Origin of the sequence: Aliiglaciecola litoralis (assembly GCF_039523355.1) — a bacterium.
GTDB classification, from domain to species: Bacteria; Pseudomonadota; Gammaproteobacteria; order Enterobacterales; family Alteromonadaceae; genus Aliiglaciecola; species Aliiglaciecola litoralis.
Window position 1 is genome coordinate 173,015 of record NZ_BAAAFD010000001.1, and the last position, 57,671, is coordinate 230,685.

The 57,671-nt window shown below is 42.6% G+C and carries 57 protein-coding genes and 4 tRNA genes (2 of these 61 running past the window's edge); 23 read left to right on the forward strand and 38 right to left on the reverse strand.

Annotation, left to right across the window (positions count from 1 at the left end):
• The 3 genes from ABD036_RS00745 to ABD036_RS00755 all read left to right on the forward strand — a co-directional run.
• Positions 1-752, forward strand: partial view of a MurR/RpiR family transcriptional regulator gene (locus ABD036_RS00745; RefSeq protein WP_343855657.1) — the 3' portion only. It extends 61 nt beyond the left edge of the window; the window shows 752 of its 813 coding nt (coding positions 62-813); its start codon lies off the left edge, out of view; the stop codon is at positions 750-752.
• A gap of 150 nt (positions 753-902) precedes the next feature.
• Positions 903-2,084 (forward strand): amidase, encoded by a 1,182-nt coding sequence (locus tag ABD036_RS00750; RefSeq protein ID WP_343855658.1) that lies wholly within the window; start codon positions 903-905, stop codon positions 2,082-2,084.
• The gene (locus ABD036_RS00755) at positions 2,074-3,669 is read left to right on the forward strand and encodes a gamma-glutamyltransferase family protein (RefSeq protein ID WP_343855659.1); all 1,596 of its coding nucleotides are present in this window, start codon (positions 2,074-2,076) and stop codon (positions 3,667-3,669) included. The genes ABD036_RS00750 and ABD036_RS00755 overlap by 11 nt, the downstream gene beginning before the upstream one ends.
• A gap of 80 nt (positions 3,670-3,749) precedes the next feature.
• Here ABD036_RS00755 and ABD036_RS00760 read toward each other — a convergent pair whose 3' ends face one another.
• Entirely contained in the window at positions 3,750-4,598 is an 849-nt protein-coding gene (locus tag ABD036_RS00760; protein WP_343855660.1) for a sulfurtransferase, read from the reverse strand.
• Entirely contained in the window at positions 4,585-4,911 is a 327-nt protein-coding gene (locus tag ABD036_RS00765) for an antibiotic biosynthesis monooxygenase family protein (protein WP_343855662.1), read from the reverse strand. Before ABD036_RS00765 ends, ABD036_RS00760 begins: the two co-directional genes overlap by 14 nt.
• Before the next feature lie 137 nt (positions 4,912-5,048).
• On the opposite strand from ABD036_RS00765, the gene ABD036_RS00770 reads away from it, so the two are divergent.
• On the forward strand, positions 5,049-5,558 hold the full coding sequence (locus ABD036_RS00770; protein ID WP_343855663.1) for a cupin domain-containing protein: 510 nt from the start codon (positions 5,049-5,051) through the stop codon (positions 5,556-5,558).
• Between the two features lie 9 nt (positions 5,559-5,567).
• On the opposite strand, the gene ABD036_RS00775 is transcribed toward ABD036_RS00770, so the two are convergent.
• From ABD036_RS00775 to ABD036_RS00785, 3 genes are read right to left on the reverse strand one after another with little or no spacing between them, the layout of a single operon-like run.
• Positions 5,568-6,581 (reverse strand): adenosine deaminase, encoded by a 1,014-nt coding sequence (locus ABD036_RS00775; protein ID WP_343855664.1) that lies wholly within the window; start codon positions 6,579-6,581, stop codon positions 5,568-5,570.
• Positions 6,581-7,510 (reverse strand): allantoinase PuuE, encoded by a 930-nt coding sequence (gene puuE, locus ABD036_RS00780; RefSeq protein WP_343855666.1) that lies wholly within the window; start codon positions 7,508-7,510, stop codon positions 6,581-6,583. The genes ABD036_RS00775 and puuE overlap by 1 nt, the downstream gene beginning before the upstream one ends.
• Before the next feature lie 11 nt (positions 7,511-7,521).
• On the reverse strand, positions 7,522-8,172 hold the full coding sequence (locus ABD036_RS00785) for a TetR family transcriptional regulator C-terminal domain-containing protein (RefSeq protein ID WP_343855667.1): 651 nt from the start codon (positions 8,170-8,172) through the stop codon (positions 7,522-7,524).
• A gap of 308 nt (positions 8,173-8,480) precedes the next feature.
• Between ABD036_RS00785 and xdhA the strand changes: the two genes are divergently transcribed.
• The 7 genes from xdhA (at position 8,481) to ABD036_RS00820 (ending at position 16,507) form a co-directional block, all read left to right on the forward strand.
• The gene (gene xdhA, locus ABD036_RS00790; RefSeq protein ID WP_343855668.1) at positions 8,481-9,920 is read left to right on the forward strand and encodes a xanthine dehydrogenase small subunit; all 1,440 of its coding nucleotides are present in this window, start codon (positions 8,481-8,483) and stop codon (positions 9,918-9,920) included.
• Entirely contained in the window at positions 9,913-12,258 is a 2,346-nt protein-coding gene (gene xdhB / locus ABD036_RS00795) for a xanthine dehydrogenase molybdopterin binding subunit (RefSeq protein ID WP_343855669.1), read from the forward strand. The genes xdhA and xdhB overlap by 8 nt, the downstream gene beginning before the upstream one ends.
• On the forward strand, positions 12,258-13,106 hold the full coding sequence (gene xdhC, locus ABD036_RS00800) for a xanthine dehydrogenase accessory protein XdhC (RefSeq protein ID WP_343855670.1): 849 nt from the start codon (positions 12,258-12,260) through the stop codon (positions 13,104-13,106). Before xdhB ends, xdhC begins: the two co-directional genes overlap by 1 nt.
• Positions 13,103-13,609, forward strand: a complete 507-nt coding sequence (gene uraD / locus ABD036_RS00805) for a 2-oxo-4-hydroxy-4-carboxy-5-ureidoimidazoline decarboxylase (RefSeq protein WP_343855672.1) — start codon at positions 13,103-13,105, stop codon at positions 13,607-13,609. The genes xdhC and uraD overlap by 4 nt, the downstream gene beginning before the upstream one ends.
• An 88-nt stretch (positions 13,610-13,697) precedes the next feature.
• On the forward strand, positions 13,698-13,964 hold the full coding sequence (gene uraH, locus ABD036_RS00810) for a hydroxyisourate hydrolase (protein WP_343856530.1): 267 nt from the start codon (positions 13,698-13,700) through the stop codon (positions 13,962-13,964).
• Between the two features lie 7 nt (positions 13,965-13,971).
• Positions 13,972-15,300, forward strand: a complete 1,329-nt coding sequence (gene guaD / locus ABD036_RS00815) for a guanine deaminase (protein ID WP_343856532.1) — start codon at positions 13,972-13,974, stop codon at positions 15,298-15,300.
• Between the two features lies 1 nt (position 15,301).
• On the forward strand, positions 15,302-16,507 hold the full coding sequence (locus ABD036_RS00820) for a urate hydroxylase PuuD (protein WP_343855674.1): 1,206 nt from the start codon (positions 15,302-15,304) through the stop codon (positions 16,505-16,507).
• 118 nt (positions 16,508-16,625) lie between these two features.
• On the opposite strand, the gene ABD036_RS00825 is transcribed toward ABD036_RS00820, so the two are convergent.
• Complete coding sequence (locus ABD036_RS00825) at positions 16,626-18,302, reverse strand: hypothetical protein (RefSeq protein WP_343855675.1); 1,677 nt, start codon at positions 18,300-18,302, stop codon at positions 16,626-16,628.
• Positions 18,303-18,635: 333 nt separating this feature from the next.
• Here ABD036_RS00825 and coxB point away from each other — a divergent pair, with 333 nt between their 5' ends.
• From coxB to ABD036_RS00850, 5 genes are read left to right on the forward strand one after another with little or no spacing between them, the layout of a single operon-like run.
• Positions 18,636-20,036, forward strand: a complete 1,401-nt coding sequence (coxB, locus tag ABD036_RS00830; RefSeq protein WP_343855676.1) for a cytochrome c oxidase subunit II — start codon at positions 18,636-18,638, stop codon at positions 20,034-20,036.
• 40 nt (positions 20,037-20,076) lie between these two features.
• Positions 20,077-21,834: a cytochrome c oxidase subunit I gene (locus ABD036_RS00835; RefSeq protein ID WP_343855677.1), complete on the forward strand. Its 1,758-nt coding sequence runs from the start codon at positions 20,077-20,079 to the stop codon at positions 21,832-21,834.
• A complete protein-coding gene (locus ABD036_RS00840) occupies positions 21,831-22,517 on the forward strand; it encodes a cytochrome c oxidase subunit 3 (RefSeq protein WP_343855678.1) in 687 nt (228 codons plus the stop codon). Before ABD036_RS00835 ends, ABD036_RS00840 begins: the two co-directional genes overlap by 4 nt.
• Positions 22,517-23,191, forward strand: a complete 675-nt coding sequence (locus tag ABD036_RS00845; RefSeq protein WP_343855679.1) for a heme-copper oxidase subunit III family protein — start codon at positions 22,517-22,519, stop codon at positions 23,189-23,191. The genes ABD036_RS00840 and ABD036_RS00845 overlap by 1 nt, the downstream gene beginning before the upstream one ends.
• A 21-nt stretch (positions 23,192-23,212) precedes the next feature.
• Complete coding sequence (locus ABD036_RS00850; protein ID WP_343855680.1) at positions 23,213-23,557, forward strand: cytochrome C oxidase subunit IV family protein; 345 nt, start codon at positions 23,213-23,215, stop codon at positions 23,555-23,557.
• Between the two features lie 74 nt (positions 23,558-23,631).
• On the opposite strand, the gene ABD036_RS00855 is transcribed toward ABD036_RS00850, so the two are convergent.
• The 3 genes from ABD036_RS00855 to ABD036_RS00865 all read right to left on the reverse strand — a co-directional run bounded on the left by ABD036_RS00855 (position 23,632) and on the right by ABD036_RS00865 (position 26,757).
• On the reverse strand, positions 23,632-24,189 hold the full coding sequence (locus ABD036_RS00855) for an alpha/beta hydrolase (protein ID WP_343855681.1): 558 nt from the start codon (positions 24,187-24,189) through the stop codon (positions 23,632-23,634).
• A 109-nt stretch (positions 24,190-24,298) separates the two neighbouring features.
• A complete protein-coding gene (gene cyoE / locus ABD036_RS00860) occupies positions 24,299-25,186 on the reverse strand; it encodes a heme o synthase (RefSeq protein WP_343855682.1) in 888 nt (295 codons plus the stop codon).
• A 191-nt stretch (positions 25,187-25,377) separates the two neighbouring features.
• Complete coding sequence (locus ABD036_RS00865) at positions 25,378-26,757, reverse strand: MATE family efflux transporter (protein WP_343855683.1); 1,380 nt, start codon at positions 26,755-26,757, stop codon at positions 25,378-25,380.
• Between the two features lie 126 nt (positions 26,758-26,883).
• Here ABD036_RS00865 and ABD036_RS00870 point away from each other — a divergent pair, with 126 nt between their 5' ends.
• Positions 26,884-27,765, forward strand: a complete 882-nt coding sequence (locus ABD036_RS00870; protein WP_343855685.1) for a helix-turn-helix transcriptional regulator — start codon at positions 26,884-26,886, stop codon at positions 27,763-27,765.
• A 173-nt stretch (positions 27,766-27,938) separates the two neighbouring features.
• Here the strand turns inward: ABD036_RS00870 and ABD036_RS00875 are convergent, their stop codons facing one another.
• The 15 genes from ABD036_RS00875 to ABD036_RS00945 all read right to left on the reverse strand — a co-directional run bounded on the left by ABD036_RS00875 (position 27,939) and on the right by ABD036_RS00945 (position 41,449).
• Positions 27,939-28,859: a transporter substrate-binding domain-containing protein gene (locus ABD036_RS00875; RefSeq protein ID WP_343855686.1), complete on the reverse strand. Its 921-nt coding sequence runs from the start codon at positions 28,857-28,859 to the stop codon at positions 27,939-27,941.
• Positions 28,860-29,208: 349 nt separating this feature from the next.
• Positions 29,209-30,129: a glutaminase gene (locus ABD036_RS00880; RefSeq protein ID WP_343855687.1), complete on the reverse strand. Its 921-nt coding sequence runs from the start codon at positions 30,127-30,129 to the stop codon at positions 29,209-29,211.
• A gap of 557 nt (positions 30,130-30,686) precedes the next feature.
• Positions 30,687-30,773 (reverse strand) — tRNA-Leu (locus tag ABD036_RS00885).
• 183 nt (positions 30,774-30,956) lie between these two features.
• Positions 30,957-31,030 (reverse strand) — tRNA-Cys (locus ABD036_RS00890).
• Positions 31,031-31,035: 5 nt separating this feature from the next.
• A tRNA-Gly gene (locus ABD036_RS00895) sits at positions 31,036-31,111 on the reverse strand.
• A gap of 161 nt (positions 31,112-31,272) precedes the next feature.
• Entirely contained in the window at positions 31,273-31,854 is a 582-nt protein-coding gene (pgsA, locus tag ABD036_RS00900; RefSeq protein WP_343855688.1) for a CDP-diacylglycerol--glycerol-3-phosphate 3-phosphatidyltransferase, read from the reverse strand.
• Between the two features lie 41 nt (positions 31,855-31,895).
• Positions 31,896-33,746, reverse strand: coding sequence for an excinuclease ABC subunit UvrC (gene uvrC / locus ABD036_RS00905; RefSeq protein ID WP_343855689.1), 1,851 nt, complete (start codon positions 33,744-33,746; stop codon positions 31,896-31,898).
• A gap of 6 nt (positions 33,747-33,752) precedes the next feature.
• On the reverse strand, positions 33,753-34,397 hold the full coding sequence (uvrY, locus tag ABD036_RS00910) for a UvrY/SirA/GacA family response regulator transcription factor (protein WP_343855691.1): 645 nt from the start codon (positions 34,395-34,397) through the stop codon (positions 33,753-33,755).
• Between the two features lie 171 nt (positions 34,398-34,568).
• The gene (locus ABD036_RS00915; RefSeq protein WP_343855692.1) at positions 34,569-35,648 is read right to left on the reverse strand and encodes a mechanosensitive ion channel family protein; all 1,080 of its coding nucleotides are present in this window, start codon (positions 35,646-35,648) and stop codon (positions 34,569-34,571) included.
• Between the two features lie 267 nt (positions 35,649-35,915).
• On the reverse strand, positions 35,916-36,821 hold the full coding sequence (rimK, locus tag ABD036_RS00920) for a 30S ribosomal protein S6--L-glutamate ligase (protein ID WP_343855693.1): 906 nt from the start codon (positions 36,819-36,821) through the stop codon (positions 35,916-35,918).
• Between the two features lie 248 nt (positions 36,822-37,069).
• Positions 37,070-37,750, reverse strand: a complete 681-nt coding sequence (locus ABD036_RS00925; RefSeq protein ID WP_343855694.1) for a hypothetical protein — start codon at positions 37,748-37,750, stop codon at positions 37,070-37,072.
• 53 nt (positions 37,751-37,803) lie between these two features.
• Complete coding sequence (locus tag ABD036_RS00930) at positions 37,804-37,944, reverse strand: hypothetical protein (protein WP_343855696.1); 141 nt, start codon at positions 37,942-37,944, stop codon at positions 37,804-37,806.
• 12 nt (positions 37,945-37,956) lie between these two features.
• A complete protein-coding gene (locus ABD036_RS00935) occupies positions 37,957-38,811 on the reverse strand; it encodes a hypothetical protein (RefSeq protein ID WP_343855697.1) in 855 nt (284 codons plus the stop codon).
• A 261-nt stretch (positions 38,812-39,072) separates the two neighbouring features.
• Positions 39,073-40,500, reverse strand: a complete 1,428-nt coding sequence (locus tag ABD036_RS00940; protein ID WP_343855699.1) for a CorA family divalent cation transporter — start codon at positions 40,498-40,500, stop codon at positions 39,073-39,075.
• Positions 40,501-41,357: 857 nt separating this feature from the next.
• Positions 41,358-41,449: transfer RNA gene (locus ABD036_RS00945), tRNA-Ser, on the reverse strand.
• 240 nt (positions 41,450-41,689) lie between these two features.
• Between ABD036_RS00945 and ABD036_RS00950 the strand changes: the two genes are divergently transcribed.
• From ABD036_RS00950 to ABD036_RS00970, 5 genes are all read left to right on the forward strand, one after another.
• Complete coding sequence (locus ABD036_RS00950; RefSeq protein ID WP_343855702.1) at positions 41,690-42,358, forward strand: Bax inhibitor-1/YccA family protein; 669 nt, start codon at positions 41,690-41,692, stop codon at positions 42,356-42,358.
• Between the two features lie 67 nt (positions 42,359-42,425).
• Positions 42,426-42,818 (forward strand): sulfurtransferase complex subunit TusD, encoded by a 393-nt coding sequence (gene tusD, locus ABD036_RS00955; RefSeq protein WP_343855703.1) that lies wholly within the window; start codon positions 42,426-42,428, stop codon positions 42,816-42,818.
• Positions 42,815-43,174 (forward strand): sulfurtransferase complex subunit TusC, encoded by a 360-nt coding sequence (tusC, locus tag ABD036_RS00960; RefSeq protein ID WP_343855705.1) that lies wholly within the window; start codon positions 42,815-42,817, stop codon positions 43,172-43,174. Before tusD ends, tusC begins: the two co-directional genes overlap by 4 nt.
• On the forward strand, positions 43,171-43,461 hold the full coding sequence (gene tusB, locus ABD036_RS00965) for a sulfurtransferase complex subunit TusB (RefSeq protein WP_343855706.1): 291 nt from the start codon (positions 43,171-43,173) through the stop codon (positions 43,459-43,461). Before tusC ends, tusB begins: the two co-directional genes overlap by 4 nt.
• Before the next feature lie 8 nt (positions 43,462-43,469).
• Complete coding sequence (locus ABD036_RS00970) at positions 43,470-43,808, forward strand: TusE/DsrC/DsvC family sulfur relay protein (RefSeq protein ID WP_343855707.1); 339 nt, start codon at positions 43,470-43,472, stop codon at positions 43,806-43,808.
• 115 nt (positions 43,809-43,923) lie between these two features.
• Here the strand turns inward: ABD036_RS00970 and serS are convergent, their stop codons facing one another.
• The 6 genes from serS to lrp form a co-directional block, all read right to left on the reverse strand.
• On the reverse strand, positions 43,924-45,216 hold the full coding sequence (serS, locus tag ABD036_RS00975) for a serine--tRNA ligase (protein ID WP_343855710.1): 1,293 nt from the start codon (positions 45,214-45,216) through the stop codon (positions 43,924-43,926).
• 10 nt (positions 45,217-45,226) lie between these two features.
• Positions 45,227-45,610 carry a fluoride efflux transporter CrcB gene (gene crcB / locus ABD036_RS00980; RefSeq protein ID WP_343855713.1) on the reverse strand — a complete coding sequence of 128 codons (384 nt, stop codon included), beginning with the start codon at positions 45,608-45,610 and terminating at the stop codon, positions 45,227-45,229.
• On the reverse strand, positions 45,600-46,934 hold the full coding sequence (locus ABD036_RS00985; RefSeq protein ID WP_343855715.1) for a replication-associated recombination protein A: 1,335 nt from the start codon (positions 46,932-46,934) through the stop codon (positions 45,600-45,602). Before ABD036_RS00985 ends, crcB begins: the two co-directional genes overlap by 11 nt.
• Positions 46,935-46,936: 2 nt before the next feature.
• Entirely contained in the window at positions 46,937-47,602 is a 666-nt protein-coding gene (gene lolA, locus ABD036_RS00990; protein WP_343855717.1) for an outer membrane lipoprotein periplasmic chaperone LolA, read from the reverse strand.
• Between the two features lie 2 nt (positions 47,603-47,604).
• Positions 47,605-50,040 carry a DNA translocase FtsK gene (locus ABD036_RS00995; RefSeq protein ID WP_343856533.1) on the reverse strand — a complete coding sequence of 812 codons (2,436 nt, stop codon included), beginning with the start codon at positions 50,038-50,040 and terminating at the stop codon, positions 47,605-47,607.
• A gap of 108 nt (positions 50,041-50,148) precedes the next feature.
• Positions 50,149-50,634, reverse strand: a complete 486-nt coding sequence (lrp, locus tag ABD036_RS01000) for a leucine-responsive transcriptional regulator Lrp (protein ID WP_343855718.1) — start codon at positions 50,632-50,634, stop codon at positions 50,149-50,151.
• A gap of 128 nt (positions 50,635-50,762) precedes the next feature.
• Between lrp and ald the strand changes: the two genes are divergently transcribed.
• On the forward strand, positions 50,763-51,893 hold the full coding sequence (ald, locus tag ABD036_RS01005) for an alanine dehydrogenase (RefSeq protein WP_343855720.1): 1,131 nt from the start codon (positions 50,763-50,765) through the stop codon (positions 51,891-51,893).
• A gap of 150 nt (positions 51,894-52,043) precedes the next feature.
• On the opposite strand, the gene ABD036_RS01010 is transcribed toward ald, so the two are convergent.
• The 8 genes from ABD036_RS01010 to rpsA form a co-directional block, all read right to left on the reverse strand.
• Positions 52,044-52,463: an MAPEG family protein gene (locus tag ABD036_RS01010; protein WP_343855722.1), complete on the reverse strand. Its 420-nt coding sequence runs from the start codon at positions 52,461-52,463 to the stop codon at positions 52,044-52,046.
• 511 nt (positions 52,464-52,974) lie between these two features.
• Positions 52,975-53,736, reverse strand: coding sequence for a hypothetical protein (locus ABD036_RS01015; protein WP_343855723.1), 762 nt, complete (start codon positions 53,734-53,736; stop codon positions 52,975-52,977).
• Positions 53,733-54,500 (reverse strand): DUF6090 family protein, encoded by a 768-nt coding sequence (locus ABD036_RS01020; RefSeq protein WP_343855725.1) that lies wholly within the window; start codon positions 54,498-54,500, stop codon positions 53,733-53,735. Before ABD036_RS01020 ends, ABD036_RS01015 begins: the two co-directional genes overlap by 4 nt.
• Before the next feature lie 314 nt (positions 54,501-54,814).
• Complete coding sequence (gene pyrF, locus ABD036_RS01025) at positions 54,815-55,510, reverse strand: orotidine-5'-phosphate decarboxylase (RefSeq protein ID WP_343855728.1); 696 nt, start codon at positions 55,508-55,510, stop codon at positions 54,815-54,817.
• 7 nt (positions 55,511-55,517) lie between these two features.
• Positions 55,518-56,687 carry a lipopolysaccharide assembly protein LapB gene (gene lapB, locus ABD036_RS01030; protein ID WP_343855731.1) on the reverse strand — a complete coding sequence of 390 codons (1,170 nt, stop codon included), beginning with the start codon at positions 56,685-56,687 and terminating at the stop codon, positions 55,518-55,520.
• 5 nt (positions 56,688-56,692) lie between these two features.
• Entirely contained in the window at positions 56,693-56,950 is a 258-nt protein-coding gene (locus tag ABD036_RS01035) for a lipopolysaccharide assembly protein LapA domain-containing protein (protein WP_343855733.1), read from the reverse strand.
• Between the two features lie 137 nt (positions 56,951-57,087).
• Complete coding sequence (gene ihfB, locus ABD036_RS01040; RefSeq protein WP_343855735.1) at positions 57,088-57,378, reverse strand: integration host factor subunit beta; 291 nt, start codon at positions 57,376-57,378, stop codon at positions 57,088-57,090.
• Between the two features lie 84 nt (positions 57,379-57,462).
• A protein-coding gene (gene rpsA / locus ABD036_RS01045; RefSeq protein WP_343855737.1) for a 30S ribosomal protein S1 crosses the window boundary here: on the reverse strand, positions 57,463-57,671 show its 3' end. 1,465 nt of this gene lie beyond the right edge of the window; 209 of the gene's 1,674 nt are visible here — the last part of the coding sequence; its start codon lies beyond the right edge, outside the window; the stop codon is at positions 57,463-57,465.

Below are 57,671 nucleotides of genomic sequence, written 5' to 3' on the forward strand. Positions count from 1 at the left end.
GTCGAAAAATTGCGAATTATTTGCAACAAAATCCAATGGATATATTAAATCTTTCTGTTTCGGAGATTGCTGAAATCACGCATACCTCAAAGGCCACCGTCAGCCGTTTTTTTAGGCAGTTAGGGTACGCCAATCACAGTGATGTAAAAGAAGAAATACGTAGTACTCGTCATCTAGGTCATCCTGTAAGCATGGTCCATGATAATAATGATTATGTGAATCAAGAATTAGATCGCATTAGGCAAACATGGGATAACGTAAAAACACAAGATATTAATGAATTAGTACACGCCATTAGCATGGCATCTCGGATCACCTTAATTGGCTTTCGTAACAGTTACCCTGTGGCTTTACATTTCCGGCAACAGCTATTACAGATACGCGGTAAGGTGCGTTTATTACCGCTTCCAGGTCAATCTTTGGGGGAAGAGATTGAGGATATCGCAGATGATGAACTGGTGATCTTAATTGCATTTAAGCGGCGTCCAAGGATAGTAAAACAATTAATTGAGAAGCTCCCAACGAGACAACTTGTATTAATGGCTGACCCTTCAGCGCAAATTTATCAACATCAAGTACAACAACTCTTTATTTGCCAATTGGGACAAGAGTTACCTTTGGATAGTTTCTCTGCGCCAATGTCGGTAGTTTCGGTGATCTGTAATCAAATTTTAGCTTCCGGAAAATTTTCAGGAAATAACCGAATAGCGGCGATAAACAAAATTTACACTGAGCTTGATGAGCTGGAATAATATAATGGGTTATGCTGCACGAAAGACTATTTACCGCGTTAAAATGTGCGAATTCAGAGTTAACCTTATTTATATCAATATTCGTTGTTTCGCTTGACTAAAAGTGCAAAGAGTCCTTTTATACATTCACAATTAATCTATTGAAATCACATGGAAATCTCGCACAACAACCCTTTTGTGCTAATCACCGATATAACTGCTAAGCACAGAAAAACCGATAAACTACCAATTCAAGCATGGCCTTTAGCGATTAAGGACGTGATTGATATCGCTGGTTTTCCAACAGCGGCTGGTAATCCCACGTGGTTACACACACATAGCGTCCCCCAAACGACCGCATCTATCGTAACTAAGTTAGTGGATGCCGGCGCTAAAATAGTAGGTAAAACCATTACCGATGAATTGACCTACAGTCTCGACGGTCAAAATATTCATTATCCCCCATTAACTAATAGTCGAGATTGCAAACGTATCTGCGGTGGTTCATCAAGTGGTTCAGCCATAGCAGTGGCAACGGGCAAAGCACGCATAGGGCTTGGCACAGATACTGGTGGTTCAGTTAGAGTGCCCGCGAGTTACAACGGCCTTGTTGGATTTCGACCAACACATGGGGTAATAGATAATCAAGGCGTTGTTGCTCTTGCACCGCAGTTTGACACTTTAGGCTGGATAACTCGCACAATTACAGACACCTTGACTGTTGCTGAGGTTATTTTTGATGAGACTTTTGATACACCACTAGAACATCCCTTCGTACTTTCGACTATGCTTTCTATATGTGAACAACCAGATGAGATTGAACAAACATTAAAGCAGGTGCTATCAGCGCCATTGACCATCAATAGTAGTATAACCAAGTCGCTACTTTTAGAGTCAGCGGAGGCATTTAGAGTACTTCAAGGACGAGAAGTTTGGCAAACACATGGACCTTGGATAACTCAACATCAACCTACTTTTGCCAAAGACATTGAGGCACGTTTCGTATGGGCTTCAAAATTAACTCTTGCTCAAGAGAAACAAGCAAAGCAAGTTCAATTGAAGTTACAAAGGTTAATAGAGAGTATGTTCGTAGATGGTCATTATTTGCTTTTCCCTACTACACCTGGCCCTGCTCCGTGGTCAAGTTTTACAACCAAAGAAGCATCTGACTATAGAGAATTATTAATGGCCTTTACATGCATCTCTGGACTAACTGGTACACCGCAGGTTCAGCTGCCTCTTTATGCAAAAACAAATGCTCCCACAGGAGTTTCGTTGCTTGGTCCAAAAGGCAGTGACTTATCGCTAATACGACAGGCTAAGTTCTTAATGGAGCGTTACCATGAAATCTAACTATAATTTCGAACATTCTAATAGGAGCATGGGCTTTACAGCACCTCATTATGCAGCGGCACAGGCAGGTCAACATATATTAGAAACTGGCGGTACAGCAATAGAAGCCATGGTTGCTGCAGCAGCGTCGATCGCAGTGGTATATCCTCATATGAATGGTTTGGGCGGTGATGGCTTTTGGTTGATAAGTGAGCCTGGAAAAAAGCCGATTGCAATTGATGCCAGTGGCTGTGCGGCACAGGCTGCCACACCAGCGTTATACGCTCAATATGACAAAATCCCAACCCGAGGAGCTAAATCAGCGTTAACCATGGCGGGCGCCGTATCAGGCTGGAAGCAAGCTCTTGTTATTAGTCAACAATGGCAAAATAACAAAGGTTTGGATGAGCTTTTTGCAACGGCTATAGGCCAAGCCGAATGGGGATTAGAAGTTACTCAGAGTCTTACGGATGCGAGTTTTCAAACCTTTAATGAATTGTCTCCCATGCAGGGATTTGAACAGTTTTTAATTAAAGGAAAAGCCCTTAAAAAAGGTAAAATCGTTAAATTACCGCAACTAGCGAATACCTTGCGAGAATTATCAAATCGGGGACTCGATGATTTTTACTGTGGTTCCATAGCCCAGCAACTGAGTGACGATTTAACTATAGCCGGTTCGCCTATTGCCATTGAGGACTTTCACTCATATAACGCTAAGCAAGTTTCTCCCTTAAGTGTCAAAACGTCCAACGGCGTTTTATACAATATAGGTGCGCCAACACAGGGCGTTGCCTCGTTACTTATTCTTGCGCTTTTTGACAAACTTAAAGTCAAAGTCACATCTGAAACAGATTTAGTTCACCTGCTTGTTGAATGCACCAAACTTGCCTTCATTCAACGGGATCTGCACGTATCCGACGCCTCACGTTTAACCTTGCCACTTGAGACATTGTTAGAAGCCAGCAATATTGAATCACTTTCGACTAAAATCGACATGCAAGCCGCTTTGCCTTGGCCACAACAAGCTAAACAAGGCGATACCGTATGGATGGGCGCTTGTGATAATAAAGGCCGAATGGTTAGTTATATTCAAAGCCTATATTGGGAATTTGGTAGCGGTATCGTGTCACCCTCAACAGGGGTGGTTTGGAATAATCGTGGTACATCTTTCAGCTTAGATCCCAGATCGAATCAATTCATACAACCTGGCTTAAAACCATTCCATACACTGAATCCTGCCTTTGCGGAGCTTAACGATGGTCGCCGTATTGCCTACGGCACTATGGGGGGTGAGGGGCAACCACAAACACAAGCGGCTATTTTCAGTCGTTATGTGGATCAGCACATTCCTTTGGTAGAATCTATCGCCGCTGGGCGATGGTTATTAGGCAGAACATGGGGTGAACAATCACACAATTTGAAGGTTGAGGCTGACCTAGACTCGCGGGTTATTTGTGAATTAAAAGCCCGTGGTCATGACGTTCAAGCAGTAACGCCAAATAACGAAATCATGGGGCATGCCGGCGCGGTTGTCAGGCATAGTAATGGTCGCGTTGACGCTGCCTCAGATCCTCGTAGTGATGGTAAAGCATTCCCACCCGTATGAAATAACAAAACATATTCAAACTAAGCATGTTTTTAATAATTTCGTTTTACTCACTACGCTTATCCCAGTCGCTATACTTATTAAGCAATCGGGCAGTTGTTGTCAGCCCCCCACTCGCTCCATGAACCGTCGTAAACCAACCAGTTTTTGAGACCAATCTGTTCTGCCGCTAACGCCAAGATACAGGCTGTTACGCCGGAACCGCAGCTAAATATCAAGGTTTTATTCGCTAGATTTAAACCCAGTGACGCAAATTCATGGCGCAGTGCTACAGTGGATTTAAAGCGGCCACTTTCAAGCAATGCAGCATAATGCAGATTATACGATGTTGGAATATGCCCAGCTCTTACTCCTCGTCTAGGTTCAGGCTCTAAACCTAAGAACCGAGATCGTCCGCGTGCATCGATAATGACACATTGTTCATTGGTAATGCTGTTTAACACGTCTTTTTTACTGGCGAGACGATGATAGGCCGAAACACAATGCTGTTGAATATCGCATGTTTGTGGGGTCGACAGTTTTCCTTGTTGTGCTTTACCATCCGATAGCCAAGCAGCCAATCCACCGTTTAAAACGCTAACCTTTTCAAAGCCCAATGCAACTAACATCCACCATACCCTAGGGGCACAAAACATATTTTGGTCGTCATAAACCACAACATTACTTTGTTGGTTAATCCCAAGCTTGGCTAAGTCTGCGATAAATTGGCTTTTCTCAGGCAACATATGCGGTAAGGCTGATGTTTTATCGACAAAGTCAGACTCAAAGTCGAATAAAATTGAATGAGGAATGTAACCTGACTGTTCGTTTTGCAATGGCGGCGCTAGGTTACTTTGGGTTCGCGTGTAAAGCACTGTGGTAGCCGAGCTTGCTAGCATCACATTCAGTTCATCGACTTCTATTAACGATTTCGGTTTAGTCGATTTCAAAATCATATTCCCGTTCAACTTTAGCAATCCTCACTTTATAGGCTTGATACCATTGTTGACGACCCATTTTTTGCGCTATCAAGTGATCACTTTGTTGTTTCCAGCGCTTGATGCTGTCTAAACTTTGCCAATATGACACCGTGATACCTAATTCCTGTCGGGCCGATTCTATTCCTAAGAACCCTTCTTGTTGACTGGCTAGTTTCACCATTTCATCAGAAGTTTGTTGATAGTCCTGCTCTACACGAGTGCGCATAGAAGTAAAAATAACTGCATAATAAGGGGGTTTCGGGGTGCTGGCGAATTGCGTCACAGATCAACTCCTTGCTATATTGTAGCTATAATAGAATTATCTGGCATTTAAGTTCAATGTATAAATCCATACCGCTAATCGCCCTTGCATTGAATGCCAGCGCTTGCTCCCAATTAATCCCAAATAAGGAACACAATATGATCAACGATGCACCGTCAATAACTGAGCTTGTGGAAAAGCTCGGGCTTGAGCCTCATGTAGAAGGAGGCTATTTCAAACAAACCTTTAAAGCGGTTGATGGTCACGTTATTAAAACGATTAATGGCGATAGAGTGACAATGACGTCCATCTATTATCTACTAACAGCAAAATCGCCAATTGGTCATTTTCATGTTAATACCTCTGACATCATGCATTATTTTCATGCGGGTGATCCCATAACCTATTATTTAATCCATCCAAATGGCGATCTAGAAACGGTCGTATTAGGTCCAGATGTGATGGCCGGTCAAAAATTCCAATTAGTGGTTAAAGGCGGCGTTTGGAAAGCGTCGAGTATTAGCAAAGAAGGTGTTTATGGATACGGTTTGATTGGCGAAGCTGTGTCACCAGGATTTGAATATACCGATATGCAACTCGGGAAAACGCAATCGTTAGTAAAACGCTTTCCGCAACATCGAAAGCTCATTGAAAAAATGACACGCTAACACTGCGTCTTAATCCGTGTTGTTAGCGAATTCATCAATTTTAGCTAACCAGTAGCGCTTTTTTGACTCATCTAAAAAGCTGGCTTTAAAGCTATTTTTTACCAATTGGATTAATTGTGCTGGGGTTAAATCAAAGGCTTGATGTAACGCCAAAAAGTTCTCATTCAGATAACCACCGAAGTAGCTGGGATCATCAGAATTAACCGTTACTAATATATCACGCTCAAGCATAGATAAAATATTATGCTGTGTCATATCGTCAAACACACACAGTTTTGTGTTTGACAATGGACACACCGTTAATGGCATTTGTTTGTTGATCAAGGTTTGTACTAATTCAGGGTCTTCAATACTTCTCACCCCATGATCGATTCTATCTACCTGTAATTCATTTAATGCTTCCCAGATGTACTCCGGAGGACCTTCTTCTCCAGCATGAGCAACCAGTTTGAGCCCCTTCTTGGCCGCTTGTGCGTAAACCGATTTAAATTTAGTTGGTGGGTGATTTAATTCAGAACTATCAAGGCCCACAGCAGTGACTTGATGTAAATACGGCTGTGCCTGAACAAAGGTATCAATCGCATCTTGTTCGGGTAGGTGACGTAAAAATGATAATATCAACTGGCTAGATTGGCCCCATTGTTGATAAGCAACTTCCATTGCACGTAAAAACCCGGGCATGAAGATGTCAAAGCCAATCCCTCTGTGAGTGTGAGTTTGTGGGTCAAACATTATCTCAGTATGCACGATGTTTTGCGCTCTGCACTGGCATAAATACTGCCACATAAGTTGATAAAAATCCTGTTCATCAATCAACACTGATGCGCCTAAATAATACAGATCCAAAAAACTTTGTAAGTCTTCGAACTGATATGCTTTTCTCACTTGCTCAATCGATTTGTACGGTAAATCAACCTGATGTTTTTGCGCCAGATGCATCATCAGCTCAGGTTCAAGACTACCTTCGATATGTAAATGCAATTCCGCTTTTGGAAGAGATTGGATTAGAGATTCGATTGACATTAACTACCCTTAGTTTCGTATATATCAGACGGTATTGGAAATTCGGTTAGCCAGTGCCGCGCAATCTGCTCTCGGGTACAACACCAAACATGTTCAAATTGTTGGATATAGTCGATGAACTTCTGAAGCCCTGCAATTCTGGCTGGTCGCCCAATTAAGCGACAATGCAAGCCAATTGATAACATTTTGGGCTGTGTTTCGCCTTCTTTATATAACACGTCAAATGCATCTTTAAGATAAGTGTAAAAATGATCTGCGGTGTTAAAGCCTTGATTGGTGGCAAAGCGCATGTCATTGGTATCCAAAGTGTAGGGCACCATTAACAGTGGCTTTTGGTAATGACAGTCGTAATAGGGTAAATCATCTGCGTAAGAGTCTGCACAATACAAAATATCATCTCGTTGTGATAACAAATCCAACGTATTAGGACTGGTTCTGCCGGTATACCATCCAAGCGGTTTGCTACCGGTTATTTGCTGATGCAAATCTATGCTGTCTTGGATCAGTTTTCGCTCTTGCTCTTTTGGCATGTCCTGATACTGAATCCATCGCATCGCATGACTGGCTATTTCCCAGTTTGATTCCAGCATTGCACTAACGGCCTCGGGGTTACGTTGCATGGCCATTGTCACGCCAAATACAGTCACCGGTATGTCATGTTGTTCAAACAAACGGTGAATACGCCAAAATCCGGCTCGACTGCCGTATTCATAAAGTGATTCCATACTCATGTGGCGATCATTGAATGCTTGCGCACCGATGATCTCCGACAAGAAGGTTTCAGAGTGGCTATCACCATGCAAAATATTATTTTCGCCACCCTCTTCGTAATTCACCACAAACTGAACCGCTATCCTTGCCTTATTCGGCCAGTTAGGATTTGGGGCTTGGCGTCCGTAGCCTTTCATGTCACGTGGGTAATCTTGCATCGTTGTCACCTTTAACTGGCCAAGTAACTGGCAGGGACTTTCAGCCCACAGCCCTTTAATATCAGGGAAATTAATGACTTGGTTGCTTTTTGGTATTCTACTCGACCCATTTCCTGTCCTTGTAGTTGAGTAATTTGGGCCGCAAAATCGGCATAATGTTGACAGCAAGCCCATATGTGGAACAACAGGTAGTGTGCATTGTCGGTATCTATTTTTTTCTGATCAATCCAACTTTGGACTAATTCAACCCTTCCCTTCATCCAATTAACCTGTTGCTCTTTAAAAAAGCCAGTCAGATTTGGTGCGCCATTAATGATTTCCAACGCGAAAATCCGCGACGCTTCAGGTCGAGTTAAAGAAAATTCCATTTTTTCGGTAATATAACGAGCCAAAACTTCAGCTGGATCGTCGTCGCTGGTGGCTTTATCAAACGTTGAGTTCCATAAATCTAAAATTTGTTCCAACACGGCAAAATAGAGATTTTCTTTAGACTTAAAGTAGTACAGCACATTTGTTTTCGGCAATCCGGCACGATCTGCTACTTGTTGAATACGGGTTCCTTTAAATCCATTTTTGGCAAATTCGTGTTCCGCGGCAGTCAGTATGATTTGCTTGTTAGCAGCCCCCACTCGGCCTTCTTTAGTGGTTTTATTTTGCGTCATTTTCCATTATTTCTATTAAGTGAGTACATTAACCCGCTAAGGGAGACTAAAATTAACTGTATAGATGATAAGAAACCAATTAATTAACAACAATGTACCATGTGTTTTTTTGCTTTTCTAAGACACATTGACAGTATTTCTTAAAAACTACCCATTAAACGCCTAATTAAGTTGACCATTTGGTCTAGTTTTATATTATAGGCACGGGCAGCAGTGGAAGACAATCTTAGGTTGGCTGTAAATACACGGTTGTAGTACCACCTGAAAACCATCTAAATTTAGAATCGTACTTTTGACTAGGAAATTTAATGATCCGTTTCTTATTAAACGATCGCATCACAGAAATTGAATCTGCTGCCAGTGACCTCACTGTACTGGAATATTTGCGAGATGATAAAGGCTTGTGCGGTACCAAAGAAGGCTGTGCTTCTGGAGACTGCGGTGCGTGCACGGTTTCACTAGTACAACTTACCAAAAGCGATGATGCTCTGAGCTATAAATCAATCAATAGCTGCGTCACCTTTTTAAGCACATTACACGGCAAGCAACTCATTACCGTTGAACATCTCGCTGTTAATGAGGATCTTCATCCTGTACAACAAGCTATGGTTGACTATCACGCCTCGCAATGCGGTTTTTGTACACCTGGTTTTGTTATGTCACTCTTCACTTTTTATCATCAAAACACAGAAACGAATCATCAAAATATAGAGTCAGCCTTATCTGGTAATTTATGTCGCTGTACAGGCTATCGGCCGATTATTGATGCCGCGATGCATAGCTGCTCGCATAGAACAGCAGACCAATTTGATGATAGAAAACAGCAAACCATTTCCCAGTTAGTCCAACTGAAAGACGGAACTGCAGGACTAAAGGGGCTTTTTGTACCACGTTCTGCTCAAGAATTAGCACAGTTATTGGTTGAACATCCAGACGCGCGGTTATTTTCAGGTAGCACAGATCTTGCTCTTGAAACAACGCAACAATTAAAAGATCTGCCCTGTTTGATCGATTTAAAAGGTATTAAAGAACTTAACCAAATTGGTATTGAAGATAATTACCTCAGCATTGGAGCGGCATTACCTTTTAGCGAAATCGAGTCTTTATTATTAATGCACTTTGCGCCTTTAAAGGAACTGTTGTGGCGTTTTGCTTCAGTGCCGATCCGTAATCAAGCGAGCTTAGGTGGAAACGTAGCCAACGCCTCACCTATCGGTGATATGCCCCCGGTGTTATTAGCCTTACAAGCACAGATAGTGACTGACAACGGTAATACTCAACGAATGATAGCCGCGGCTGACTTCTTTACCGGATATCGACGCACAGCATTACAACCGAATGAGTGGATCAGGGCCATACGTTTACCACTACTCACTCAAAATCACATTTTGCGAGCTTACAAAGTTTCTAAACGATTTGAAGATGACATATCCGCAGTCTGCGCTGTATTCTGTTTGAGGCTAAATAACCACATAATCGAGGCTGTTAACAGCGGTTTCGGCGGAGTTGCCGCCACACCCGTGTCGGCAATTGAATTGCAAAGCGCCCTGCTCGGTTTGGATTGGCGATTATCCAGCACCAAAGAAAAAGGTGCTGAAGTATTACGACACGCATTTGAGCCTATCGATGACGTTAGAGCATCTGCACACTACCGAAAGCAAATCATTGAAAATCTTTGGCATCGTTATTGGTTAGAAACCAACAATGAAGAATCCAAGATAGAAACCCGAGTAATTCACTATGCGTAAACTTATTCAACCCGCAGGGTCAAATACTCAGGGCTCAACCGTTGGCAAAAGTCGGATCCATGAGAGTGCCATCAGACATGTGACTGGCAGTGCACAATATGTTGATGATCAGGTATTACCACTAAACACCGCCTACGCAGCCGTCGGTATCAGTGAACACACAAAAGGTGACATCAATTCGATTGACCTTGATGACGTACGATCTAGTGAAGGTGTTATTGATGTCATCACCATTGATGACGTACCAGGGCATACCGATATTGCGCCAGTATTTACCGGCGACCCGGTGTTAGCAGACAAACGCATTGTCTTTCACGGCCAGCCCGTTTTCGCAGTCTTAGCAACGTCAGTAAGATTGGCAAGACAAGCAGCGCAGAAAGCCACAATTAATATTTCACCGCAACAACCTGTGTTATCAACAGATAGTGCCCATGAGGCAGAAGAGTTTGTCAGACCTGCGCATACCATGCAACGAGGGGACGCTAATAAAACCCTGTCCCAAGCATCGCAGCGGATACAAGGTGAAATTGCGATTGGTGGTCAAGAGCATATGTATCTTGAAGGTCAAGTATCGGTTGCCGTGCCCCAAGAGCAAGATCGTATGCTTATCTACACATCAAGTCAGCACCCAAGTGAAGTGCAAAAGCTCGTTGCAGAAGTATTAGGTATTAAGTTACACAAGGTGACCGTTGATATGCGGCGCATGGGTGGCGGGTTTGGCGGTAAAGAAACCCAAGCTGCGCAATGGGCCTGCATTGCAGCCCTGCTTGCCGCGCGCAATCGTATTGCAGTAAAGATCCGCCTACCACGGATGCAAGATATGATGGTTACCGGTAAACGCCATCCATTTTTAAACCGGTTTGATGTGAGCTTTAATCAACACGGTCGCATTACCGCTACCAATATTCAAATTAATGGTGATTGTGGTCACTCAGCCGATCTGTCTGATGCCATAGTCGATCGTGCTATGTTTCATGCCGATAACAGTTACCATCTCGGTGACTGTCATATTGTTGGTCACCGCTGTCGCACGAACACCGTGTCACACACTGCATTTCGCGGTTTTGGTGGCCCACAAGGTATGATGGTTGCCGAGGCAATGATTGAGAAAATTGCCCGCAGATTAGACCTTGACCCATTAGCGGTACGAAAAATCAATTTTTATGATAATGAAGAACGCAACTTCACCCAATATGGGATGAAAATAGAACACAATATTCTACCCGATTTAGTCGCTCGCTTAGAGACCAGTTCGGATTATTGGGCTCGGCGTGAAGCAATCACGCAATACAATAAAAACAGCCCAGTGTTGAAAAAAGGCTTGGCATTAACCCCTGTCAAGTTTGGTATTTCATTTACCGCAAAACATCTCAATCAAGCTGGCGCTCTAGTGCATGTGTATACCGACGGCAGTGTTCAGGTTAATCACGGTGGTACCGAGATGGGTCAAGGCCTTCACACTAAAATTGGTCAAATTGCAGCCAATGAATTTGGGATCAGTTTGGATGATATTGAAGTTACCGCGACGCGTACCGATAAAGTGCCAAACACCTCTCCTACTGCAGCTTCCAGCGGCACCGACATCAATGGTAAAGCCGTTCAAAATGCCTGTATCGAGATCCGTAATCGTTTGAGTGAATTCTACTTAAAGAGTTTGGGATTAAGTAAAGATTTGCTTACCGATGTGGTGTTTAATCATCATCAAGTTAGCATTGAAAATCATCAAATTAGTTTTCTAGAACTCGTACAGCAAGCGTACATTGGGCGTGTGTCGCTATCGACAAGCGGCTTTTATAAAACACCTAAAATCCATTATGACCGCGCAACCGGCAAAGGCCGTCCATTTTTCTATTTTGCCTATGGCGCTTCGTGCAGCGAAGTCACAGTCGATACGCTGACGGGCGAATGCATGGTTGAACGTGTAGATATTTTGCATGATGTTGGCACCAGCTTAAATCCGGCGATTGATATTGGTCAAATTGAAGGTGGATTTATTCAAGGCATGGGATGGCTCACCAATGAAGACCTTCGCTGGGATGACAAAGGGCGCTTGATCAGCAACAACCCAGCAACCTACAAAATACCAGCGGTAGGTGATACGCCCAAAATATTTAATGTTGAGTTGTATCCAGATCCTAACCCTGAAGACAGCATATATCACTCTAAAGCAGTGGGTGAGCCACCACTGATGTTAGCGATGTCGGTGTGGTGTGCTATCAAAGACAGCATATCGAGTTTGTCTGAATATCGATTAGACGCTGATCTCCCTGCTCCCGCCACAGCAGAAAATATATTGATGGCATGCAACAAGATACGCCGTGCTTTGGAGAGCCAATAATGCAATCGCACAACTGGTATGAAGGGATAGATTTTTGCCAAACCCATGGCAAAGCCTATATATTGCTGACAGTCATGGGGTCTGTAGGCTCAACTCCCAGAGCAGCAGGCACCAAAATGGTGGTAACTGATGATCGAACCTTTGACACCATTGGTGGTGGCCATTTAGAACATGCAGCGATTAAACAAGCACGGGCAATGCTATCAAGAGGTGAAACCCATCAACACGTTGAGCACTTCCCACTTGGTGCTAAATTGGCACAATGTTGCGGCGGTGCTACTCATGTTTTGTTTGAACCCATTAACATAAAGGTGCCGGTCCTGGCGATCTTTGGTGCTGGTCATGTTGCCAAAGCGTTACTGCCAATCGTAAGCCAGCTACCAGTGTCGATAAAATGGGTAGATAACCGTGCAGAGCAATTTGACGGTGTCGTTAGTTCACCTTCAGTGGAAATTATCATTGAAGAGGAACCTGTGGATGTTATTACGCAAATTGATAGATTAAGTCATATGCTCGTTATGACTCATAATCACCAGCTCGATTTCGATCTAGTGGTAGCGGGGCTAGCGCAGCCCAATATAAACTATTTAGGACTGATAGGCTCACAGACAAAAGCCAGACGTTTTGTAAATCGATTAGCTAAGCGAAATATTTGCGACAAGCAGATGGATAAGTTGGTATGTCCGGTTGGCTTATTAGACGTCACAGGTAAAAGACCCATTGAAGTTGCCGTATCCATTGCCGGTCAGTTAATTCAACAATTCAATGCTAATCAGCCCAGCCAGAGTTCAAACAAACAACAGCGGATCAATTGGCAACAAACCAAGGAAATTATTGAGTTTTTATGAAATTAGAACAACTAAATCAGCTTGATGATGCCTCAGCCCAAGATTGGTTTTCAAAGTGTTGTGCAGCGTCTCAGTGGACACACATGATGTCGGCTAAAAGGCCATACAGTTCAGTTGAACAGATTGAAGATTATACTCGCAAAATCTGGCCTGACTTAACAGAAAAGGACTATCGACAAGCATTCGAAGCGCATCCAATGATTGGTGATATCAACTCGTTAAAAAAGAAGTTCGCCTCAACCAGTGGACTTGCTCAGCAAGAGCAATCTGGCGCGGTGGGCGCGGAGCCGTCGGTGTTACAGCGCCTTAGTCAGCTCAACCATGAATACTTAGCTAAAAATGGTTTTATCTTTATCATTTGTGCCACCGGTCTAAGCGCACAGCAGATGTTAACCGAACTAGAGTTGCGAATTGCCAATAGCACTGAACAAGAGATAGCCATTGCCGCTGGGCAACAACTAAAAATTACGTTACTGCGAATTCGAAAGAATTTAGCCTCTTAAATAGGATTATGAATCAGTGAATAACACTAACGCCATCAGCTTGTCGAGCCATGTACTAGATACAGCTAAAGGCACGCCAGCAGCAAACATGCCCATTGAACTGACCTGTCCAAACGGTGATAAGGTATCTGTGACTACCGATTCTGACGGACGCTGCAAAGACTGGCAGCAAACAGAGTTTGTAGCCGGAACTTACCAGATGCGCTTTCACACCAAACAATATCTGTTAGAAAAGCACAGCGGTGGTTTTTATCCTTTTGTTGATGTGCATTTCGATATCGTTGAGGATGGTGGTCATTACCACGTGCCTTTATTAATCTCGCCCTATGGTTTTAGCAGTTACCGTGGAAGCTAACTCGACTATGCAGCAACAAGTGAATGTTTACCGTGCCAGTTTACTGGATTTTCCAGCGCCTACCAGCAACCCGAGTTCAGACTTTCGATATATTCAGGATGGATTACTGGTAACGCGTAACTCAAAAATCGTTGATATTGGCTCTTACAACAACCTTATTAGTTCGTATAAATCTCATACTATCAGTGATTTAAGAGGTAAACTGATAATACCGGGATTGATTGATAGCCATTTGCATTTTCCACAGACCGAAATGCTCGCAAGTTATGGTGAACAATTATTAGAATGGTTAAATAACTACACTTTCCCAACCGAAGCGAAGTTTGCAGATGACGACTATGCGACCAAAATTGCCTCCATATTTTTGCACCAATTAGTCAGCAACGGCACGACCACCGGCATGGTTTTTTCCACTGTGCACAAATCAGCAGCAGATGCCTTGTTTAATGCGGCATCAAAGCTCAACATGTGTTTGATTGCGGGCAAAGTGTGCATGGACAGGCATTGTCCAGTAGAACTGCAAGACAGCCCTGCCTTGGCCCAGCAACACAGTGCCGAACTCATTGAAAGCTGGCATGGTAAAGGTCGCCTTGCTTACGCGTTGACACCTCGTTTTGCCCCGACCAGTTCTGAACAGCAACTTGCGGCACTGGGCGAACTCGCTAAACAATATCCCGATGTTTACATACAGACGCACCTATCAGAAAATCTAAACGAAATAGAATGGGTCAGGCAGCTCTTTCCAAAACACCGTAGTTATTTAGACGTGTACGACCAATATGGCTTAGTTCGCAAGGGCAGCGTGTTCGGGCATTGCCTACATTTGCAAGATGAAGAATGGCGACGACTTAAATCCGCCCAAGCAACTATCGCCTTTTGTCCGTCTTCAAATTTATTTTTAGGTAGCGGGCTGTTTGAATTAGAAAAGGCCAGACAGCATGGTATCAATGTATCCCTAGCCTCAGATGTCGGCGCAGGCACCAGTTTCAACATGTTACGCACCATGGGTGATGCGTACAAAGTATGTCAATTGAAACACAACCCATTATGCCCTTTAGAAGGTTTGTACATGATGACCCAAGGGGCAGCGTGTAATCTAGGGTTAGAGCATACTATCGGCAATTTAAATACGGGTACTGATGCCGATTTTGTGGTGCTCGATCCCGCTTTCAATGAACTTAGCGCCCTAAGAACTCAACATTTGATCGAAGAACGCACCATCAGCGCGCCGCAAGACGTTTTATTTGCGTTAAGCATGCTGGCAGATGAGCGCACTATTTTTCAGACTTATATCGCTGGGAACTGTGTTCACCAAGTTAACAAGGAACTCAATTAAAATGTGGTTTGATTGGTTATCGTTATTTTTACGTTGGTTTCATGTCATCGCAGGCGTGGCCTGGATCGGCGCCTCCTTTTATTTCATTTGGCTTGACAACAATTTACAAACGCCGCCCGATTGGAAAGATAAAAAGGGGATAAAAGGTGATTTGTGGGCTGTCCACGGTGGTGGTTTTTACGAGGTCGCCAAGTACAAATACGGTCCGGAGAAACTCCCCGAGACTTTACATTGGTTTAAATGGGAAGCCTATACCACTTGGATCAGTGGCTTTTGCTTATTGGTATTGGTCTATTATTTTGGTGCATCGGCGTATTTAATAGACAATAACGTGATGGAACTTGCCCCTGGCAGTGCAATTGGTCTGGGACTTGCGCTGATATTTGGAGGGCTAGCGTTATACGAAATCGCCTGTCGAAGCCCATTAGGCCGTCATCCAAAACTATTTGCAGTGGTATTTTTGATTGGTATCTCAATCGCCACTTGGTTGGCGACTCAGTGGTTTAGTGGCCGAGGCGCTTTTATTCACATTGGTGCACTTATTGGTACCATAATGGCTGGCAACGTGTTACTGCAAATAATGCCATCACAACGGGCAATGGTGAATGCGGTGGAGAAACAACTGCCTGTGGATCCGAGTTGGGGTGAAAAAGCCAAGTTGCGTTCAGTACACAACAACTATCTGACATTGCCGGTATTATTTATCATGATCAGTAATCACTATCCAATGACCTATCAACATCCCAATAGTTGGTTAATATTGATCCTCATCGGCATAGTGTCAGCTTGGATACGCCACTTTTTTAATTTACGACACCTAGGTCAAACCAAACCGGCTATTTTAGTATCGGCTAGCATTGCCATGCTGGCTATCGCCATCTGGGTATCTAATCCTGATCTGCTTCGTGATAATACCGACGTACCTGCTGAGCAACAGGCAGAGCGCATAGTACCAACCGATGCGCGAATTCAACAACTTATCACCACGCATTGCGTGTCATGTCATGCCAGTGAGCCAACTGATGAAATGTTCAAAGTCGCCCCTATGGGTTTGGTGTTTGATGCTTGGCAGGACATCCAAAGTAAAGCGGGCTTCATTTATCAGCGAACATCAATTAGTAAAGATATGCCCTTTTTGAACAAAACCAAGATGACTGACGCCGAGCGCGAAGAAATCGCCAACTGGTATTTGCTTGCACCGAATTAATGGCCGATTTAATAAAGAAATACTAAAAGAGCCTAAAAACGTGTTTTGACATTGCTAAGATACCGCAACAATGCGGTATCTTATTTAAAGCACTCGTGGGCAGTGTTCCAGTCAGTCCTTACTGGAATTGTTCCAGCAGAATTTTATTCCCCGTGCGCGCTTGTTGTTCTACCTGCTCTAATAACTTAGGTTTTTCACCGGTCATTTGCCACGTTCCCAACAAAATCGGAATATTACCAATCCCGTTGAGCTGATCAAAAAACCTTTTAAGCTCAAATTCAATGCCCTGCTCTTCATAAGACTTCGCTATTTGTGCAAGGGCACTATCGAGCATGCTTTTACCGGTAACATAACTGGTGCCGTAACCGGGTTGTCTTAAATAGAAATGTTGCTCGAAGATCAATAATTCAGGTTCGGTTTTCATCCAGCCTCGCGGTGTCCAATCCATATGAATTTGTCCAGCACCTTCCATCGTCATTTGATTGGCATGAGCATACAAAGAACCTAATCCCCTCGCCGCCCTTTGCGCTAGCATGATCCACACAATTTCTCTGGCTCTGGGGTTATGATCATATAAGCCTGCATGCATAAAGATCTCTTCTACTGCGGTGGCCGTGCCCTCGTTGCGAGTATCAAAGATGTTGTATAGCAATGGTCCCCTGCGTATCAGGCTTTTATTCGGTGCTGACTCCATACGTGCTAACTCAAACCAATGATAGAAATGGGAAAACAACGGTGTGGGATCGAGATGACTGCCAATATAGAAAAAATGACGAGTGGCTTCTGGAACATACTCGCCTATATGTCGATCCAAAGCAGGCTTAAAATAATCTGCTACCGTGACAATATTCTGTTCATCGAGGAATTTTAAAAAGTAGTCCGCCGAGCGTCTTGCTAATGCTTGGTATTCATTATCATCTTTTACCGAAACCAGCTTTGGTAATGCACGATTTCGATGCTCCTCTAACTTTAATGAAGACCAGGCTCTGTCTAACTCCCGAGACAATAGTCTCACTTCATCTTGCCATGACATAGGTAGCAAATGTACATGTTGTTGATACCAGGTGTACTGCTGCATGCCGATGCCAGAGGGGCCTGTTTTCGTTGAGGCTTGCTGTGTTAGCCATTGAGTAAACCCGTTAGTCGCCTCTATTGCTGCTGCCAGTGTATTTATCAACGATGCATTCTTTGTTTGCTCTATTGACTCGGAAATATCTCTTAATGCGGTTGATTGTGCTTTGATGTCACGAATTCCCGCCACCCACAATTCCTTCGCGTTACCGGTTAAATTTTGTCTAGCTTGAGTCAACAGAGGTGGAATAACGCTCAGATCCTGATTTAAACGATGTTGCTCTTCATCGGTTAACGGAAAAGTATAAGTCCATAATTCCGTTAAGCCATGATGAGCGGGCCCCTCATGCGCTGGCACATCACTTTGATACGTCCACACTGACTTATAAAATGCAGGGTCTCGTTGCCAGGGTTTAAGCACGTATTGATTGAAATCATAACCATTCATCTCCGCTAACACTAAGTACCAGTCAATTTGCTGAGCAATACTCCAGTCAGATATCTGCATCGCTAGTAGAGTCTGATTTAACGAATTGAACTTGGCTCGCCTTTGTTTAAAGGTTTGCTCTCGATAATCGGGCGCACCTTGATACAAAGGTGGCGATTCAAACGTTCGCCATTGTTTAAATAGGTTTTCAAGTTCGGAATAGTGAGAACTCGCTGTGGCTGAATAACTTAAGGAGGTTGCTAATAGAATGAATAACCAGCGTATCAATATGCTCATAATTTCTTCCTTGCAGTAATGGTTTAGGGAGTTTAACAGTAATATTAAATGTTTAAGGATATTAAGATAAAAATTAAGCGACCTAAAGTCAGATACAGCGCTATGTAATAAATTTTTTCTAAACTCTTAGTTAGTCTGATTAGCACAAATTACAAACTACACCTACACTGTATTTGCACTGGTTGATTTATGAACAATAAATTGATTTGTATGCAGATTTAACAGCAATTCAAAATTCCATTATAAGAATTGTAGTTCTGCTGGTAGCTAACCTTAATAAAATATGCACACTTTTGATTTATCAAAAGTGTCGATAATAGACAAGGAACAGGCATGGGAATTGCCATCGCGTTGGTCTTGATCGTAATTGGATCAATTGTTTTTCATTTCATTTCCCCCTGGGTGATGACGCCAATTGCGTCTAACTGGGGATCTATCGATGACACAATGCTGATCACTCTGATCATCACTGGAATTGTGTTTATTGCCATCAATTTTTTCATCGCCTTTGCAGTGATCAAATATCGACATGACAAAAACCGTAAAGCCAAATATGAACCAGAGAACAAGAAGCTCGAAGTATGGCTTACGGTAATAACCAGTATTGGTATTATAGCCATGTTAGCGCCGGGTCTAGTGGTGTATTCCGATGTAGTTACCGTACCTGATGATGCCATAACCGTCGAAGTAGTAGGCCAGCAGTGGAGCTGGAGTTTCCGCTATCCAGGCGAAGATCAACAACTCGGCAAATCTGCCATTGAATATATTAGTATCGACAATCCATTTGGTGTCGACCCTTTAGACCCAGCCGGTCAAGATGACATTTTAGTGCTAAACAATCGTTTAATATTACCTCTTGATCAACCAGTACGACTACTGATGCGTTCCAAAGACGTGTTACACGATTTTTATGTCCCCCAATTTAGAGTAAAAATGGATATGGTGCCAGGCACTATGTCTTACATTTGGCTAACCCCCACCAAAATAGGTGAATTCGAAATATTGTGTGCGGAGTTTTGTGGTGTTGGCCATTTCAATATGCGAGGCCATGTCGAAGTTAAAAGTCCAGCTGATTATGCACAATGGCTAACCACCCAAAGTACCTTTGTGGAAACCTTGAGTAAGAACCGCTCAGAGACACTTTCAGTAAGCGCTCAAAGCGGTAAAGAACTGGCTCAAATTAGTGGTTGTTTAGGCTGTCATAATTTCAATGACGCGAGTATTGGGCCAAGTTGGAAAAACCTTTACGGTAAAACGCAAACCATGGTCGATGGAACTCAAGTAATTGTTGATGATGCTTATTTGAAAGAATCCATCATTAATCCTATGGCTAAAATTGTAAAAGGTTATGCCCCCATTATGCCAGTGATGTCACTGGATGATTTACAGACAACCGCAATTATTGATTACATCAAAGAAAAAGGCTCAAGCGACTCGGATAGCACTGAGTCTCAGCCGCTACTCTCTGGTCAAGAGCTTGCTATCAGCAAAGGCTGTACTGCCTGCCACAGTATCGATGGCACTAAATTATTGGGTCCAAGTTGGCAAAATCTATACGGTTCAACACGCAATTTAACCAGTGGTCAGCAAATAAAAGTGGATGACAGTTATTTAATGGAGTCCATTTTTCAACCAAACGCTAATGTAGTGGCAGGCTATCCGCCAGTAATGCCACCGCCCATTATTAATCAACAGGAAGCGCAAGCGATAATCGAATTTATCAAAACGCTATAAGCATCTGATCAGCTGAACCTGACACAATGCGGGGTAGAAGATGAACGATGAAGTAGAACATGACATGCATGAACCGGGAAGTTTCTGGACTAAATATGTATGGAGTCAAGATCACAAAGTTATTGCCATACAGTATTCAGTTATCGCTATTTTAGTTGGCTTAGTTGCATTAGTGCTATCTGGATTAATGCGCCTACAGTTAGGGTTTCCTGGCAGCTTCGACTTTATTGATCCCAGTGCCTATTATCAGTTCGTTACTATGCATGGCATGATCATGGTGATCTACTTACTTACCGCTATCTTTCTTGGTGGCTTTGGCAATTATCTTATCCCCTTGATGGTCGGCGCACGAGACATGGTTTTTCCCTTCGTAAATATGCTCAGCGTGTGGTTTTACTTACTCGCAGTAATTATCCTGATGGCCAGTTTTTTCGTGCCCGGAGGCCCTAGTGGTGCTGGCTGGACCTTGTATCCCCCGCAAGCCATTCTACCCGGAACACCAGGTTCTGATTGGGGGATCATTTTGATGCTGGTGTCACTGGCGGTGTTTATTATTGCCGCGACCATGGGCGGATTAAATTATGTCACTACCGTATTACAGGCACGAACTCGCGGCATGACCTTAATGCGCATGCCTTTGACTATTTGGGGAATTTTCATGGCGACCATTTTGGCATTGTTGGCATTCCCAGCGCTTTTCGTTAGCGCCGTTATGATGCTCTTTGACAAAACCCTAGGTACAAGCTTTTTCATGCCTGCTATTTTATCAATGGGTCAACAGCTAGACCATGAAGGCGGAAGCCCAGTATTGTTTCAACATTTATTCTGGTTTTTTGGTCACCCCGAGGTGTATATAGTCGCCCTGCCCGCGTTTGGTATTGTTTCTGATCTCATCAGCACCCACGCGAGAAAAAACATTTTTGGTTATCGTATGATGGTTTGGGCCATTGTTGGTATTGGTGTATTAAGCTTTGTTGTTTGGGCCCACCATATGTACATCAGTGGTATGAATCCCATGTTTGGTTACTTCTTTGCTACAACGACGCTTATCATCGCCGTCCCCACGGCCATTAAAGTGTACAACTGGGTATTAACTATCTGGCATGGCAATATACGTTTAAACGTCCCTATGTTGTTTGCCCTTGGCTTTGTATCGACCTTTACCATAGGCGGGCTTACTGGCTTGTTTTTAGGCAATGTCGTAGTCGACCTCCCCTTATCCGATACCTATTTTGTGGTCGCCCATTTTCACATGGTAATGGGTGTATCACCGATTTTAGTCGTCTTTGGCGGGATTTATCATTGGTATCCCAAAATGACTGGGAAAATGCTTGATGACACTATGGGAAAACTGCATTTTTGGGGAACATTCTTAGGAACCTACGCGATATATTTCCCGATGCACTATCTTGGTGTTTTAGGCGTACCAAGACGTTATTTTGCCTACGAAAATTATGACTTTATTCCTGATTCTGCCAAAGATCTTAATGCCATGATCTCGGTTATGGCAATTTTTGTTGGTGTAATTCAATTGATTTTTATCTTTAATCTTATTTGGAGTTTATTCAAGGGTAAGCCCGCTGGAGATAATCCTTGGCAAGCGACATCATTGGAATGGCAAACTGAAACCACTCCGCCAGGTCATGGTAATTGGGGGCCACACCTACCAATTTGTTATCGCTGGGCCTATGACTATAGCGTGCCTGGTTATGAACAAGATTTTTTACCGCAGAATGATCCAGGCAAGGAACAGCCAGTCAATGCTGACACCAACCAGTTAAAAGGGGTAGAAGCATGAATATCATCGGCAAGTTAAGAGAAAAACCGTGGGAATCAAACTTATCACCGCAATTGCAATTTAATGATCGAGAGCAAACCCAAAAAGCAGGTTTGCGCTTATTACTGATTGTCATATCGGTGCTTTTTTTCTTGTTTATCGTCGCTTTCTTAATGCGCTCTCAATATCCTGATTGGCAACCCCTTGCAGAACAAGCCAATCATCCTTTATTTGATCGCAGTCAGCTTTGGTTAAATACGCTCTACCTAATTTTAGCCAGTTTTAGTATTCAGTTTGCTAAGCAAAGTTCCAAAAATGCTGACTCAGCTAACTTTAGAATGGCGCTACTCGCAGCAGGCATATTTTCATGCGCTTTTGTCGTTGGTCAACTGCTTTTTTGGCAGGCTTTGCAGGCCAAAGGGTTTTGGGTTAACAACAATCCCGCATTAAGTTTCTTTTATTTGTTTACCGGCTTACACATTGCCCACGTAATTGCAGGAATTGCTACCTGGCTCATGACCTTAGGCTATTCATTCAAAAAAACAACTGAGCAAAACCAAATTAAACTGCAGCATTACGTCGCTTTGTGCGCCACTTATTGGCATTTTTTGTTGGCATTATGGGGCTTGTTATTTTTGTTACTTGTAAGCAAACCTGAAACCTATAATGCCATCGTTGAGTTTTGTGGATTGGGAGCGCCATAATGGGATCACACAACTCAAACCATCAACAGCAAGGATTGTCTGGATTCATCGCAGATTGGTCGGCAGACAAGGAGTCTTTTCACGTTCCTTGGGGAAAAGCCATGATGTGGATTTTCCTGTTAAGCGACACCTTTGTTTTTAGCTGTTTCTTGATTGGTTACATGGTCATGCGTATGTCTGTGGTTGAGCCTTGGCCGAATGCCAGCGAAGTCTTCGCATTAGAAATAGCGGGACACCATATTCCCTTAGTCCTGATTGCAATCATGACATTTATATTGATCACCAGCAGCGGCACCATGGCGATGGCAGTTAACTATGGTTATCGGCGCGATAAAAACAAGACTGCGGTGTTGATGTTAATCACTGCCCTATTAGGAATATCCTTTGTTGGAATGCAAGCATTTGAATGGACCAAGTTAATATCGGAAGGGGTTAGGCCTTGGGGAAATCCTTTTGGTGCGGCCCAGTTTGGCGCAGTGTTTTTTATGGTGACGGGCTTTCACGGACTGCATGTATCCATTGGCGTGATTTATTTACTGATCGTTGCGTACAAGATTTTCAAAGGCCACTACGAAGAAACCGGCAAATACGAAATTGTCGAGATCACGGGTTTGTATTGGCATTTTGTTGATTTGGTATGGGTGTTTATTTTTGCGCTCTTTTACCTCTGGTAATAAGCGCTAAGGAGTCAGGTTATGGCAACAGACACTAAACTACTCGATAAAGAACAAGGGCATCAAGCGCATCCTGTAAGCCTTTACTTAAAAATTTGGCTATTGTTATTTGTGCTAAGTGGGCTTTCTTATGCGGTAGATTATATGCAGTTACAAGGCGTATTACGCTGGACGCTTATTTTGCTATTTATGGCGTTAAAGGCAGGCTTAATTATATCGGTGTTTATGCACATGATGTGGGAAAGAATGGCGCTTATCTGTGCGATATTGCTGCCACCGTTGTGTTTAACAATCTTTATTGGTTTGATGGCGATTGAATCTAATTATACGTTCTTCAGTCGTTTAACGTTTTTCACCTCAACATGAAACATAAAGACTAAACTACAGACGCACACCAGTGGGTTAAACGTCTGTAGTTTGCAATCTTGTAGCTCAAGGGTTTAAGGCAAGGTTTTCATCACTTTCTGGAATTTATCTTGCCCTTGTACGACCCAGCCAGGGGTTGCATCACCATCACCTGCAAATTTCAATCGAGGATGTTTTTGCACAATCTCAGTCAAAATAGATTCTTGCTCTGGAGTTACATCCACAAAAAACACGTGCTTGCCATTTTTTAATAGTTTTTGAAAACGTTTAAATTGATAGTTAGGTACTTGTATGCCAATTAAACCGCCTTCCCAAGTACAGAAGCCTAACAGCACTACCGCTAAAAAGATAAAAGGGATCCAACCAGCTGCTGTAGCATACCAGTCAAACACATAGGCTAATAACAACACCGCGGTTGCACAGATAACACCTACTCCCGCGCCTATTTGCGTTGAGTGAACCACGTCTTGTTTAAGCACCGCTTCTATTGCGTGAAGATGGTGCTTTTCAACCTCGGCATCATTTTCACTAAGCACGTGGATCTGTGGGGTTGCCACACCACGACTTTCAAGTTCCTTCTCTACCGCTTCTAAATCATCTAAATCCGCGCTTATATAATAGTGTCTTTTCATTGCAAGTAGCCTCAGGGCACCACTGTGCCTAACATAGATGTGAACGAAATGTTAATAGTGAGTATAGCAGAAACTACGCAGTGCATTAATTGAACATAAAGAAAAGCTTCTAAGCTATCAATACCCTTTGGTCAATTAACAATATAGTCAATAAAACAGGTAGATAAATGATACTAGCTCGAAAAACATTGCGCGCATTTTCAATGCTATACTTTCGATAAAATTGCACTGAAAGAAAAAGTAATGCCCCCCCTAAAATAAGTGCACTGACCAAAAATAAAGAGTGCCCCAATCCCGCTGCAGGTGCTAATAAGCTGATACTCAATAAGGCTAAACTAAATACTACAATGATGCTGCGAGTCACTTTATCAATTGCTGGATCATCAGGGAGTAATTGATAGCCTCCTTTTTGGTAATCTATTTTGTAGATTGAAGCCAATGCCATAAAGTGCGGTATCTGCCATAAGAACAATACAAACCCTAATACCAGCGCTGGGATTGAAACTGTATTGGTAGCGGCAGACCAGCCCATAATGGGTGGAATTGCACCGGGAATGGCCCCCACTAAAACCGCTGCCGGAGATATTGGTTTGATAGGTGTGTACAGCAGTAAATAGGTGACTAAGGTTAAAACGCCCAGTGCAGAGGTTAATGGGTTGACCAAAAACCAAAGTATCGCGACTCCTACCAACGAACTCATTAATGCCACTGTTAGTGCTTCAAATAAGGAAAGCATACCTGTGGGGAGCGGTCGATTGCGGGTGCGGGCCATTAATCCATCACGTTGACGCTCCCAGCACTGATTTAGCGCATTCGCTCCGAGTGCTGTCAGTAAAGTACCGATAAGAAAACCACTGCATTGCAATAGGTTAAACTCTGACACACCTAATCCATAGCCAATCATGCCAGTAAACAAAACCAGTAAACATAGTCGAAACTTACCCAATTTCAGGTACAAAGATAAACGACTATTGCGCGGATGAAATTTGCTTGTCATTGATGTTCAATTAATTGGTCTAGTTGTATTACAAAGCCTAGAGCAAAGGTCACATTTTCGCGAGTTCAATTAGCAAACCCATAGCCACTAGTAACATGCCAAATCAAGAAAGTACCTTGTAACTAATAAAAACTGCTCTTTCAAATATCAATTAGGTTATTGCGACACCTTAATCAGCTTAGCGTGATGAACTAAGCTGAAAGTTGCTTTGTGGGTGCCTTGTCGGTCAGATTGTTAAGCCAATGCTTGGTTCTCATTCTATAAAAAAACAAGATGGCTTTGGTGATCTCCTCGGAATAGGTGGCCAATACAACCCAATAAACGGGTAACGAAAAGTAAAACGCGGCGGCAAAGGTTAACGGGATACCTAACACCCACATGCCCGAAATATCTATGAGCATGCAATATTTATTATCTCCTCCGGCACGCAAAATCCCCATGGACGCCGTCATATTAAATACTTTAATGCAGGTCCCAAATACGATTAATAGGAAAATATCGTGAGCAATCGACAAGGTTTCAGCGTTAAGTTGATCATAAGGTTTAAAAACAAGCGATTCTAAACCTAGCATTAGCAAAGCTAGCACAAAGGTGACTATGGGTGCACTAATGGCAAAATTTCGTGCTACAAGCCATGCTGATTTAAAGTCATCTTGCCCCAGTCTTTGTCCAACCATTATTGAACATGCTGATGCAAAACCAAAAAAGAAGGAAACCAGTAAACCTTCTAGAGGGGCCATTAAACTCATTACCGCTAACTCTTGGGTTCCTATTCTGCCGAAAATAAGCTGATATACAAAAGTACCAAGTGACCAGACGCCAAAACTCACCATCATAGGCCAAACTAACCTAACTAAATGTCGCCATTGGTCAAGGTTGAATAGCTCACTGCGCACAATGTTACGAGGAAAAATAACGTGGTGAACGGTGTATAAACACCCAATAATCATCATTGCATGGAACACTCTAGCAATAAAAGTAGCCCAAGCTGCCCCTTCCACACCTAACGCTTGAATACCTAAGCCGCCGTTTATTAACCAATAATTGAGAAAGATATTAATGCCAATTGCAATGCTACTTAATAACATTGGAAGCTTTACTTGACCTAAACCACGCATGGCATTTTCAAATATCATCACAATGGTGACAAATAACAAGCTTGGCATAGTAATCCACAAGTATTGTGTGGCTAAATCGATAATTTCGGCATCTGTCGTACCTAGCCCAACGATATGATGTCCGAACATAAAGGTAAGAATACAAACCGGTATCAAGGCAATACCGCCCATAATTAATGTTTTAATCACCACCGCACTGATGCGCGAACTCTTGTTGGCGCCATAATATTGCGCCGCGAGAACCCCAACACCTGATGCTAATCCTGACAAAATGATTAAAACGACAAATTGAATCCGATTACCTAAGCCTACAGACGCAACTGCACTGTCTCCTAAGTGTCCTACCATCATAATGTCACTCATGCCTAGCATGGTGACCAATATACTTTGTAGCGAGATTGGCCATGCCAACTTAACACTTTGCTTAAACGTAGAGGTTTCGTTAATTAACATCAGAATGACAACCTAAATAGTGTGTTCGCTACATTGAATGTTTTGCAAATTATAACGGTTAGGAATTCAATAAACATTCTTGCAAATATCATATATCATGTTTAAAACTATCATTTAGGCAAATATATGTGGCAAGACATACTTAACATTGGCACTGCCTGTAAAGAGGATTTCATAAATTTCGAGTCTTTACCTGGCAAGGGTAATTCTCTCATAGCTTGTGCAGGCGTATCGCAATTAAGAGACCAATATCAAATAGGCAAAACCGGTAAGGGAGAAGTCTTTGATAAACACCCTAGTGAACGCGTGCAAGTGCATTATTTGCTATCAACACACTCCGGAGCAGGCAAACTTACATTGGGTAATGGGCAGCATAAAATATTACCTAATACCTTTACACTATTACCTGCAGGCACGCCCTTTTTGTATGAGTTAGATGGTGATCATTGGGATATGTGCTGGTTATTACTGCATGACTGCCCTGAGTACAAATTTATTCATCAATTACGTGCCGGTGTTTGGCCAAGTGATAACGCTCCATTGTTATATCAAAGCATGTGTCTTGTTCGAGACTTTGGTCATGCCCAAGGGCAATATCAATCGGATATCATGTTAAGACTGATTGAAGTATTACTCTTTCAGATTGAACAAACGTTAGATAAAACACCCGCTATGAACGAACAGCAACAACGTTTCCACGCATTGATCCGTGAGGTTACTAAACAACTACAACTTCCTTGGACGGTCACTTCTCTGGCAAAAAAAATGCATTTATCAGAGCCTCAGTTTTATCGACTATGCAAAAAACTGACGGGCAAAACGCCGATGAAACTACTTACCCATGCGCGACTAGAGTACGCTTGTTACCTGCTACGTTATACCAATTATAATTTGGAACAAATAGCGGATACTGTTGGTTACGCTGACAGTGCAAGCTTTGCTCACCGCTTTAAACAACAATACCAACTTAGCCCTGGAAAATGGCGACTTCAAAAGTTTACAAGTTAGAGGAAGGCGCGATCGCTAATTAGTGCGGTTCAATACTAATAATCTATATAAATCCAATATTTTAATAGCTTGAGTAACTTTGCATAATCTGGTTTGAGGTTATGAACAATGCAACCCGCGTTTTGGCATCATTAATCGAGCAATAAGAATTAATATTGGTTAACGTGGTGTCTTTACGGTTTGTTAATCTCTTTATTAAATTGATGAATAATATTTTTGATTTTCTCGCCATCCGATTCGGGCAAATAACGCGTATGAGCAGCAATGTATTGCGGATCTGAATAAAGCGTTTTCATGGCCGTATTTACCGATGATATAAGCTCTCGACTCTGCTGCGTGTCACTGCATATGAAATGACCGCTAACGTATGCTGGATTGCCTTCTATTTGATAAGCGCGAACATCAATAGGAATATCGTCACCGAAGTTTTGATATAGAGCAACCGGAAAAACAATTGCGTAATCGGTACGATTAGAGATGAACATGCGCATAAACGAGTGATAATAAGCTTCATTTGCAATTGGAATAATCTGTTGCTGATTTACCTTTGCAAGATCAGAATCAATTCGCTGTCCAAAAGAATAATTTTTTGGCTTAAGCAACCTTGAGTCTGGTTGTGAGTTGAGTATTTCATGGATATTTCTCACCTCGCCTTTATCATTTAAATAGGATTTCTCGATAGGCGGTAAGCTTGCGACTTGATATAACTTTTGAGTTTCAAAGAAATTTAGCGGTAACGAAAACAAATAGCTTTTTAGTCGTTGCGGGGTTTGTATTTTATTTACCACACAAACGGCATTACCTTTATCCATATAGCTCAGTGAACGAGCAAAGGGTACGTTTAAAATATTTACGTCCCAATTTAAACGCTGCATCAGAAGCGCTACTGAATCAACACTTGCGGAGATCTGACTATTAACTAGATTGGCTTTTTCTGTAAGCTTAGGTTCGTCTGAATGCAGTTCGAATTCATGGGGAAAACTAGAGTGGTGCTGTGCTTCTAAAGCTTTTGCGTTAAAGCCAAACAAAATATTGATGACTGTTATCGAAACCATACAATAAGAGAACGACAGTTTTTTTATTATTTTAGCCATAGAGTCCGCATTATGTTTAAAATATCCTTAGTGCTGTTCGCACTCTTAACCTTAAGTTGTAATCTGACAAAAACGAAAGGTATCCACTATTCCATATTAAGCACTTTTTTACTTTGCGTAACTACGTCTTTTATGTATCCATGAACAAATTTCCATTATGCCAATCATTGTCGATTAACAATTATAAATAGCCAAACACCAACTCGCCAAATTCTTTATCAATCTAAAAACAATTTGTATCGCTTAATTCTGCCAAAGATCAAGATGGATTCATCAAAGCAAACATCAAATCATGTGAATCTAAACTTAAACACTTTGTGTGGCATTTTAGTTCAATGCAATTACATTGCTACTTGGCAAAAATAGACCAACCCGTATGTTTAACTAATAATTCCAAGGCTTCGGTACCCAATTTGCTATTGCCGATTTTATCTAAGCCAGGCGACCATACCGCAATAGATGCCTCTCCAGGAGCTACTGCGAGTATACCTCCCCCAACACCACTTTTGCCTGGCAGGCCAACGCGAAACGCAAATTCTCCGGAGCCGTCATAGTGACCACACATTAACATCAATGAACTTATACGACGAGAACGTTCTGGCGAAACCACACGCGTACCATAAATTGGATTCGTCCCATCAAACGCTAAAAACAATCCTGCATGAGCAAGCTGTTTACAATTCATAGAAATAGAACAGTGATGAAAATACGTGCCCAAAACATGTTCCACAGGATGGCTAATGCGATCAAATGATGCCATAAAGTGGGCTAATGATGCATTACGATGACCCGTTTCAATTTCAGAACGAGCGACTTTCTCATCAATGCAAATACTTTTGTCGTTCGCTAAAAAACGCACAAACTCCAATATTTCAGCCAAGCTCTCTTTAGGTTGGTGACCGCTCATGATGGAATCGACTACCGCAATAGCGCCAGCATTGATAAATGGGTTACGGGGTTTTCCCTGCTCGTGTTCAAGTTGCACAATAGAATTAAAAGGGTCACCCGAGGGCTCTCTTCCAACATGAGACCATAGATGATCTCCTAACTTGCCAAGCGCAATGGTTAAGGTGAAGACTTTTGAAATACTTTGGATCGAAAAAAGTGTATCGGCATCACCTGTACTAAAGGTTTGACCATCTGGCAGCACAACTGACATAGCAAATTGGTTAGGATCGACACAGGCTAGCTGCGGAATATAGTTGGCGACTGTCCCCCTGTCAGTGCGCTTACGCATTTCTGCCGAAATTTCATCTAATATATCTTGCAATATTTAGGTCCTTTACTCAGTCACAATTTCAATCAGTAAGTATGCCATCGATATTATGACGAAGTCGATTTTAAAAATAAATAGACTAGCTAGGGCTGGGTGAATGAGGATGCTGTCGCAGCGCCGCTGTGCTGTGATTGAACGACATTCAGGGACGAATGGCTGGCTGTTGCACCATGGATAGGTTCAACCTAGTCGGTTAACCGCCTAATACTAATTAGTATTCAAACACAATAACATCACGCGAAGCGTCGGTTTAAGTCCGTACTTATTTTAAAAATGAAATTTTGATTTGAATAAGACGTTCTAGAAAAGAGAAATGGTGCCCGGGGCTGGGTGAAAACGGAAGTTGTCGCTGCGCAGCAGTGATCCGATTGAACGACATTCAGGGATGAATGGCTGGCAGCAGTACCAAGGATGGGTTCAACCTAGTCGGTTAACCGCCTGACAATGATTAATCATCAGACACAATAACATCACGCGAAGCGTCGGTTTAAGTCCGTACTTAGTTTAAAAATGAAGTTTTGATTTGAATAAGACATTCTAGAAAATAGAAATGGTGCCCGGGGCCGGACTTGAACCGGCACGTCCTTACGAACGAGGGATTTTAAATCCCTTGTGTCTACCAATTTCACCACCCGGGCATCGGATGAACTCATACATGAGATGAGAGTTTTTTTACTTTGTGGACCGAACTTCGTTCGGTACCTTGTGGTCACTACCAGCATCCTGCTTCACGTGACACTTGTGCATCCTGCACGTCGTCTACCAATTTCACCACCCGGGCATCGGATGAACTCATACTTATGATGAGAAGTTTAGCGATATGGAGGCGGAACCCGGAGTCGAACCGAGATCCACGGATTTGCAATCCGCTGCATAGCCATTCTGCCATTCCGCCAAATTTGGAGCGGGAAACGAGACTCGAACTCGCGACCCCGACCTTGGCAAGGTCGTGCTCTACCAACTGAGCTATTCCCGCACGCCACTGTCTTTTACAAGTCAGTTTTCACAACATTTCGTTGTTCCGAAATGTGAGGCTGCATTCTACCGTCAAAGGACTATCTGTCAACTACAAAAACCATGATTTTTAATCGTTTGCTTGAAAAATAACTTAAACGCTTTAATTTCAAACAACCATTATCAAAGTTGCTTGTTCATATCTTCTTTCGTTAGGTTTTTCCAAGCCGCTATTGTGTAAGTCACCATAGACCAAACCGATAACACGGCTGCAAAATATAATAATAATTTTCCTAGGACAACCCAATATATTGGGAAACCCATAAAATAATCTAATTCTGACAGTAGTCCAATTAGTGCCAACATTTGCGCCATGGTTTTTGCTTTACCAATAAATGACACTGCAACAATATCGCTTTTACCGTGCTGCCCCATCCATTCTCGAAGTGCCGAAACATAGACTTCACGAGACATCAGCAAAATTGCCGGCACTGTAATCCAAACGGAAGCATAAGTATGGGTGATCATTATCAGTGCTGCCGCCACTATCAGTTTATCTGCAACGGGATCTAGAAACGCACCAAATGCGGTTGATTGTTTTAGCTTGCGCGCTAAATAGCCATCGAACCAATCAGTAATAGCGGCTAGCCAAAAAATAAATGCGCCAGCTTGATGAGCCCATTTCCAGTCAAGGAAATAAACCACAACAAAGACAGGGATCAAAACGACCCTTAGCATGGTAATAATGTTAGGAATTGTCCACATACTTCTGTTTATTCCATGTAGTGTTAACGATACTTGTTAAATTATGAATGAATATGCTCATAGATGGTATCAGCCATCTCTTCACTGATCCCAGGCACTCGAGCAATTTCATCTCTGCTGGCCTGCAAAACCCCGTGTATACCACCCATATATTTCAATAAACTTTGGCGTCTTTTAGCCCCGACCCCAGGAACAGATTCCAATACCGATGTGCGTTTTGCTTTTTGTCGTCTTTGTCGATGACCGGTAATAGCAAAGCGATGCGCCTCATCTCTGATATGCTGTATAAGGTGTAAGGCCGGCGAATCAGCAGACATCGGTATAGTATCATGATTACCGGCAAGGATAAGAGTTTCCAAACCAGCTTTTCGACTAGTGCCTTTGGCGACACCAATCAATAATGGTTTTTTATGTCCTTTCCAATTCTCAAAATGATCTTCTGCCTGGGCTAACTGTCCTTTACCACCATCAATAAACAAAATATCCGGCATTTTCGTTTCATCAACACCCGTTTTATACCGTCGCCCCAATGCTTGCGCCATTGCAGCGTAGTCATCACCAGGTGTTATCCCTTCAATATTGTAACGTCGATAATCCGCTTTAAGTGGTCCCTCTCGATTAAACACCACGCATGAAGCGACAGTTTGTTGACCCGAGGTATGACTGATGTCAAAGCATTCCATACGCTGTATAGGTTGTTCAGACTCAAGAACCTTTTCAAGTTCCAAATATCTCGCGAATACTGATTTTTGCTGATTTTGCTTAGCGTCTAACGCATTTTCAGCGTTTGTCATAGCGAGCTTCAGATAACGTTTCTTTTCGTCTCTGGCGCCTTTGAAAAACTGTACCTTATGTCCGGCTTCTTTACTTAACAAAGCCGTGATAGCGTCCTCATCTTCTAATCCAAGCGGTATAACAATTTGTTTAGGGATGGTTTTATTGCCTGCCAGATAAAACTGCAGTACAAAGGATTGTAAAATCTCCTGCGGAGTAGTTTGCGCGGGTACTTTTGGGAAAAAACTCTTACTTCCTAGCAGTTTATTATCCCGAATAAATAGCCCTTGAATACTAGCAATGCCGTTTTTATACACAAAGCCTAATACATCCATTTCTTGTTCGTTGCCACTTACCCATTGTTGTTCTTGAACTTTATTTAATGCACTAATTTGATCCCGATAGCGCCCAGCAGCTTCAAACCGTAACTCGCTACTGGCGACTTCCATTTTATCTACCAATGAGCCAATGACTTGCTGGTTCTTCCCTTTTAGGAACAACTTGGCGAGTTTTATTTGTTCTTGATATTCTTCATCTGTTACTAACCCTTCGACACAGGGTCCCGCACATCTTTTCAATTGATATTGCAAGCAAGGGCGTGAACGAGCCCGATAATAACTGTCTTCACATTGTCGTATTGGAAAGAGCTTTTGCATTGTGCGTAAACTCTCACGCACAGCCCAAGTACTGGGATAAGGCCCGAAATATTCACCTTTATGCTTTTTAGCACCGCGGTGCAAGCCTAAGCGTGGGTGTTGATGATCGGACAAGAATATAAAGGGATAAGATTTATCATCACGCAGCAACACGTTATAGCGCGGTTTATATTTTTTAATAAAGTTGTTTTCAAGAATGAAAGCTTCGGTTTCACTATTGACCACAGTGACGTCCATGTCGACTATCTGTCGCACTAGCGAACGGGTTTTGATGCTATCTAAGTTTTTACGGAAATAACTGGCGACACGTTTTTTGAGGTTCTTAGCCTTCCCCACATAGATCACCTCGTTTTTATCGTTGTACATACGATAAACGCCAGGTTTGGAAGTGAGATTTTTTAGGAAAGCCGCACTATCGAACGCGTTGGCAACTTGTTTTTTTGATGACTCTGATTCTTGCACGGTTAATTATAATTGATTGGAATCGATGAGTTTGTGTCGCAAGGCTAGGTGCGTGAGTTCAACATCTGAGCCAACATGGAGTTTATCGAACATGCGGTAACGATAAGTATTTACCGTTTTTGCACTGATATTGAGCTTGCTAGCAATATCCGGCACTCGATTGCCTTTGGTTAACATGATAGTAATTTCGAGTTCTCGTTTAGAGAGTTGATCGAACGGATTCGTGTCATTTAGGTTTAGTTGGCCAATCGCTATTTGTTGAGCGATCTCAGGAGCAATATAACGTTGACCGGAAGCGACTTTGCGAACCGCATTGATCATCTCTTGCGGGTCGGTTCCTTTTGTTAAGTAACCAAAGGCGCCCATCTGCATTACTTTAGCCGGAATAGGGTTTTCAGTGTGCACCGATAACACTACGACTTTAGCGTCTTGGGCATAATGGATAATTTGTTTGGTTGCTTCTAACCCACCTATACCGGGCATATTCATGTCCATCAACACAATATCTGGGGGAGTAGCGCGACAAAATCTAATCGCATCCTCACCACTACTGACTTCGCCAATGACTTTGAATTCAGACACATCTTCTAGAATCCGACGGATCCCAGTGCGAACTAACTCATGATCATCAACCAATAACAATTTAATCAAAATCCACTCCAAAAAGGATGCTGCTTACAAATTTAAAATATCACAAACCACGGTGAAATTGCAGATAAAATAAGGACTTTGCAGCCCCATACCGACAACATTGTAGTTTCGCCATATTAACCAAACAAACGGGTTAACAGCAACGTTCCAATCCGCTTTGTTGCCCAAATACTATTTTTGATTTGGGCTTTCTTTAATATACAAATCGTGTTTTGAATAAGGGATTTCAATCTGATTTGCTCTAAATTGTTTGAGTATTTTGCAATTTAAAATGTCAATAATCCGTCCTTTCAAAGCGGGTTTGTCAATCCATACCAACAGTTCTATATCAAGGGCTGAGCCACTGAATCGTCGAAATCGCACTCTAGGTTCAGGATCGGTGCATATCGACTCTTCGTTTTGTGCTATCTCCATCAATACTGAGCGCACTAGATCGATATCTGAATCATAAGAGACACCAACAGGAATTCGACAACGTGATTTCTCATGCGGGCCGCCAGACTCATTAATAATTTTAGTATTTCCCATAACCGAATTGGGAATGGTAATTTCCACATCGTCTCTGGTTAACATGCGTGTACTGCGAATACCAATATGGGTTATTTCACCGCGCTCTGTGGAGTCCAAAACAACATAGTCTCCTACTTTATAAGGAGCGTCAGCCATAATAAATACGCCGGAAAATAGATTAGCTAAGGTATCTTTAGCAGCGAAACCAACCGCAATCCCGACAATCCCTGCAGAGGCTAACCACGCCGTCATATCAACATCCCATATTGAGAAAATCCAATAAACCGCAAGGACTACAATAATGATGTTAATTATATTCTGGAATAAAGGCAGCGTTTTATGGTTAATACTTTTAAATCTATCTGGGTGCAAAACTAGGCTATTAAGTAAAACGCGATTTCCTTTGAGTAAAAACAATGTCCAAAAAAGCATGCCGATTGAAATTAAAATCGAGGTTCCAATAAATAATACCAATGGTTCAGGATCTAAAATTAACAAAGCGCTCGACAGGCCTATCAGCAAAAAGGTGAAGTAAATAGGCGTATGGAGTAAATCTAATAGCCCATTGAGCTGATTAATCGGAGTGCGAGACATGAGTCTCTTTAAACCGGCAACCACGATATACTTGAAGATTGACGCGATAACGAAGGAGATCATGATCACCATCGCGGCTTGCATCATATGACTATCACCAAATGTTTCTAATATTGGAGCAATAAATGATTGAAATTGTTCAAGCATAAGTCTAATCGGTTCCTTATTTCCTTTGTGTACTAGCCTAACGGATCATTAGCCTGCTGCACTACATTCAATTCTTTTGTGGTTGTTCTACAATCTATTAGTTCTCAAAAGCTATACAGAGTAAAGTAAAAATCTCCCCCGCTCATTTAAGTGAATACTAAAAACTTTTTAATCTAGAGAGCTACTGAAATTGAAAGGCACTTGTTCAAAGTCTAGAGGCCTTTGCTATCGTTCAAAAGCCGCCTAGACTTTTCTATTTGGTCAGGTTCAGCCCTTGCCTTGGGTCCTATTTTTATGAGGCTTGGCATTTTTTTCGATAAAATCAATGACCATCCCAGCAACATCTTTATCAGTCGCTGTTTCAATGCCTTCTAAACCTGGCGATGAGTTTACTTCCATTACCACGGGTCCATTGCTAGAACGTAATAAATCTACCCCACACAGGTTCAAGCCCATGATATTTGCAGCTTTAACGGCTGTTTCACGCTCTTGCTTGGTTAATTTTACAATTTGTGCGCTGCCGCCTCTGTGCAAATTGGATCTAAACTCGCCTTCTTGTGCTTGGCGTTTCATCGCCGCCACAACTTTATCTCCCACAACTAAACACCGTATATCCGCGCCACCGGCTTCTTTTACGTATTGTTGTACCAATATGTTGGCGTTTAACCCTCTGAATGCCTCAATAATACTTTCCGCGGCCTTGGCGGTTTCACCTAATACAACACCAATACCTTGGGTGCCTTCTAATAATTTGATCACAACCGGAGCGCCACCCACGGTTTCAATTAACTTTTTAATATTGTCAGATGAATGAGCAAATTGGGTTCTAGGCAGGCCTATGCCCTTTCTAGACAATAACTGCAGGGAACGAAGTTTATCTCGCGAACGGCTAATCGCAACAGATTCATTGATACTATAAGTCCCCATCATTTCAAATTGGCGAACCACAGATGTACCATAAAAAGAAATTGATGCGCCGATACGAGGAATAATCGCATCAAAATACTCTAGCGTGTCACCTTTGTAGCGAATTGCCGGTGCGCTGCTGGCTATGTCAATATCACAATGTAGAGCATCTATTACGCGCACTTCATGGCCACTTTTCTCTGCTGCTTCTATCAGCCTACGGGTTGAATACAATTTTTTATTACGTGAAATTATACCGATTTTCATTATTTCCCCACCGTGAATACCTACCACTTCCGTTAGTGGTATAAGTTAAATTTTAATATAGCTTGGGTTTTGCTTTTTAGATACAAAATCATGCGTTAACAATAACGAAAAAGAGGAAAATTAATTGAGACTTGTCATCATATTTGACAAAGAAAAGAAAATGAGAGGTTGCCCGCTATTTATTGGGGGGAAATCATAAAAAGAGCGTAACAAGGTGTTAAGTTAAAACCTTACATTTGCTAGTGTTTTTATAGCCTAGTATCAGGACAAATTATTTTAGATGCTGAAACGTGGGTTAAATCGTTTTCTGAAAAAGACGTTAATGAAAGCGCATTTAATTCTGCTAAGCCCGGTATCCCGCCTTGCGCGGATGCTTTAATAGCGTATAACGCGTTTGGGTTAACTTTGATGACATAGCCAAATGCGCGCTGCAACAAATTGCTCGTGGTAATATTTTCTTTAACCGACATCGCTTCACTGAAAATTGGTTGTAAAGATTGTAATTTTGGACTTAGAGAAAAAGAAACTACGTTTTCATCGCTTAATTCTGACTCGCGAATCGGTAGTATTTCGTAGACATCGAACTGTATAGAATCGATCGTCAGTGGCACACCACCGATATTCTCGATCGTGTAGAGACCACTAATCGTACACAAATTATTATCAGATCCCCACAACTTAGTTCCTTGGTTGAAATTTAGTAACGTACTGGCTTTAGGGTACAATCCATCTTTCCCTAATCTAGCGGCCTCCAATTCATATTTACTCTTGGCTAGTTTGACTTCTGCTGCCTGTTTTTCAATCCAATCAGTACCGATTGTCAAGGTCCAAATAGCAGCGATAATCATCACTAAATATTTGATAATAGATTCGATTCTTTTAAATTGCGCATCAGTTAAGCTGAAGATCTTTTTAAAGACACTTGCCATGGTGTAGTCCCTTTGCTGAATCAATAGAACAAGGTTTAGTCTTTTACAGGAAGCTAAGGAAAGGTTGCTTTAATCGTCCATTTACCATTCGGCTGCTGGATTTTTTCCACTTGCGCGCCTTCGCTTTCATAGTCTTCGATAACTTGATCTACGTCACTAGTCGGAATGTCCGTTAACTCTTCTGTTCTAGCCATTTTTTTCAATCCTTATTGTATAGGTATGTCAGCGACCGCTTTTTCTCTTGCATCAGAAAATAATTCCGAACGGAGAAAAAACGTAATTGAAACATTATCTAAGTTATTAGTTTTCATCCAACTCTTGATGGCATCTTGGTTTGCGGTATTGATAACTTTGCCATCTGGTTTCCAATAACTACGAATCAGATCCCCGGCTTTATCTTTTTTGTAAGATGATTTCAATATCATCGAGATTTCTTCGTCAGCTTCTGCTTTTAATTCACCCGCTTGTTTATTAATTTCATTGACTGCGCCTATCACGGTTCCTACTTGAAAATAGTTTTCAACATCTATTAGTGCTCTCATCAATGAATAGCTCGCAATATCAAGCTCCATACCGGTATAGATTGCCACTAATTGCTTTTGCCGATTAGCCTGCATTTGAGACACTATTGCAGTTAAAGTTGAGTCGTAATAGGCATTTTTATCGATGGAAGATTTCACCCCTGTAACCGTTGCAGAGGTTGCAGAAATTATCGCTTGTGAACTAGAAACCGTTGATACAGCACCCAATGCGCCCAAGAGTAAGACGGTGGAATCAGCACCAATGTTGAGTTTTTTGTTTTCTGAGGAGATATCTTTGACGAATTCATTAAAATTTAAATCGATTGCGCGGACTCTAGCGGATAACACTTCATTTCTGTAGCTGCGTTTTTCAGCATTAGACGACTTTGCGTTGTAAGTGGTTATCACATTTGGTGCAAAGTAAGCTTGCAATGTTTCTAGTTCAGACTCTATATCAACTGATCGCTCAGGCGTTCCGGATATACTTGAGCAACCAACAATTATAAAGGCAAACAAAATGATGACGAATTTAGTAAACATGGCTACTTTCCTTGTCTGTATTTATTGATGTTTAACATCGTCAACAATAATATGTTTTTATCGACAGCACTTAACGGAGATATCGCAAGGAACAATCGCTAATTACCGCTGATGTATGTGATTTTGGCTATTAGATTATTTACCTATCGAGCACGCTTTTAAATCACGAATAAAAAAGCATGCTTAATGTATAGACTACTTTAGTGAAATTAAGTAGTGATAAGTTTGAATAGCGTCATCTCCGACCTACTGCATATTCATTCATCGAAACCATCCCTTTATCGCAAAAATATACAAGCTAAAGGACATACCTGCAGCTACACAGAAGGACACTTCTGCAAGAGTGAGGGGCCAAGGGTTATCGAGTAAGTTCATCCCCAACATCCCACCGGTGATTGCTGGAATAAGTGTCAGCGTTGTGAGAATTGCCAACAAACGCATGACTTTATTCATCTGAAAAGAGGAAATATTTAGGCGCAGATCGACTAATGCCGACAGGTTATTTAACAGGTCATCAACACTATCATAAAGACTGTCCGCATCATTGAATAGAATCGTAAATAGTGTTCTAGGAGGTTTCGCAAAGCCCTTTATTGAAATTGGTTTCTCAGACAGTTGTCTAATGGCCTGAGATAAGTGTTTTACATTGCTGCGGACACGGGTTAATTCACTGCGTAATTTAAAGGTACTATCCAAAAACTCTTTATCACTGATGCTTTTTTGCTGTGCATCGATTTTAAGTAATGCTTTTTCTAAAAGATCGATTATTTCCGTGTAACGATGGATTACTGTTTTTAAAAATGCCCAAGTAAAACACGGTAAAAGCGGCAGTTGATCAACAACTTCTTTACTTTGCAACATGATATCTGTGGTTAGCGTTATATTTTTACGGGCTAACACCAAAATATTATGATCGGAACCAACCAATAAGATCCCATCTCTTGAAATCATTGGAATATGATGCTTGCCATTGCCACTCACACTGGGTAACCAGACAAATAAAGTGGTGTATTTGTCCATTCGTTCAATACGTGGAAACTGCGATTCAAACAATAGCCTCGATAAACTCGAATGTGGCACTTTAAGTATATCTGCGACTTCATTGAGATTGTTGGGCTGAATATTGCCGGCAAATAACCAGTCTTCGTCATGATTCTTAAGGCAACTAATTATGGTTTCCCAAGTAACAACTGTGGCATTACCACTGGTAAAATTAACCGCTTCGACAGGCCCTTGAGGTGCATCCTGAGTGCTAATGGATGTTACATCAGTCGTTATTACGCTACGTATTTTTGCACTAAACAAAGCAATTCGGATAAAGCGCAACAACCTTAGCGACAAGGCATGCTTAAACTGATCCCCCACAGCAGGCAATAACGACATAAACCCGATTAAGATGATGAATGCATCCAATATGCGCCAAAAGCTCAATACAAATTTCTTTTTATCTGGTGCCAACAAAAGACTTAACAGATATTCAGCTAAAAAAGTGACTAGAATGAGATTTTCGACGAAGTTGATTGTCGCTTCTACGTCTTTTGATAACGTAAAAATAAAAGGGGTAATGGCTAAAAATAGCGTGACCATTGCCAGAAACCCCAACAAGGCATCACTTAACAGCTCATCCCACTTATAAAGCACCAACGTCGAAGTTGAATGTGGTGCAGATGGTTCTTTGATTAATGCCATGGAGATCTCAACTGTGGATTTTTTGTACTTGATTAACGATAGTACAGTAAGTCTCTGGCAAACAAATTCTTTTTTAGAATCCTGTCTTGATAAATGCCTTGCGTCTTAATCGACTTAAAAATCAATGCTAAAACCTTCACAAATCATGTGGAGCTGATCATTATGGTCTATTCAAGCACATCCCTGTCCTTGCCCCTTCGGGCGCCTATGGCGGTACAAATTGTTCCTGACAATTTGTCGAACCGTGGGGCTTCTCACCCTCCCTATAAGCAAATATTGAAATACAAAAAAAAGACCTGCTTCTAGGAGGAAGTTTAAAACAAGTGTTTAAATCTCACCAACGGGATTCACTCAAACACATCCCTGTCCTTGCCCCTTCGGGCGCCTACGGCGGTGCAAATTGTTCCTGACAATTTGTCGAACCGCGGGGCTTCTCACCCTCCCTATAAGCAAATATTGAAATACAAAAAAAAAGACCTGCTTCTAGGAGGAAGTTTAAAACAAGTGTTTAAATCTCACCAACGGGATTCACTCAAGCACATCCCTGTCCTTGCCCCTTCGGGCGCCTACGGCGGTGCAAATTGTTCCTGACAATTTGTCGAACCGCGGGGCTTCTCACCCTCCCTTTAAGTAAATATTGAAATACAAAAAAAAAGACCTGCTTCTAGGAGGAAGTTTAAAACAAGTGTTTAAATCTCACCAACGGGATTCACTCAAGCACATCCCTGTCCTTGCCCCTTCGGGCGCCTACGGCGGTGCAAATTGTTCCTGACAATTTGTCGAATTTAGTTCGCACCAAGACGTCCCTCACCGCCATATACGAAAAAACCCGCTACAATGAGCGGGCTTTTCGTATATGGCGGAGAGGGAGGGATTCGAACCCCCGGTAGGGATGAACCTACGTCTGATTTCAAGTCAGGTGCATTAAACCGAGCTCTGCCACCTCTCCGAAGTGGGGCGAATATTAATGACCTTTTATGGGCTTGTAAAGGGGCAATTTAAAAAAATTGTTCAACCGCTTTAAGATTGCGCAATTTGATGGCTTTTCAAGCAACTCATAGCTAGTTACATAATAAGCGTACGATAATACTTGAAAAACGGAACCAAAAACCATACAACTAGACTAATTACACAATACTGTAGTCTTTTACTCAGCTATTTAACTTTATTAGGCCTATTGGAGGTTTTTATGGATCAAGATCGTTATGTTCAGGTAGGCAGTCAGCCGTCGGTACTGGAGACCAATAAGGTTCTTCGTAATACCTATATGCTGCTCGCCATGACACTAGCATTTAGTGCTGTGTGCGCAGGCATTACCATGTCAATGAATATGGGCCAAGGTATGGCATTAGGAATGTCATTAACGGCGTTAGTGATGATTTTCTTTTTAAACAAAGTGGCTAACAGCTCCATGGGCATTTTGTTCGTGTTTGCCTTTACCGGTTTATTAGGTGGATCGCTTGGGCCAATGCTCAATGCTTACTTAGCCTTCCCTGGCGGCGGCGCGTTGGTAATGCAAGCTTTAGGCACAACAGCGTTGGTGTTCTTTGGTTTATCAGCCTACGTACTAACAACCAAAAAAGACTTCTCTTACATGGGCGGATTCTTAATGGTTGGTTTGATAGTGGCCATAGTTGCGTCGGTAGCCAATATTTTCATGGGTATCCCAGCTTTGTCACTGGCAATTAGTGCCGCGATTGTGTTCATTATGTCGGGACTCATCTTGTTTGATACAAGCCGCATTGTGAACGGTGGTGAAACTAATTATATTCGCGCTACTGTATCAATGTACTTAAATATCTATAACTTATTTACGTCTATCCTCCACTTGCTTGGCGCATTTGGCGGCGACGATTAATAATATCTGATATGCTAAAACACCTCAGCAACGCTGGGGTGTTTTTTTATGTGTTGGAAACCTTATTGTGACTCAGTTTTGTATCATTATTACCTCTTCAGCGCTGGATGCCGATGGCGTTTACAGTGCGTATCGCTTTGCCCAAGCGGTAATTGACAAAGGCCATAAAATCAATGGCGTGTTCTTCTATCAATCAGGGGTAACTTTGGCCAATGGATACCAAACCTTTTTAAGTGATGAGCGCGACATGCATAAACTCTGGAGTGAATTTGCGTCACAATATGACATTCCACTACAGGTATGCGTGACCGCCGCTAACAGGCGAGGCCTTATCAGTGAGCAGGACGCTGCTGAACAATCTGAACCAAATGGCTTCAATCTTAGCCCCCCCTTTTCTTCTGTTGGTCTGGGTGAGTTGATGGTGCTACTTGAAGAATGCGACCGGAGTATTCAATTTTGACCACCCTTGCCATTGTGAATCACTGTGCGCCTTATGCCGGTCAAGCAGGACAGGAATCGACTGATTTAGCCCTAGCGGCTGGCAGTTTTGGTCAGCAAGTGAGTGTGTTTTTTGTCAACGACGGCGTGTTTCAGTTGATAGCGCAACAAACGCCCGAACAATTACAAAGAAAGCATTTTACCAAAAGCTTCGGTGCCTTCGAGTTTTATGACATCGAACATATTTATGTGTGTCGGACTAGTCTTGAAAAACGTGGTTTATCAGTAACTGAATTAGCAGTAGAGGTCACTGTACTTGACTCAACAACCTTTAATCACACGCTACTTCAGCACCAACATATTGTGAACATGACATGATCTTGCATAAATTTACCGGCAGTCCTTTTACGTCCACACAAATAGCTGACGCGTTGGATAAAATAAGCACTCAAGATAGCGTTATTCTCACGCTCGAAGCGGTGTATGCCTGTTTGCAGCCTGAATTGCTAAATAGTATTCTCAATACGACAAGCAAGCTCTATTTTATCGCCGATGACCTTGTCGCCAGAGGGTTAATCTTAACCAATGAACGGGCCTACGTAATTGACTATCACCAATTTGTATCTTTAGTAGAGCAACACCACAACGTAATGTCATGGCAGTAAACTAAATTATGGAATACTTCATAGAATTTGACGGTCGTAAGATCGAAACCGATAAAGCCGGTTATTTACTCTCCGTTGATGACTGGCAGCCTGAGCTGGCCCCCGTAATAGCGCAATTAGAAAACATTGAGCTAAATGATGATCGCTGGCAAGTGGTTAATTTTGTTAGACAATTTTATTTGGAATTCAATACCAGTCCAGCAATCCGCGCACTGGTTAAAGCCATGGCACAAAAATACGGGCCTGAAAAGGGTAATAGTCGCTATTTACAACGACTATTTCCTAAAGGCCCAGCCAAACAAGCCACCAAAATAGCGGGGTTACCTAAGCCGGCTAAGTGCCTTTAGAAAGTCGTATAACTACTTTCACGCCCATCTACCGACGGGAAAACCAAACACCATCTTAAAACATAAAGGCAGCGTTTTTAGCGCTGCCTTTCGTTATGTATTTTGCCGTTGGGATTTAAGCGAAAATACGCTCAACTCCTTGCATGTAAGGCACTAGGGCCTCTGGAATGGTGACTGAACCATCCGCTTGTTGGTAGTTCTCAAGAATAGCCACTAAGGTACGCCCTACTGCGAGCCCAGAGCCATTTAGCGTATGCAATAATTCTGGCTTGTTGGTTTCAGGGTTACGATATCGTGCTTGCATGCGTCGTGCTTGAAAGTCGAGCATGTTAGAGCACGAGGAGATTTCACGATAGGTATTTTGCGCCGGTAGCCACACTTCTAAATCGTATGTCTTACAAGCGCCGAAGCCCATATCGCCGGTACATAGCAGCATCTTGCGATATGGCAAACCTAGTAGCTGTAATACCTTCTCAGCATGCCCAGTAAGCTCTTCTAATGCATCAAAAGACGACTCAGGCTTCACCAGTTGCACTAATTCCACTTTATCAAACTGGTGGTTACGGATAAGGCCTTTGGTATCTCGACCATAAGAGCCCGCTTCACTGCGAAAACACGGAGTGTGCGCGGTCATTTTTAAAGGTAAGTCATCGGCACTGAATATTTCATCACGCGCAATATTAGTCAGTGGCACTTCAGCAGTGGGAACCAACGATAGTCCCTGTCCTTCTTCGGTAGCTGGCATGGTGTGGAAGGAGTCTTCTTTAAATTTAGGAAACTGTCCCGTACCGTACATGCTCGCTTCATTGACCAAATAAGGTACGTACATTTCGGTGTAGCCATGTTGGGTGGTATGCAGATCCAACATAAATTGCGCTAGGGCACGATTAAGACGGGCAACTTGCCCGCGCATCACGACGAATCGAGAGCCCGATAATTTAGCACCGGTTTCGAAGTCCAGACCTTTATCAATGGCTTCACCCACATCGACGTGATCTTTCACCTCAAAATCAAATTCCCGTGGCGTACCCCAACGGCTGATTTCAACATTTTGTTCTTCATCTTTACCCACAGGCACTGAATCGTGCGGTAAGTTAGGAATACCGTTTGAAAAGGCTTCTATTTTCTCAAGTAGCTGTGTTAACTCAGCTTTGGCGTCATCTAAATCCTGACCCAACTGCCCTACTTCAGCCAATAAAGGCGCAATATCCTGACCTGCGGCTTTTGCTTTACCAATGGATTTAGAGCGAACGTTACGTTCGTTCTGCAACTCTTGAGTTTTCACCTGTAAAGACTTACGGCGTTCCTCTAATTCATTGTAAGCATCAACATCTAGGGCGTATCCCCGTTTGTCCAATTTGGCTGCGGTGAGCGCTATATCATTGCGTAAAAATTTTGGATCTAACATGTGTGAATTATCAACCTTTGACCAATTGCATTCCAAACCACGCTGCAAAAATGCAACAGGCTAAATTTAAAACCATATTGAGGATCCCTTTAAACCAAAACCCTTGCTGAAGTAACAGCAAGGTATCAACCGAAAACGTTGAAAAGGTTGTCAGAGCACCAAGAAAACCAATGCCGACGGTAGTGCGCCACAGCACAATCTCGATTTGTCCGTGCTCAATGAGCGAATAGACCAGTCCTAAACAAAACGACCCTATGACATTGACCAGTAGTGTACCAAAAGGAAAGCCTTTGCCAAACCACTGCAGCATCATTTGCGATAGAAAAAATCGCAAGCAAGCTCCGGCAGCACCGCCAATAGCAATATAAGCGTAAATCGTGAAACTAGCGTTCATGGTGCTTCCTGTTATTAGTTGCATTTGCATCTAACTCACGAAGGTAATCTAGTTTAGCTTTAATCTTTTTCTCAAGGCCACGTTCTACCGGTTGATAATATTGCCTGTCAGCTAGCGCTTCCGGTAGATAGGACTCGCCAGCGGCATAGGCGCCAGGTTCGTTGTGAGCGTAGCGATATTCTCTACCGTAGCCTAAATCGGCCATAAGTTCAGTGGGGGCATTACGCAAATGATGGGGGACACCATGATCAGGCTCATCTTTGGCATCTTTTATCGCCGCCTTAAATGCGCTGTAAACAGCATTACTTTTCGCAGCACAAGCGCAATAAACCGTTGCTTGGGCTATGGCTCGTTCTCCTTCTGCTGCGCCAACGCGATGAAAGATATCCCATGCATTCAAACATACTTGCATGGCTCTGGGATCCGCATTGCCAATATCTTCGGTCGCAATGGCCAAAAGTCGTCTTGCTAAGGTTAAGGGATCGGCACCTGCGGTGATCATTCTGGCGTACCAATACAATGCCGCATCGGGCGATGATCCTCGTACCGATTTATGAAAGGCAGATAACATGTCGTAGAATTGGTCGCCGCCTTTATCAAACTGAGAAACTTTATCTCCCACCGCCTGACTGACATTTGCCAAGGTGATCACGCTATCTTCGGTAAAATCAGCACTTAGCTCGAGGTAGTTTAACAACTTACGCGCATCTCCAGCGGCAAGTTGAATTAGTCGCTGTCGAGCATCATCGTCAATGGTTAACTTACGTTCCCCCAAACCACGTTTATCATCACTAAGCGCAGTCTCTAATACCTGTTGTAGATCGCCTTCTACCAAAGGTTGTAAAAGATAAACCCGAGCTCGTGATAACAATGCGTTGTTAAGCTCAAATGAGGGATTCTCAGTGGTCGCGCCAATGAACACCACAGTGCCATCTTCGATAAAGGGTAAAAAGGCATCTTGCTGAGATTTATTGAATCGGTGTACCTCATCGACAAACAAAATGGTGCGCTTGCTTCGCATCGCCGCTTGCTGCTTAGCCATTTCAATTGCCGCACGGATCTCTTTTACCCCAGAGGTCACCGCTGAAATACGTTCTATGTGGGCATCGCAATGACTCGCCACCAACTCAGCTAAGGTCGTTTTCCCTGTGCCCGGAGGCCCCCACAGGATCATTGAATGACATTGGCCTTTTTCCAAGGCTTTTGTGAGGGGTTTATCCGGTCCAACAATATGCTGTTGTCCGAAGTAGTCTTGAATGTGCCTTGGACGCATACGCGCGGCCAATGGTTCAAATGACGGAGTGTCGCCTAAGTCTAATTCCATTTTTAGCGCTGATCGTCCAACTCAAAACCATCGGGTACGCTAAACACGAAAATCTCGTTGCCAATAGGTCGATTCTGCCTGATATCGCTAAAGGTTAATTGACTTACTTGTTGTTGGCGGTCAGTAAATGAAAGCTGAGTCAGTTGATTTTGTTGGTCGAAATACAGTGCCAATTGCGCTATCTGTGATTCAGGTTGCTTAGCCGTCACCATAAAATGATCTTGATGATAAGTGACGGTAAAATCCGACCAACTTTGATTATTTGGATCCGTTAATAACACCACCGGATTACTTGCCACCGATTGCGATTGCTGTACCGCTGTCACTTGTTCAACAAATGGATCTGAATACCACAAGGTTTCACCGTCAGCCACCAACAGGTTTTCATCCGGCTCATTGACTTGCCAGATCATCAAGTTCGGTTGTTTCAGGGTCAATTCACCCACCGATTCTTGAACTAACTCACCTTGTCCGTCTGTTACTTTTTGGGTAAAACTCGCATTAAAGGTTTTCAACTGTTGTAGCTTTACTTTCAGCTGCTTAGTAGCCAAGTTCAAAGTACTTTCGCTAGTTGACGTTGCCTCAGTTGAGGGGCTTTGCATTACCGCCATAACTGGATTACACAACGATGCAATCAGCAGCAGACTTAAATAACTGGTTTTGTTCATTTTTAATCCTTAGGTGGCGGAGGAGCCAACACTTCACGAGTACCATTATGTCCCGCAGCACTTACGACGCCACTTTGCTCCATTTGTTCCACTAAACGTGCAGCGCGATTGTAACCAATTCTGAATTTACGTTGCACACTCGACACTGAAGCCCGTCTTGACTCGGTTACGAAAGACACGGCTTCATCGTAAAAGGCATCATATTCTTGGTCGCCACCCTCAGGTTGTTCACCTGGCAATAACACTTCACTGCCGGAGTCACCACTTAAAATCTCTTCGATATAATCCGGTTCACCGCGTTTCTTCCAGTCGGCCACGACTGCATGCACTTCGTGATCATCCACAAAGGCACCATGGACTCGGGTGGGTACGCCAGTACCTGGCGGCAAATACAACATGTCTCCCATGCCAAGCAATGACTCAGCTCCTTGCTGATCCAAAATGGTTCTTGAATCAATTTTGGAAGACACTTGGAATGCAATTCGAGTAGGAATATTGGCTTTAATCAAACCGGTAATAACATCCACTGAAGGACGCTGAGTAGCAAGCACTAAGTGAATTCCCGCGGCTCGCGCTTTTTGCGCAATACGGGCAATGAGTTCTTCCACTTTTTTGCCAACAATCATCATCATATCGGCGAATTCATCGACCACGACGACGATAGCTGGTAGTTTTTCTAAATCTGGCGCAACGGTTTCCATGCTTTCTTCAAAACGCCACAGAGGATCTTTAATGGGATTTCCTTCTGCAATGGCTTTTTTCACTTTAGCGTTATAGCCTTTTAGGTTTCTTACCCCTAAAGCTGACATCAAGCGATAACGACGTTCCATCTCGCCCACACACCAACGCAATGCATTAGCGGCTTCTTTCATGTCGGTAACCACTTCAGCTAACAAGTGCGGAATCCCTTCATACACGGATAATTCCAGCATTTTAGGGTCTATCATGATCATACGCACATCTTCAGGAGACGACTTATACAACAAACTTAGGATCATGACATTCACGCCAACCGATTTACCTGAGCCTGTGGTACCTGCTACGAGTAAGTGCGGCATTTTGGCTAAATCTACCACCACAGGCTTACCGGATATGTCGGCACCTAGCACCATGGTAAGTGCCGAATCATTGCCTTGGAATGCCTGACACTCAATCACTTCACTAAGACGCACCATCTCGCGATTTTTATTCGGTAGTTCCAACCCTATTACCGATTTACCCGGGATCACCTCGACTACCCGCACCGATAATGCTGACATGGCTCGCGCTAAATCTTTTGCTAAACCGGTAATACGGCTAACTTTTACGCCCGGCGCTAAATCTAATTCAAACCGCGTAATAACAGGCCCTGGATAGACGCCAACCACTTTAGCTTCAATATTAAAATCGAGGAGCTTCTCTTCTACCAAGCGAGACACGCCATCAAGCTCTTCCTGTGTAATGGGGTTTTTAACCTTGTCTGCTCTGTCTAATAACTCAAAAGACGGTAACGGCCCTTGTGATGGGTCTTGTGTTTGCTGGTCTTTTTCATCAACTCGTTTTGTTTCTACTTTATATGTTGGTGGCTGTGCAGTGTCTGTTTGGCTAAAGACAGGTTCAACCGGTTCTTTTTGAGCCACCGCTTCTGGTTGTTTCTTACCAATAATTTTGTTTTTCAACTCAGACACAGACAAAATACTGGGCTTGCTGGGTTGTTCTTGTTTATCAAACACTTCATCTGGTATGTCAAAACTGGGTTCTTGAGCGCGCTGGGACTGTTGATCAACCGCTTTGAAAGTGGTTATTTCCACGTCAGTGCTTTGTCGTTCAGATGAGGGTTTAAATCCAAGGCGTGCAATCGGACTTTGCTGAATACGCTTCGGGGCTTTGTACACTAATATTCCTGCAGCGATACCCAGTTCACCGATTTTATCAACAACCGTAAGCAGCGAAATACCAGATACCAAGGTAATACCTGTGAGTAAAAAACACAGCAATAATAAGGTTGTACCAACTAAGCTAAAGTGAGGAATGAGTGAGCTACTGACAATATCGCCCATCATCCCACCGGCGGAAAAATGAAAAATATCGTCAAAGTTAATGCTCAGCAGACCGGAAATACCAACCAAAAATAAAATGGAGCCAATAATCCGCAGACCGATTGTCAAATAATCAATGTCATCTAGTTTTTTTGAGGTTTGGAATAAAAACCAGCCCGTAAAAGCAATTAAAAACGGCAATACATAAGCAAAGCGGCCAAAACTAAAAAACAGTACATCGGCAAACCAAGCGCCCATGGGACCTACCCAGTTATAAATACTGCCTTGGAAACCGGCTTGACTCCAACTTGGGTCTGCGGCGTTAAATGAGGCTAAAGCCAGCAAAATAAAGAATGCAAAGGCACAGGATATAATCATGCCCACTTCCATTATTCGCTGTATCCCTGTTAGTCGTGCCATCGTTGTATTTTCGTCATCAAAATTGCTTATTATTATGGTCATACCTTACCAGTCAGAGGGTGAAAATCCTAGCAAATGGGCCCCTCATTAGTGCTTTTTTAATGCCAATCACTTTAGATTGATTTTTATTTGAGCAGTGTGCTTAACCTCTTCCATTACCACGTAGGTTCTTGACTCACTTACTCCAGGCAGTCTCAATAATGTATCGCCTAATAATTTACGATAACTCAACATATCGGCGACTCGCGCCTTGAGTAAAAAATCGAAATTACCTGAGACTAAATGGCATTCTTGAATATCATCATGTTTTCTCACCGCAGCAGAAAATTCTTCAAATATGTCGACACTGGTTTTAGTTAAAGTTATTTCGACAAACACGAGCATGGCAGCGCCCAGCATATTCGGGTTTAATCTAGCATGATACCCCGTGATATAGCCCTGTTGCTCCAATCGCTTAACCCTTTCTAAGCAAGGGCTAGGACTCAAGCCCACTTGCTTTGAAAGCTCTACGTTAGAGAGTTTCCCGTCTTTTTGTAGCGCGATTAATATATTCCGATCAATTCTGTCTAAGTGCTTTGGAGTCTTTATTAACATTATATAATTCTGCCAAAATGCTTTTTATCAGCATTATATTCTTTTACCGATAAAAATACAGCACAACACTTCATTAAATGTCACCTATACTTCCGCTTTATTTTTCCCTCTGATGAAGGTTTATAGGCATGCTAATTGGGGTACCAAAAGAAATTAAAAATCACGAGTATCGTGTTGGATTAACACCTGCTGCGGTAAAAGAATTCACGATGCATGGTCATGATGTGTTAATTGAGGACAATGCAGGACTTGCTATTGGCTTCGATAACGATCAGTACATCAGCGCCGGCGCCTCTATTGTGGATTCTGCTGAAGAGATTTTTGCTCGCGCAGAAATGATTGTTAAGGTTAAAGAGCCACAGCCTGACGAATGTAAAATGCTGCGCGAAGGACAAACACTTTATACCTATTTACACCTTGCTCCTGATCCTAAGCAAACAGAATTGTTGGTTGCTTCAGGCGCCACTTGTATTGCCTATGAGACAGTCACAGATAGTCGCAATGGTTTACCTCTTCTAGCACCAATGAGCGAAGTTGCTGGACGTATGTCAGTGCAAGCCGGTGCGCATTACCTTGAAAAAGCACACGGTGGCAGCGGCACGTTATTGGGCGGTGTACCCGGTGTTGCACCTGGTAAAGTATTGGTGATTGGTGGCGGTGTTGTTGGAACTAATGCGGCAAAAATGGCGATTGGCATGGGCGCTGACGTAACCATTCTAGACCGTTCATTACCACGTCTACGAGAACTAGATGACATCTTTGCTAACCAAATCAAAACCGTGTATTCAACTATCGATGCTATCGATTACTATTCTTCAAAGGCAGATCTCGTCATAGGTGCGGTACTTGTGCCTGGTGCTGCAGCGCCTAAGCTACTGACCAGAGAGCATATTGCCAACATGAAAGAAGGCTCTGTGGTAGTTGATGTGGCAATCGATCAAGGGGGTTGTTTTGCCACCTCAAAAGCCACCACGCATCAGGATCCAGTTTACGTGGTTGACGGTGTGGTGCATTACTGCGTGGCAAACATGCCAGGTGGTGTAGCACGTACCTCTACCATGGCATTGAATAACGCTACCCTACCCTTCGGTCTCGCGTTAGCCAATAAAGGTCCAATGCAAGCGATGCTTGATGATCCACATTTGCTCAACGGACTCAATGTACATAAAGGTAAAGTGACCTACAAAGCCGTAGTAGATGCGCTAGGTGAACAACTTGGTTTGGAATACATGGATGCCAAAGCGGCAATCCAAATGTAATTTGAGCTGGTTTTCGATTTAATCATTAAAAGAGCTGCCTTGTGCAGCTCTTTTTGTATCAGTTGAATTTCCTGAATTAAGACTTAATTAGTGTCGACTTGGCTTATCTCCTAACTAATAACCTGCCAATGTACTTGCCTTGTTAACTAATCAGGACAATATCACACTAAATAATGTATAAAACCAGTAAACCGCAATACCCATTTGGACTGTAAAAGCAGTAAACCGCAATGTGACGACCAGCGAACTTAATGACGCTAAATGAAACAATGACTGAATTATTCGAGCCGCTAGAAACAAGAATGCCAATTCGTCTGTGACACTAGTATTGGACGTAACAATGGCGACCAGCATCAGACCACCAAAAATAGGCAAACCCTCGATGCAATTTGCGTGTGCTCTGGCTAACCTTTGCATAAAAGCGGATAGATTTGAGTTGTTTGGGTTAAAACCGTTAGGAGCTACTTGTTTAAAGATAACCATCTTTGAACGAATCGCTTCCATTAAAACTAATAAAAACAGCGCCCAGCCAATAAATCCCATCAACGTAATTAGTGTCGGTGTATACATTTTATTTCCTTCGCATTTTAATTACGGAGTTGCCTTAATTTGAAACAAAACTCCCTTTGCTGTTGGCTCGTTAAAAGTCCCCAATGTACCGCTTAATTATTAGCATCAAGGTGTGATGTAGAATTTCAATGACTATAGAGTGTGGTTAAATTAACGAAAAGTTATTAAACGTCAACGCGTAGCGAATAGCAAGATTGTAAGGAGTAACAAAAGACGGTTAATGAGATCCCCGCTAACGACATGCGGGGATGACACCACACCCCGTCATCCCGGCAACGCTCTTTTGGGCGCACGCAGTGCCGGGATCTTCCTGACTCCTGTTTGTATTGAATGACATCAGACTTTTGAGGAGTTCCCAGCTAACTGCATGCGGGGATGACAAAGAGGCAACATGCGAGGATGACAAAAGGCGACATGCGGGAAGGACGAAAAGGCGACATGCGGGAAGGACGAAAAGGCAACGCATTAACCCTGTATTTTTTAAAGTACTCCGTACCTAGCCTTAACTCAATCAACGCCGCTGCAATTCAGCGTCTATTGCGGCAATAGCTTCTAATGCATCAATATTTTGTTCTGCAAATTCGTCGGGAACTGTGGCTAGATTACTAGCCCATTCAGTTAAATGCAGTTTGATATCAGGATGACTAATAATCGACTTGATAATTTGAAATGCATCTTCATTACTGACCCCTTCGGGGCAATCAAGTGAATATGTCTCAACCCCACGAACATAGGTATAGCAATGCTCCCAGTAATATCTCTGCGCGGCATAGGGGATCAATTGTCTAATGCGATTACGATAAATCGGTTTATCATCAAAAATAACGGCATTACCTTCGTTTTGGGCGAGTATGGCTTCGACACGCTCATTAATAGTGCGATTGCGGGGCAACCCAAGTCGGCGCATTTCATCGTAGATTGAGCGGCTTATACGGGTATCTTGCCATTGTGATGCATGCATAAAGTCAACAAGCACCATCCAGCAATCTGGCTCACAGTCAACTTCATTAGATAATACCGCTAAAGATCTGATGGCTGCTTCAGTTACTTGTTGATAAGCATTAGCCTTCCAATAAGTCGCATCAATCCCTATTTTAATTTCATTTTTTAATTCGTTAAGTAACTGTACTTCCTTGTCGTTAAAAGTTTGCGATTCATTCCAATTGGCGACTTGAATACCTATAAATACTCCGAACACGACGATAATAAAATCAATAAATACCGCAAACCAATTTTCTTTTTGGATATGCACTTTAATGCGACGGAAGATCATAACTCGCCTGTATTGAAGTCACATTGAGCACTGTTTGTTTCAAGTAACTCAAGTAGCAAGATCGCCCGTTGACGTAATTCGTCCAGAACGGTCATGTAATAAAAACTAAACAAGCGATAGGACGACATCGCGGCGGAGAGCGTTTGATTTGTTCGGATCCTCTCAAGGGTTTCTTCCTCGGATAAATGACCTGCTATAGAAATCCCAGCGTCATGCTGAGTGCGAATAAGTTCAGTGCGAAATAATAACAAACGTTCTTCAAATAACCGTACTTCCTTGTATTGTGCGTAGTAAGACTGGATACATGGCCATGGCTTCAACTTGCCTATCAGTCTAGCATTACCAGAATTGACCAGCGAGATATAGGCTGGACGGTCATCATCGAGGAAACGTGTATACGTTGAGGCGTTTATCAAATATTGAATTGAGTCTTCCTCAATTGACACGGCAGGAAAGCTTACTTCTCGCTCAGGATTGTAGAATGTATTTACGAGTGCAATGTCCGACTTTTCTAGTAATACAGATAGTGCAGCGAGGCGCCATTGCGAGGTTTTATAACTCGTATTTATATCAATTATATCGGCGCGAATATCCCTCGTGAGCTGCTCCATATAGCGATTGGAAAGTTCATTTTCAGCAAGAGACTCGTTCCAGTTGGCAACTTGAATACCAATAAAGACGCCAACTACAACAATCATAAAATCAATTAGCACAGCTAACCAGTTTTGTTCTTTGATGTGATTTGTGATTGAACGCAGCAACATTAGGCTTTGGCACGCAATTGAGAGATTACATTTTTTTCGCAAATCAATTGATTAACCAACAAGGAGTAACCAAAAGCGCAATCAATAAGTTCAGTGCAGCACTTCCTTCGTTCCTTTAGCATTCTACTCACTATACTTGCCTGTATGATTTATGAACTACTACGAGCTTGCCCTGTTTTTGATTGTGTTACAAATATAATATTCAATAAGAGACGTTGGATTCAAAAGTGTGGGATGACAAAGAGGCAACATGCGGGGATGACAAAGAGTAAACATGCGGGTTTGACAACGCCCCCCGTCATCCTCGCGGTGCTTTATAACGCGATAGAATCGTTAATTTCTTGTAGCGCCTGCATCGGGTTGTTTGCTTGCGTAATCGGCCTGCCAATGACCATATAACTCACCCCTGCAAGAATGGCGTCAGGCGGGGTCATGATGCGTTTTTGATCACCTTGTTGTGAGCCAACAGGTCTGATTCCAGGGGTAACTAGCAAAAATTCACTATTATGTTGTTTTCGAAGTACCGGCGCTTCTTGCGCTGAGCACACCACACCATCGAGGCCACTTTGCTGCGCCATGTTCGCCAGTTTAAGTACATGTTGTTCAGGTGTGCTACTAATGCCAATACTACTTAATTGTGCTTGATCCATACTGGTAAGCACCGTAACCGCAATTAATTTAGGCGGTTGTTTAAGGCGTGCCAAGGCTGTACTGGCTTTTTCCATCATCTCTGGACCTCCAGAGGCATGTACATTGACCATCCACACCCCTAAATCAGCTGCCGCGAGGCACGCTTTAGCAACGGTATTAGGAATATCATGGAATTTCAAATCTAGAAACACGTCGAAGTCTCGACGTACTAGCTCTTTGACAAAATCAGGACCAAAGTAGGTAAACATTTCCTTGCCGACTTTCAACTTGCATTGAGACCGGTCTAATTGACTAACTAAATCAAGGGCTTGACGCTTATCGTCAAAATCCAATGCAACTATGACTTTCGCATCACTCATAGTGAACTTATTCTCCGTCTAAACCTTTGATGGGTTTTACTGAACCCCATTTTTTACAAGAAGGACATAACCAGTGGATCTGGCGTCCGGCAAAGCCACAGCTCAAACAGCGGTATTTAGGACGCATTTTTATTTGCTCTTCAACCAACCCTTTAACCATGGTTAAACTTTCTTTGGTTTTATCATCGACTTCATCTTCAATGAAAAAGCCCATTAAGGTCTTAAAGCCCTTCATGGTGGGTGTCTTCGATAGCTGTTCAAACAGCACATTTTCGGCAACATCGGTGCTTTCTTTCTTAGCCAGTATTTTTACTTTTGCTAAATACGCAGCCGCACATTGTTGCCAATATTGCTCTAATATGGCTTCTAATTGCTCATCATTGCCCAGCTTTTCAGCGCAGACTTCAAGCATAGGCACCGCTTCACTAAACCAGCTAATATCTCTTACAGGTACTTCTTTTAGATAATCAATCGCTTGCTGGTATTGCTGTTGTTTTATCGCGAGGTCACCTGATATCAACCAAGGTCTAACTGCATGTTCATCCGCCAAAACGGCTTTTTGCAAGGATTTTTCCGCGGAGTCGAAATCTTCCGCTTTAATAAACTTCATCGCCTGCTCACAATAAAAATGTGAGATGCGATTGCACAATTCTTCACTGTCTCCGTGACAGTTCATCATGCGCTCACCCAGTTCAATCGCCCTATCCCATTCTTTCGTCGTTTGATAAATACTAAACAGCTGCTTTTGGGCATCTAAGAAATGTTTATCACTTTCTAGCAATTGTAGAAACGCGTTTTCGGCACGCTCTAGAAAGCCAGCCATCATGTAGTCTTTACCGAGCTCTCTAAGTGCTTGTTTATTTTGTGTGTCTGAAAGCTCTTGTTTACTTACTAAATTTTGATGTACGCGTATGGCACGATCTAACTCGCCCCTATGTCGGAAAAAGTTTCCCATGGCGATGTGGGTTTCAACCGTATCACTATCTAGGTTGATCATTTTCATTAAGGTGTCGACGGCTTTATCGGGTTGATCGGAGAGTAGGAAGTTTAAGCCTTTGTAGTAATGTCGAGAAAGAATACTGGATTGTTTGCGCTGTGCTTGACGCACACTGTTACGGCCCATGACGTAGCCATAACCTGCTGCCACTGGAAGTAATAAAAAAAGTAATTCAAGCATATAAGTTAGCTACTTTTTTCAGGATTATGGCGTTGTTTTTTAAGTCGACCTATTCGCCATTTCAGACGTAGCCACACCAAGGTAAATATCAAACTACTCAATATTGCTCCGCCTGCGAAAAATAACATTAATAATAATGATAAACGCATTTCAACGACGGACAGTAAATAGTCAAACATGACTGCTTGGTCATTCTTGGCTCCCAAGAGCGCAGCCACCAGAATGATGATAATGAAGATGACAACGAGCAAAAATACTTTCAAATTCAGTCCTTAAGCGGGCGACAATTCGACAGACTAGTCACAGATACGGATATGATACCTAAAATACCAGCATCTTGTCATCCAAACAAAAACGGCACCCAAAAATGAGTGCCGTTTTTTAAATTATATAGCTAGGTTCAATGCGTCAAGCCTTCATTTACCCGTTCACGTAGTTCTTTACCAGGCTTAAAATGTGGAACGTATTTGCCATCCAACTTAACCGTTTCTCCGGTTTTTGGGTTGCGGCCAACACGCGGTGCACGATAATGTAGTGAGAAACTACCAAAGCCACGAATTTCTATGCGGTCGCCTTTTTGTAAGGTTTGCGCCATCTGTTCGAGCATTTCTTTTATCGCCAACTCCACATCCTTTGCAGGAACATGACGGGCTTTATCGGCAAGTCTTTCAATAAGTTCAGATTTGGTCATACATACCCTCCGTTAATCAAAAACAAGTTACCGATGTGAGACTCAAGAGCAGACGCAGAGTTCACTGCGCCTGCGCATTGAAACTTACTCTTCGCCTTTCGCAGCTTTGAATGCTTCAGCAAATGCGTTAGTAAAGCCAGCGTCTTCTTGCTGATTTACTTTCTCAATCGCTTCTTTCTCGTCTGCTTGGTCTTTCGCTTTAACTGACAAGTTAACTATGCGGTTCTTACGATCTACGCCCATAAATTTGGCTTCGATGTCATCACCTACATTCGCTACTTCAGAAGCATCTT

What these genes read in the sequence shown, in the direction of transcription:
- lrp (WP_343855718.1), bottom strand. Translation starts at nt 50,634, where the DNA reads ATGTTAATAAAGACTCCAAAGCACTTAGACAGAATTGATCGGAATATA.
- ABD036_RS01020 (WP_343855725.1), bottom strand. Translation starts at nt 54,500, where the DNA reads ATGTTGCTGCGTTCAATCACAAATCACATCAAAGAACAAAACTGGTTA.
- ABD036_RS00785 (WP_343855667.1), bottom strand. Translation starts at nt 8,172, where the DNA reads ATGACGCAAAATAAAACCACTAAAGAAGGCCGAGTGGGGGCTGCTAAC.
- ABD036_RS00825 (WP_343855675.1), bottom strand. Translation starts at nt 18,302, where the DNA reads ATGAGCATATTGATACGCTGGTTATTCATTCTATTAGCAACCTCCTTA.
- pgsA (WP_343855688.1), bottom strand. Translation starts at nt 31,854, where the DNA reads ATGTGGACAATTCCTAACATTATTACCATGCTAAGGGTCGTTTTGATC.
- ABD036_RS00820 (WP_343855674.1), top strand. Translation starts at nt 15,302, where the DNA reads ATGTGGTTTGATTGGTTATCGTTATTTTTACGTTGGTTTCATGTCATC.
- uraH (WP_343856530.1), top strand. Translation starts at nt 13,698, where the DNA reads ATGCCCATTGAACTGACCTGTCCAAACGGTGATAAGGTATCTGTGACT.
- ald (WP_343855720.1), top strand. Translation starts at nt 50,763, where the DNA reads ATGCTAATTGGGGTACCAAAAGAAATTAAAAATCACGAGTATCGTGTT.
- ABD036_RS00755 (WP_343855659.1), top strand. Translation starts at nt 2,074, where the DNA reads ATGAAATCTAACTATAATTTCGAACATTCTAATAGGAGCATGGGCTTT.
- puuE (WP_343855666.1), bottom strand. Translation starts at nt 7,510, where the DNA reads ATGCAAGATTACCCACGTGACATGAAAGGCTACGGACGCCAAGCCCCA.
- ABD036_RS00750 (WP_343855658.1), top strand. Translation starts at nt 903, where the DNA reads ATGGAAATCTCGCACAACAACCCTTTTGTGCTAATCACCGATATAACT.
- xdhA (WP_343855668.1), top strand. Translation starts at nt 8,481, where the DNA reads ATGATCCGTTTCTTATTAAACGATCGCATCACAGAAATTGAATCTGCT.
- xdhC (WP_343855670.1), top strand. Translation starts at nt 12,258, where the DNA reads ATGCAATCGCACAACTGGTATGAAGGGATAGATTTTTGCCAAACCCAT.
- xdhB (WP_343855669.1), top strand. Translation starts at nt 9,913, where the DNA reads ATGCGTAAACTTATTCAACCCGCAGGGTCAAATACTCAGGGCTCAACC.
- ABD036_RS00985 (WP_343855715.1), bottom strand. Translation starts at nt 46,934, where the DNA reads ATGGAATTAGACTTAGGCGACACTCCGTCATTTGAACCATTGGCCGCG.
- lolA (WP_343855717.1), bottom strand. Translation starts at nt 47,602, where the DNA reads ATGAACAAAACCAGTTATTTAAGTCTGCTGCTGATTGCATCGTTGTGT.
- ABD036_RS00865 (WP_343855683.1), bottom strand. Translation starts at nt 26,757, where the DNA reads ATGTTAATTAACGAAACCTCTACGTTTAAGCAAAGTGTTAAGTTGGCA.
- ABD036_RS00930 (WP_343855696.1), bottom strand. Translation starts at nt 37,944, where the DNA reads ATGGCTAGAACAGAAGAGTTAACGGACATTCCGACTAGTGACGTAGAT.
- ABD036_RS00840 (WP_343855678.1), top strand. Translation starts at nt 21,831, where the DNA reads ATGAATATCATCGGCAAGTTAAGAGAAAAACCGTGGGAATCAAACTTA.
- ABD036_RS00935 (WP_343855697.1), bottom strand. Translation starts at nt 38,811, where the DNA reads ATGTTTACTAAATTCGTCATCATTTTGTTTGCCTTTATAATTGTTGGT.
- guaD (WP_343856532.1), top strand. Translation starts at nt 13,972, where the DNA reads ATGCAGCAACAAGTGAATGTTTACCGTGCCAGTTTACTGGATTTTCCA.
- rimK (WP_343855693.1), bottom strand. Translation starts at nt 36,821, where the DNA reads ATGAAAATCGGTATAATTTCACGTAATAAAAAATTGTATTCAACCCGT.
- ABD036_RS00875 (WP_343855686.1), bottom strand. Translation starts at nt 28,859, where the DNA reads ATGGCTAAAATAATAAAAAAACTGTCGTTCTCTTATTGTATGGTTTCG.
- ihfB (WP_343855735.1), bottom strand. Translation starts at nt 57,378, where the DNA reads ATGACCAAATCTGAACTTATTGAAAGACTTGCCGATAAAGCCCGTCAT.
- lapB (WP_343855731.1), bottom strand. Translation starts at nt 56,687, where the DNA reads ATGCTTGAATTACTTTTTTTATTACTTCCAGTGGCAGCAGGTTATGGC.
- ABD036_RS00770 (WP_343855663.1), top strand. Translation starts at nt 5,049, where the DNA reads ATGATCAACGATGCACCGTCAATAACTGAGCTTGTGGAAAAGCTCGGG.
- crcB (WP_343855713.1), bottom strand. Translation starts at nt 45,610, where the DNA reads ATGAACGCTAGTTTCACGATTTACGCTTATATTGCTATTGGCGGTGCT.
- ABD036_RS00970 (WP_343855707.1), top strand. Translation starts at nt 43,470, where the DNA reads ATGGAATACTTCATAGAATTTGACGGTCGTAAGATCGAAACCGATAAA.
- ABD036_RS00915 (WP_343855692.1), bottom strand. Translation starts at nt 35,648, where the DNA reads ATGCTTGAACAATTTCAATCATTTATTGCTCCAATATTAGAAACATTT.
- uraD (WP_343855672.1), top strand. Translation starts at nt 13,103, where the DNA reads ATGAAATTAGAACAACTAAATCAGCTTGATGATGCCTCAGCCCAAGAT.
- ABD036_RS00950 (WP_343855702.1), top strand. Translation starts at nt 41,690, where the DNA reads ATGGATCAAGATCGTTATGTTCAGGTAGGCAGTCAGCCGTCGGTACTG.
- ABD036_RS00995 (WP_343856533.1), bottom strand. Translation starts at nt 50,040, where the DNA reads ATGGCACGACTAACAGGGATACAGCGAATAATGGAAGTGGGCATGATT.
- ABD036_RS01010 (WP_343855722.1), bottom strand. Translation starts at nt 52,463, where the DNA reads ATGTATACACCGACACTAATTACGTTGATGGGATTTATTGGCTGGGCG.
- pyrF (WP_343855728.1), bottom strand. Translation starts at nt 55,510, where the DNA reads ATGAGTGATGCGAAAGTCATAGTTGCATTGGATTTTGACGATAAGCGT.
- serS (WP_343855710.1), bottom strand. Translation starts at nt 45,216, where the DNA reads ATGTTAGATCCAAAATTTTTACGCAATGATATAGCGCTCACCGCAGCC.
- tusB (WP_343855706.1), top strand. Translation starts at nt 43,171, where the DNA reads ATGATCTTGCATAAATTTACCGGCAGTCCTTTTACGTCCACACAAATA.
- ABD036_RS00845 (WP_343855679.1), top strand. Translation starts at nt 22,517, where the DNA reads ATGGGATCACACAACTCAAACCATCAACAGCAAGGATTGTCTGGATTC.
- ABD036_RS00775 (WP_343855664.1), bottom strand. Translation starts at nt 6,581, where the DNA reads ATGTCAATCGAATCTCTAATCCAATCTCTTCCAAAAGCGGAATTGCAT.
- cyoE (WP_343855682.1), bottom strand. Translation starts at nt 25,186, where the DNA reads ATGACAAGCAAATTTCATCCGCGCAATAGTCGTTTATCTTTGTACCTG.
- ABD036_RS00925 (WP_343855694.1), bottom strand. Translation starts at nt 37,750, where the DNA reads ATGGCAAGTGTCTTTAAAAAGATCTTCAGCTTAACTGATGCGCAATTT.
- ABD036_RS01015 (WP_343855723.1), bottom strand. Translation starts at nt 53,736, where the DNA reads ATGATCTTCCGTCGCATTAAAGTGCATATCCAAAAAGAAAATTGGTTT.
- ABD036_RS00940 (WP_343855699.1), bottom strand. Translation starts at nt 40,500, where the DNA reads ATGGCATTAATCAAAGAACCATCTGCACCACATTCAACTTCGACGTTG.
- ABD036_RS00835 (WP_343855677.1), top strand. Translation starts at nt 20,077, where the DNA reads ATGAACGATGAAGTAGAACATGACATGCATGAACCGGGAAGTTTCTGG.
- coxB (WP_343855676.1), top strand. Translation starts at nt 18,636, where the DNA reads ATGGGAATTGCCATCGCGTTGGTCTTGATCGTAATTGGATCAATTGTT.
- ABD036_RS00870 (WP_343855685.1), top strand. Translation starts at nt 26,884, where the DNA reads ATGTGGCAAGACATACTTAACATTGGCACTGCCTGTAAAGAGGATTTC.
- ABD036_RS00855 (WP_343855681.1), bottom strand. Translation starts at nt 24,189, where the DNA reads ATGAAAAGACACTATTATATAAGCGCGGATTTAGATGATTTAGAAGCG.
- ABD036_RS00850 (WP_343855680.1), top strand. Translation starts at nt 23,213, where the DNA reads ATGGCAACAGACACTAAACTACTCGATAAAGAACAAGGGCATCAAGCG.